The organism is Hymenobacter sp. NBH84 (assembly GCF_014217645.1).
GTDB classification, from domain to species: Bacteria; Bacteroidota; Bacteroidia; order Cytophagales; family Hymenobacteraceae; genus Hymenobacter; species Hymenobacter profundi.
Map to the genome: position 1 here is coordinate 56102 of NZ_CP043646.1, position 54995 is coordinate 111096.

The following is a 54995-nucleotide window of genomic DNA, read 5'->3' on the forward strand; positions in this document are numbered from 1 at the left end:
AAGCGGGCCACCCCCTCGTGCAGGGCGTGCAGGTCATCGGGGAGGGCCAGGCAACGAGTCCGGCACATCCGGCAAATCTGGCCACGGCGCTCGGGGCCGAAGCTCCGATGCAGGTGCTGCCCGGCTCCGATGTGGCGCTGGTACTCACCAAGCGGGCCCGGCAGCAGTTGGGCAGTTGGCTGGTGCTCTGGGCGCGCTCCCGCAGCCGGCTGAGCAACCTGTTTCACCGCAGCCGCACGGCGGCCGTCGTGCTGCACAGCCCGGTGCCGGTGCTGGTGCTCCCCGAAGCGGCAGCGTAACGCTTTCTTCCTCCTTAACTTCTTCTCCGATGAAACCCAACATCCTGGTGCTCTGCACCGGCAACTCCTGCCGCAGCCAGTTGCTGCACGGCTATCTAGAACAAGAGCTAGGCGACCGGGCCACGGTGTACAGCGCCGGCGTGGAAGTGCACGGCCTCAACCCGCGCGCGGTGCAAACGATGGCCGAAGACGGCGTGGACATCAGCCACCACACCAGCAACCACGTCGATGAGTACGCCCACGTGCCGTTCGACTACGTGCTGACCGTGTGCGACCACGCCAACGAGGTGTGCCCCGTGTTTACGTCCACCGCCAAGAAGCTGCACCACAACTTTCCCGACCCGGCTAAAGCCACCGGCACCGAGGAAGAAATCATGGCGCAGTTCCGGACGGTGCGCGACCAGGTAAAAGTTTACGCCCACGACTTCGTGCAGCAGGAGTTGGCCACCGCCGGATGAAAATGCACCCGGATTCTGCGCGGGCGGCCCGGCCCCGCCGCCAGGCCGGGCGGCGCTGGGCGGCACTTCTGGGGCTGGTACTCACCGGGCTGCTGGGCCGGCCGTGCCAGGCCCAAACGGATTCGGTCACCACCCGGGCCCCGGCAGTCGCCCGGCCCCTGACGCTCACGCTCACCGGGGGCATCGGGGCACCCTACGGCAACGGGCTGGACGTGGGCTACCGCCTGAGCCGGCGCGTGGAAGCCACGGCGGGCGGGGGCTATGACTGGAGCGGCTTCAAAGCCGGGGTAGGGGCGCGGGTGGATATCCTCAACGAGCACAAAGCCACTACGTTTGCAGGCATCAACCTGGCCTACTCCGGCGGGCGGGACGAACTAACCGTTCACACGGAAGCCGACCGGGCGGGCCTGCGCGAAACGGCCCGAATTCGCCTGCGTCCCGGCACCGTGGCCCGCCTGCGAGTGGGGCTACGGTGGCAGCCCACGCCGCGCCTGGCGTTGCTGACGGCCATGGGGCAGGGCCTGGCATTGGGGCCCAACCCGGTACAGTACCTGGACGGGGCCGCCCCCAGCGAGGACCTGCGCGCTCTGGTGAACACGCGGCGGCCGGACAGCATCGAACTTTCCCTGGGCGTCGCGGTGCGGCTGGGGCCTTAACCAAACATATGGAAACCGATGTACTCGTGATTGGAGCCGGCCAAAGTGGGCTGGCCGTGGGCTATTACTTGCGCCGCGCCGGCCTGACCTTTGAGCTGCTGGACGACCAGCCGGCACCCGGCGGGGCCTGGCCCCACGGGTGGGATTCGCTGCGCCTGTTTTCGCCGGCCGATGCCAGCTCCCTGCCCGGCTGGCTGATGCCGCGCCCAGCCAACAACGGCTTTCCCATCCGCGACGCGGTGGTTGACTACCTCACTCAGTACGAGCAGCGCTATGAACTGCCAGTGCACCGGCCCGTGCGCGTAGCCGCCGTGCGCCGGTCGGGCGAGGGCTTCGCCGTGCAGACTGACGCCGGGACGTGGCAGGCCCGGGCGGTGGTGTGCGCCACCGGCAGCTGGAGCCATCCGTTTATTCCCGCGTATCCCGGTCAGGCCGACTTTGCGGGCGTACAACTGCATTCAGCCCAGTATCAGGATGCCGTGCCCTTCACCGGCCAACGGGTGCTGGTGGTGGGCGGCGGCAATTCCGGTGCGCAGCTGCTGGCCGAAGTGTCGCAGGTAGCCAACACGACCTGGGTCACGGAAAAGGAACCCCGCTTTTTACCGGATGACGTAGACGGCCGCGTGCTGTTCACCCAAGCCACGCAGCGCTACCACGCCGGCCAGGAAACCGCTCCGCCGCCTACGCTCGGCGACGTGGTAATGGTGGACTCGGTGAAGGAAGCCCGCAGCCGGGGCGTGCTGCACAGCGTGCGGCCGTTTGCGCGCTTCACCCGCACGGGCGTGGTCTGGGCCGATGGGCGGGAAGAAGCCGTGGACGCGGTACTCTGGTGCACGGGCTTCCGGCCGGCACTTGACTTTCTGGCGGCTCTGGGTGTGCTGCAGCCCGATGGACGGGTGGTCACGACCGGCACGCAGGCCACCGCGCTGCCCGGCCTGTGGCTGGTGGGCTACGGCAGCTGGACCGGCTTTGCCTCCGCGACGCTGATTGGCGTGGGCCGCTCGGCCCGGGCCACGGTGGATGAAATCAAGGCGTTGCTGGCCCCTACCCAAAGCGCTTAGCGGGAATTTCTGTTCCTACTCTAGTGCTACCCCGATAACAAAAGCGTTTGGTCGACGACCGTGCGGTACCCCTGCACGCCGGTGCCACCGCCCGTCTTCACCATAATTTCTTCGGGTGCGCGCTGGTCGAGGTTCACGACGTAGACGTGCATGTAGGCCAAGTATTGGTCGTTTTCTTTCAGCCAGGGATTTAAGCGCCTCAGCCAGGGGTTTAAATCAAACTCGACCCACCGGGCGGGGGTAGCCAGGGGGTGACCTCCTCCCAATTGCTGGACCGGCCCGCAGTAGAGAATCAGGCGTTCTTGACCTCCTCCCAATTGCTGGACCGGCCCGCAGTAGAGAATCAGGCGTTCTGAAGCTCGACCGTACTGGCTGCTGCCATGACCTGATCGGGCGTTAAATTCTGCAACGAGCTGTGTGGTCGGAAGCTGTTATACTCCTGCCGCCACTGCTCGATTTTCTCCTGCGCGTCAGGCAGCGACAGGAACCAATGCACGTTCAGGCACTCGTCCCGAAAACTACCGTTGAACGACTCAATATACGGGTTATCAGTTGGTTTGCCGGGGCGTGAGAAGTCCAGCGTGACCTGCTGTTCGTAGGCCCATTTGTCCAGCGCCTTGCTGATGAACTCGCTGCCGTTGTCAACCTGAATGCGCTCGGGCACGACACCCAGCGTTTGCTGCAGGCGGCTCATGACAGCCACCACGTCTTCGCCTTTCAGCGACTGCCCCACGTGAATGGCCAGGCACTGGCGGCTAAAATTATCGACTATCGCTAAGGCGCGAATCTTGCGCCCATCGAAGAGCTGATCGGCCACGAAATCCATGCTCCAGCTCTGGTGCGGCCGCTGCAGTTCGATCCGCTCCAGCCGGTGCGCCGCGGCCCGGCTGCGCTTGGGGCGTTTGCTGCGTAAATGAAGCCCTTCCAGGTAATAGAGGCGATGCACGCGCTTGTGATTGTCGGGCCAGCCCTCCCGGCGTAGCAGCGTAAACAGACGCTGGCAGCCGTAGCGCACCCGGATCTGGGCCAGTTCCCGCAACCGGTGGCGCAGCACCGTGTCGTCCCGCCCGTGTGGCCGGTAGTACCAGCTTGAGCGCTGCAGCGACACGACCTGGCAGGCCCGGCGGGTCGAGATGCGGTACGCGTCGCGTAAGTGTTGAGCCGCGTGGCGACGCTGCACGGGCTTCAGAACTTTTTTTTGAGCACGTCCTGCAGCATCTGCTTGTCTAAGCTCAAGTCGGCCACCAGCTGTTTGAGGTGCAAGTTCTCTTCTTCCAACTGCTTCAAGCGGCGTAGCTCGGGCACGCCCAAGCCACCATATTTCTTCTTCCAGTTATAGTACGTGGCCTCGCTGATGCCCATCTTCCGGCAGACTTCCGCGACGGCTACGCCCGTGTCCGCCTGGCGCAGGGCAAACACGATCTGGGCCTCGGTAAATTTCGTCTTCTTCATGGCACGTGTCTCTTGGTTTAAGATACGACAAGGGCCTGATTTCTCTACTTTATACCGGTCCGGTTTTGTGGGAGGACGTCAGGACCCGACCGACCCCGACGGCCTGCGCCTGATGCAGATTGACAACGTGTGGAGCAAAGGCGTGGAAGCGTCGGTGCAGGGCAGCATCACGCCCCAGCTAAACCTGATTGCCAACTACGCCTACAACGACACGCGCACCCCCGGCGACTCAGGTTTCGACTTCTACGCCGCTGGCCGTTTCCCCAACGCGCCCCGCCACAATGCCAACGCCTGGGCGAAGTACCAGCTTACAGGCGGCGCTTTGCGCGGCCTGCACCTGGGGGCGGGCTTTAATTACCTGAGTGAGCGGACCACCTTCCAGCCAGCCCTCATCGTGCCCGGCTACACCACCCTGGATGCCAGCTTGGGCTACCAGCGCGGCGGTTTTCGCACCAACTTGACCCTGAACAATCTCACCGACAAGGTATATTACCACGGTGTGTACGGTCCGGCCAACCTATGGCCCGGCAACCCGCGTAGCTTCCGCCTCACCGTGGGTTACGTGTTGTAAATCACTGGTTCAATGGCTGAATTGTTGAATGGCTGGCTGTTCTGCTGATGTTAGAAAGTTTAGCCATTTAATCATTAAGCAATGCAACCATTTAACCACTAATTCATGGCCAAACCACGCGGGCTGAAATATTGGGCGGGCCGGTTGCATCTGTGGCTGGGGCTGGCCATTGGGGCGGTGGCGCTGCTGAGCTACCTGCCGGCGGCCCTCTATACCTGGGAGCCGGAATTGACGGACTGGTACTACCGCGACCTGGTATTTGTGCCGAAGGCCGGCGGACCGGTGCGGCCGGTGGCCGAGCTGCTGGCCGCGGCCCAGGCCGCCGTACCGGCTACGCACCGCGTGAACGGGCTGGAGCTGACACCGGGCCCGGACCGGGCCTATATCTTCCAAACGTATCAGGACAACCCAAAGCCCGGCTGGACGGCGTTTTCGCAGTACGCGCACTGGGAGCAAATCTACGTGGACCCCTATACCGGCCGGGTGCTGGGCGTGGTGGACGTGCCCCGCAACTGGATCGAAAACCTGCGTGTCATGCACCAGCAGCTGCTCTTGCGCTACGACGTGGGGCACATTATCGTGGGCACGGCCACGCTGGCGCTGCTGGCGGCCGTGCTCACGGGTCTGGTGCTGTGGTGGCCCCGCAACCGGGCGGCCCTCCGGCAGCGCCTCACGCTGAAGCGCGGTGTGCGCTGGCGCCGCCGCAACTACGACCTGCACAACGTGGGCGGCTTCTATGCCTACGCCGTCATTCTGCTGCTGGCTGCCTCGGGGCTGGTGTGGTCGTTTGCGTGGTGGGAAACGGGCGTCTTCCGCTTGCTGGGCCAGGCCACGAAACCCGGCTACGGTGCCCACGCCGCCGCTCCGCCCCGCCCGCGCACTACGGCCGCTCCGCTTGACCGGGCCCTGCACCACCTGCAAACCCGCCACCCAGCCTGGACCAGCATGTACCTGAGCTGGCCCGAGCCCGGCGGCAACAACCCGCACGAGTTGGAAGGCTACGTGGACTACGACGGGGGCACGGCCTGGAACGAGTCGGATACCTATTTCTACCATACCGCCACGGGGGCGGTGACCTACGCCGAGCAGTTCACGGGCAAGAGCACGGGCGAGAAGTGGCGCAACTCCAACTACCCCATCCACATCGGTACCCTCTTCGGCTGGCCCACGCGGGTGCTGGTGTGCCTGGCCACGCTGGTGTGCGCCTCGCTACCCGTCACGGGCTTTCTAATTTGGTGGGGCCGACAGCTCAAGAAGACTCAACCCCGGCAGTTGGCTGTGCCGGCTATACCGGTTGTCTCGTAAGGAAGGGGGTTGTCGCATACCTTGCGTCCTTCGTTTACTGTAGTGCTCATGACCAACACTTCGCCTACGCAGCTGTTTCAGGAACTGCTCGCGCTGCTGCGGGCGACCCGCACCACCGAGGCCACCGTGCGCCAGCGCCTGCGGCCCTTCACCACCCGCACCCGGCCCATCCCCTCCCGGCTGGGGCGCACCTACCTGCTGGTGGAAGCGCCTTTCTTCCGGGTGACGGCAACGTTTGAGGGGCCGGCCCAGGAACTCTACCAGGTCATTCTGCGCCTGACGCCGGCCGCCTACGCCGAGATTAAGGCTTACGCCCGCACGCTGCCTGCCACGGAAGACGGGGCCCGGTGGCGGGGCCGCTGGCTGGGTATGCTGCCCCGCCTAGATGTGGCTCCTGCAGTCGGGAGCGAAGCGGGCCTCAGGGCGTATTTTCTGGGCCTGTTCCCACAGCGTAAGATTGTAGTGCTGACCCGCCAGGCTCGCTAATTGCGCACCCAAGGAATCTATTTGGCGGCGGGTACGTATGTTTGCAGCGTTTGCCTCTTTCTGCTATGCGTTTTTTCGCGGTCTTTTTTGCGGTCTACCTGCTGGTGCTGGCCTGTCTGCCCTGTGCTGATGGGACGGTGAGCCAGCCGGTGCGCGCCCGCGCCCGCGTTACGGCGCAGACCGATGCCGCCGCGCATCATCAGCAGGATTGGTGTACTCCCCTGTGCCATTGCCACTGCTGCGCTGGTACCTCCTTACCCGCCGCTACAGCTGTGGTTCTTCCGGCCACCCACCCGGTAGGCGATGCTGCCCGGCTGTTTGCTCGGTTGACGAGCCCGGCCCCGCAGCAGCGGGCTTTTGCCGTCTGGCAACCCCCCCAAGCCTAGTTTCCTGTTTTTTCGGTTCCGTCCGCGGGACCGGGCACGGCAACGTGCCCGGTCCCGTCGACGCATACGCACCTTGCTGTGCGCTGTCGAACCCTGCCGTCGTCGAGCCCCGCGGGCTCCGACCGCCCTTTTCTCAGGATTTCTAGTCTTACCCCTCAGCCAGTATGTTCGACCGGCTCATTCACTTTTCCATTCACAACAAGCTCATTATTGGGCTGCTGACCTTGGCTTTGATTGCCTGGGGCAGCTACTCGCTGAGTCGGCTGCCCATTGACGCGGTGCCCGACATTACCAACAACCAGGTTGTGGTCTACACGGTGGCACCCTCGCTATCGGCCGGCGACATCGAGCGGCTGGTGTCCTTTCCCATCGAGCAGAGCGTGGCCACGATTCCGGGGCGCGAGGAAGTACGCTCCTTTTCCCGCTTCGGCCTCTCAGTCGTGACCATTGTCCTGGAAGACGGCATCGACATTTATTGGGCCCGCCAGCAGGTGGCCGAGCGCCTGCGCGAGGCCGAAAGCCAGATTCCGGCCGGCGTGGGCCGGCCGGAACTAGCCCCGGTCAGTACCGGCCTGGGTGAAATCTACCAGTACCTGGTGCGCGCCAAGCCCGGCTACGAGAAGAAATACACGGCGCGGGAGCTGCGCACGATTCAGGACTGGATTGTGCGCCGTCAGCTGCTGGGCACGCCCGGCGTGGCCGACGTCAGCTCTTTCGGAGGCCAGCTCAAGCAGTACGAGGTGGCCCTGGACCCGGAGCGGCTCCGTTCCCTGAACGTGACCGTGGACCAGGTGTACCAGGCCGTCAGCCGCAACAACCAGAACACGGGCGGAGCCTACCTGGATCAAAACCCGACGGCCTACTTCATCCGCACCGAGGGCCTGGCCCAAAACGCCCAAGACATCGGCAACATCGTGGTGCGCTCTACCAGCACCGGCTTGCCGGTGCTGGTGCGCGACGTGGCCGAGGTGCGCCTGGGCTCGGCCGTGCGCTACGGGGCCATGACCCGTAACGCGGAGGGCGAGGTCACCGGCGGCATCGTGCTCATGCTCAAAGGCGCCAACGCCAACGAGGTTATCAAGGCCGTCAAGGAGCGCATGGAAACCGTGCGCAAGTCCCTGCCGGAAGGCGTGACCGTGGACGTGTACCTGGACCGCTCGGAACTGGTGGGCCGGGCCATTCATACGGTAACCAAAAACCTGATTGAGGGAGCGCTCATCGTGATTTTTGTGCTGGTGCTGTTCCTAGGCAACCTGCGCGCGGGGCTGGTGGTGGCCTCGGTGATTCCGCTGGCCATGCTCTTTGCCATCAGCCTGATGCGCGTGTTCGGCGTGTCGGGTAACCTGCTCTCGCTCGGGGCTATTGATTTCGGACTGGTAGTGGATGGGGCGGTGATTATCGTGGAGGCCATCGTGCACCGCCTGCACACCCACTCGGGAATTGCCGCCCACCCCGACGGGGCCCACGGCAAGCTAACCCAGGACCAGATGAACGAGGCCACCTACGAGGCAGCCTCCAAAATCCGCGCCTCAGCCGCGTTCGGGGAAATCATCATCCTCATCGTGTACCTGCCCCTGCTGGCCCTGGCCGGCATTGAGGGCAAGATGTTTAAGCCCATGGCCGAGACGGTGGCCTTTGCCATTATCGGCGCTTTCATTCTCTCGCTCACCTACGTGCCCATGATGGCGGCACTGGGGTTGAGCCGCAACACGGAGCACAAGCGCAACTTCTCGGACCGCATGATGAGCTGGCTGGAGGCCCGCTACCGGCCCCTGCTGGAATGGGGTCTGCGCCGCAAAGCCCTGGTGCTGGCTTCGGCCGTGGGGCTGTTCGTCGGGGCCTTGCTCGTGTTCCGCACTCTGGGCGGGGAGTTTATCCCCCAGCTTTCGGAAGGCGACTTCGCCATTGAGATGCGCGTGCTCACGGGCTCGTCGCTAAGCTACACCATCGAAAAAAGCCAGCAGGCCGGGGCCATCCTGAAACAGCAGTTTCCGGAGGTCAAGGAAGTGGTGGCCAAAATTGGCGCGGCCGAAATTCCCACCGACCCCATGCCGGTGGAAGCTGGGGACGTGATGGTAATTCTGGAAAAGGACCAGAGCAAGTGGACTTCGGCCAAGTCCCGCGAGGAGCTGGCCGAGAAAATGGCCCACGCCCTGAGCGTAATTCCGGGCGTCACCTTCGGGTTCCAGCAGCCCATTCAGATGCGCTTCAACGAGCTCATCAGCGGGGCCAAGCAGGACGTGGTGATGAAAATCTACGGCGAAGACCTGCAGCAGCTGGCCGACTACGCCCAGCGGGCCGCGGCCCAGGTGCGGCAGGTGCAGGGAGCCGAAGATGTGTACGTGGAGCAGGTGACGGGCCTGCCCCAGATTGTGGTCCAGCTGGACCGCAACAAGCTGGCCCAGTTCGGTCTGAACGTCGAGGACGTGAACCGCACGGTGCAGACTGCCTTTGCCGGCCAGGCCGCCGGGCAGATATTTGAGCAGGAGCGCCGCTTTGATTTGGTGCTGCGCCTGCGCCCGGACCTGCGCCAGGACATCAACGCCGTGCGCCAGCTCTTCATTGCCACCCCGCGGGGCGAGCAGGTGCCGCTGGAGCAGGTGGCCACCGTGGCCCTGCAGGAGGGTCCGAACCAGGTGCAGCGCGACGACGCCAAGCGCCGCATTACGGTGGCCTTCAACGTGCGCGGGCGCGACGTGGAAAGTGTGGTGGAAGAGCTGCAGGGCAAAGTGGACCAGCGCCTGAAGTTCGCCCCCGGCTACTACGCCACCTACGGCGGGCAGTTCGAGAACCTGCGCGAGGCCTCGCAGCGCCTGAGCGTGGCCGTGCCGGTGGCCCTGACCCTGATTTTTGTGCTGCTCTTCTTCACCTTCGGCTCCCTGAAGCAGTCCGTGCTGATTTTCACGGCCATCCCCTTATCGGCCATTGGCGGGGTGGCGGCTCTGTGGCTGCGGGGCATGCCGTTCAGCATCTCAGCGGGCGTGGGCTTTATTGCCCTGTTCGGCGTGGCCGTGCTCAACGGCATCGTGCTCATCGGCTATTTCAACCAGCTCAAGGACGAGGGCTGGGCCAACCTGCACGAGCGAATTCTGGAAGGCACGCAGGTACGCCTGCGGCCGGTGCTGATGACGGCTACGGTGGCCTCGCTGGGCTTTTTGCCGATGGCCCTGAGCACCTCGGCCGGGGCCGAGGTGCAGCGCCCCCTGGCCACGGTCGTCATCGGCGGGCTGGTCACGGCCACGCTGCTGACGCTGCTGGTGCTGCCGGTGCTCTACGCCCTGTCGGAACGCACCCCGGCAGCCGGGCCGGACCAGCAGCCCGAGGATCCAACCCACCACGGCACCCGGTCGGCACCCCTGCTGGCCGGCGGCGCGGCCGTGCTGTTGCTGACACTGCTGGTGCCCGGCACCGGCCGGGCCCAGCAAGTGCAGCTGACGGCCGGTGGCACGCCCTTTACGGCCCAGCAGGCCGTGACCCAGGCCTTGCAGGCCAACACCACGGTAACGGCTGCCCAGCGCAGTTTGGAGGCCCAGCAGGCCCTGCGGCGCACCGCTACCGACGTGGGCCGCACCACCGTGGGCGTTACCTACGGGCAGTACAATTCCTACCGCAAGGACAACCAATTCAACGTCAGCCAGAGCTTTTCGCTGCCGCGGGTGTACCGCAGCCAGCGCCAATTGCTGGAGGCGCAGGTCGGCGGGCAGCAGCTCACGCTGGCCCAGGTGCAGGCCGAGCTGCGGCGGCAGGTGCGCCTGAATTATGAGCAGGCCGTGTACGCCCGCCACCGGGTGCAGGTGCTGCGCGGGCAGGACAGCCTCTACAGCGAGTTTTTGCGGGCCGCCCAGCTGCGCTTTAAAACCGGGGAAGTAGCCCGCCTGGAGCCGGCCACCGCCCTGGTGCAGCAAGGCGAAACCCGCGCCCTGATTGCCCAGGCCCGCACCGGCTACCAGGTGGCCCAGCGCCAGCTGCAAGCCCTGCTGCAACAAAGCCAGGCGGTGGGCGTGGCCGACAGCCTGCTTCGCCCGCTGGAGCCAGTGGTGCTGCCCGCCACCGGTGACACGGCGCGCCTGACCCAGAACCCGGAGCTGCAAGTGCAGCGCCAACTCATCGCCCAGCGCCAGGCGGCCACCCGCACCGAGCAGGCCCTGGGACTACCCAACGTGACGCTGGGCTACTTCAACCAGTCGCTGATTGGCCCCCAGACCATGGGCGGCGTGGGCGGCGCGGAGCGGTACTACGCCGGGTCGGACCGCTTCCAGGGCGTGCAGGCTTCGGTGGGCATTCCCCTCCTGCGCGGGCCGCAGAAGGGTCGGGTGCAGGCCGCCCGCCTGCAGGAGCAGGTGGCCGACGCCGGCTACCAGCGCCTGCGGGCCGAGCTCTCGGGCCGGCTGGACGAGCTAGTGGCCCGGCACGCCGAGCAGCAGCAGCGCCTGGCTTTCTACCAGCAGACGGCCCTGCCCCAGGCCGACGTCATCGTGCGCCTGAGCACGCGGGCCTTCAAGGCCGGTGAAACCGGCTACGCCGAATACCTGCTCAACCTGGAGCGGGCCCTGACCCTGCGCACCACCTACCTGGACGTGCTGCTGGAACACAACCAGACCGTCATCGAACTGGACTACCTGCTGGGCAGCACCCCCCAGTAATCATCCCTGACTTTTCTTGCCTCCCCCTTTCATGACAAAATACGCATTGCTGGCCCTGCTGGGCCTGACGCTGGCCGGTTGCGGTCAGGAGAAAACGGATACGGCGGCACCGGAAGCGGCCGGGGCCACCACGGAAACATCGGCCGCGGGCGGCGAAGCCGCCGCCGAAGAAAACGCTACCGAAACCACCCTGTCGGCTGCCGAGCAGCGGGCGGCCGGCATCCGGCTGGGCCGGGTGGAAGACCGGGTGCTCAGCGGCACGCTCAAAGTCAACGGCACGCTCGACGCGCCCCCGGAAAACGCGGTGGCCGTCAGCGCCCTGCTCGGGGGCATCGTGGAGCGGACGACCCTGCTACAGGGCAGCCGCGTGCAGGCCGGGCAGGTGCTGGCGACGGTGCGCAACCCCGAGTTTGTGCAGCTCCAGCAGGATTACCTGGAAACCAGCAGCCAGCTGGAGTTTGCCCGCGCCGAGTACGAGCGCCAGCAGGAGCTCTACCGCCAGGAAGTAGCCCCGCAGAAAAATTTCCAGAGGGCCCGTGCCGAATACCGAGCCATGCAGACCCAGGTGGCGGCGCAAGCCGCCCGCCTGCGCCTGGCGGGCCTGCCGGTGGGCGGCAAGATTACCACGACGGCCCCGGTGCGGGCCCCGCGCGGCGGCTTCCTGAAAACCGTGAATGCCAGCGCCGGGCAAAGCGTGACCTCGACCGACGTGCTGTTTGAAATCGTGGACCCGGCCCACCTGGACGTGGTGCTCACTGTGTTCGAGAAGGACGTGCCGCAGGTGCGCGTGGGCCAGACCGTGCGCTACACCCTGGCCAATGATTCGGCCGGGGCCGAGCACCGGGCGAAGGTGTATGTGATTGGCCGCGCCGTGAGCGAGGACCGCACGGTGCGCGTGTACGCCCACCTGAGCCGGGAAGACGCCAGCCGCCTGCCCGGCACCTACGTGCGGGCCACTATCGAAACCAACTCGGCCACGTTGCCCTCCCTGCCCGACAAGGCCCTGGTGCAGTTTGGGGGAAAGAGCTACGTGTTCGTGGCCGAAGGTCCGGCAGGAAAAAACCAGGAAACGCACTACCGCATGGTGCCCGTGACGGCGGGGGTAAGCGAAAACGGCTACACCGAAGTCCGTCTGCCGCAAGGCACTGCGGCGGCGCAGGTCGTGGTGGAGGGCGCGTACTCGCTGCTGGCCAAGCTCAAAAACGCGGAAGAAGAAGAATAGCCGCGCATTTTCTCCCCTAATCCGGCCGCGTTCCTGTCGCGGCTCTTCGCCCTGCCCATGTTCCATCTGCTCACCGGTTGCCTGCTGTTAAGCCTGCTGCACGCCGCGATTCCCAACCACTGGGCGCCGGTGCTGGCCGTGGCGCGCGCCGAGCGCTGGCCCCTGCGCCGGGCCGTGGGCGTGACGCTGGTAGCCGGCCTGGCCCACGTGCTGAGCACGGTGCTGCTGGGCCTGGGGCTGGGGCTGCTGGGCTGGCGCTTGTCGGCGCAGTTCTCCCACCTGGCCCGCGGGGCGGCCCCGGCCCTGCTCGTGCTCATTGGCGTGCTGTACGCCTTGTCGGGGCCGGGACACGCCCACCCGGACCCGGCCCCGACCCGGCCCCGCGGCCGGGTGGTACTGGGGCTGGCGGCGACCATGTTTCTGGCGCCCTGCCTGGAAATTCAAACGTTTTTTCTGGCCGCCGGCACCCACGGCCCGGCGGCGCTGGCCCTGCTCATGGGGGTGTACCTGCTGGCTTCGGTCTCGGCCATGTGCGCGCTGGTCGCGCTGGCTCACCGGGGGCTGGGTCGCCTGAACCTGGACGGGCTGGCGCACCACGAGCGTCGCCTGACCGGGGCCGTGCTCGTGCTGGTAGGCCTGGCCGGCTTTTTCGTGGACTGGTAGCGGCCGGCTGGCTGCTGTCTTCATTTTTCACCTGATGCATCTTTCCTATGCCTGATCCAACCCCTTCCAATACCGACGAAGAGCTCAACACCGCCAAGCAGGTGCAGCTCGACAACGTGGGCGCCCTGAGCCGGGACCAGCTCACGCCTGAGGCCGCCGCCGCGCCCGAGGGCCACGACGTGCCCGGCCACGACCACGCCACCCACGACCACACGGGCCACCACCATCCCCCCGGCAAACAGGTCGTGGACCTGGCCGGCCAACCGGCCGACGAGCACGCCGGCCACTCCCACGGGGACGGCGACGACCACGACCACGGTCCGGCCGGGGACAACCCCTACCTCTGGCCCGGGGTGAGCCTGGCCCTGCTGCTGGCCGGCATTGCGCTCGACTACTATACGGTGGGCTTTTTTACCGGCTACGTGCGCCTGCTCTGGTACGGGGTGGCCTTCCTGCTGGTGGGCTGGAAAGTCATCCGCTCCGCCGTGCAAAGCATTCCGTCGGGCAACGTGTTCAACGAGTTTCTGCTCATGAGCATCGCCACGCTGGGGGCGTTTGCCATCGGCGAGTACCCGGAAGGGGTGGCCGTGATGCTGTTCTACACAGTCGGCGAATTATTCCAGGACGCGGCCGTGAACCGGGCCAAGCGCAGCATCAAGGCCCTGCTGGAAATCCAGGCCACGGAAGTCACGGTGCTGCGAGGCGGGCAGTCCCTGGTGCTGGATCCCAAACAGGTACAGGTAGGCGATACCATTGAAGTGAAGCCCGGCGAGAAGGTAGCCCTGGATGGGACGCTGACCAAGGGACCGGCTTCCTTCAATACGGCGGCCCTGACGGGGGAATCCGTGCCCCAGACCAAACAAACGGGGGAGCCGGTGCTGGCCGGCATGGTCAACCTGGAAAGCCTGATTCAGGTAGCCGTCACGGCAGGCTACCAGGACACGAAGCTGGCCAAGATCCTGGCCATGGTGCAGGACGCGGTGGGCCGCAAGGCTAAAACCCAGCAGTTCATCACCAAGTTCGCCAAAATCTACACCCCCATCGTAGTGGCGCTGGCCGTGCTGCTGGTGCTGGTGCCCTCCTTCGTGGTAGAGGACTATGTCTTCCGGGACTGGTTGTACCGGGCCCTGGTGTTCCTGGTCATTTCCTGCCCCTGCGCGCTGGTCATCAGCATTCCGCTGGGTTACTTCGGCGGCATCGGCGCGGCCTCCAAAGCGGGCATCCTGTTCAAGGGCTCCAACTTCCTGGATGCCATGCGCGAATTGGATACGGTGGTGATGGACAAAACCGGCACCCTCACGGAGGGGGTGTTTGCCGTGCAGCAGGTGCAGGCGGTGGGACTGGAGAAAGCCCAGCTGCTGCGGCTGCTCGGGGCGCTGGAAACCAAATCGACGCACCCGATTGCCAAAGCCGTCGTGGCCCACGTCGGCGCGGCTACCGCCGGCGTGGCAGTAGAGAACGTGGAGGAAATAGCCGGCCACGGCCTACGGGGCCGGGTGGACGGGCGCGACGTGCTGGCCGGCAACACCAAGTTGCTGCGCAAGTTTAACGTGGCCTACCCGGCCGAAGTAGACCAGGTGGTGGACAGCATCGTGGTGGGGGCCGTGGACGGGCAGTACGCAGGCTACCTGACTGTGGCCGACGCCCCGAAAGAGGACGCGGCCCGCGCCGTGCAGGAGCTGCGCGCCGACGGCATCAGCAAGCTGGTCATGCTCTCGGGCGACAAGGACAGCATCGTGCAGCGCGTCGCCCGGGAGCTGGGCATCGACGAGGCCCACGGCGGCCTGCTGCCCGAGGACAAGGCCCGCTACGTGCAGCAGTACAAAACCGAAGGGCGGAAGCTGGCCTTCGTGGGCGACGGGGTAAACGATGCTCCGGTGGTGGCCCTGGCCGACGTGGGCATTGCCATGGGCGGGCTGGGCTCGGATGCGACCATTGAAACCGCCGACGTCGTCATTCAGACCGACCACCCCAGCAAGATTGCCACCGCCCGGCGCATTGCCCGCGCCACCCACCGCGTGGTATGGCAAAATATCTGGCTGGCCTTCGTCGTGAAGGGTATCGTGCTGGTGCTGGGCGCGGGCGGCCTGGCTACCATGTGGGAGGCCGTATTTGCCGACGTGGGCGTGGCCCTACTGGCTATTTTGAATGCCGTGCGCATTCAGCGCATGGACTATTCCTCACCGGGTACCGGTAGCCCGTCGCCCGCTGCCCCGCCAGTTACAGAAAACCTGTCGGTGGTTGAGCCCATGCCCCGCGAACTGCGTGAAGGCCCGCACCACTCTAACGACCAAACGAAATGAGCGGGTCCCACGGCATGAGCGGCAGCGCCGCTTCGCGCAATAAGCGCGCGTTAACCATCGTCTTCTTCACGACGCTGACTTACCTGGTGGCCGAAGTCATCGGCGGCTGGTGGACCGGCAGCCTGGCCTTGCTGGCCGATGCGGGCCACATGCTCACCGACGTGGCCGGCGTCGGGCTGGCGCTGCTGGCCATCCGCTTCGGCGAGAAACCGGCTACGCCGGCCCGCACCTACGGCTACTACCGCTTTGAGATTCTGGCCGCCCTTACCAACGCGGTGGTGCTGATTCTGATTTCGATTTATATTCTCTACGAGGCCTATCTGCGGTTTTTGAACCCGCCCAAGGTGGAAAGCACGACCATGATGTGGGTAGCCGGCGTGGGCCTGCTGGTCAACCTCTACGGGGTGTACCTGCTGCGCAAAAGTTCGGGCGAGAGCCTGAACATGAAGGGCGCCTATTTCGAGGTGCTGTCGGATATGCTCACCTCCGTGGGCGTCATGGTCGCGGGGGCTATCATGATTACCACCAAGTGGTACTACGCCGACCCGCTGCTCTCGACCGGTATTGGCTTGTTCATCCTGCCCCGCACCTGGGCCCTGCTCAAGGAGTCGGTGAACGTGCTGCTGGAAGGTACCCCGGCCGATGTGAACCTGGAGGAGCTGCGCCAGGGCCTGCTGCAAGTGCCGGGCGTCGCGGCCGTGCACGACCTGCACGCCTGGGTGCTGACCTCTGGCGTGAATGCCCTGAGTGTGCACGTGGTGCTGACCGACGAGGCCCGGCACGAGGACGTGCTGACCCGCGCCCAGGACTACGTGACCACCAAGCATCCCATTCAGCACGCCACCATTCAGGTGGAGCGCGGCGACTTTGCCCAGCACGAAACCCATCTGTAGTGACTCTCGGGTCACTATTGCGTGGCGATAACACCTTCACTCGCTATGTCCTTCACTTTCGTTGAGTTGCAGCCGAACCAGCGTACTCCACTGCCAGCGTGGGTAACGGCTGCGGCTCTGGCGTTGCTGGTTTTTAGCAAGTGGGCCGTTGGGGTGCAAGCAGCCTCGCACGCACTGCTGGCCGATGCCCTGGCATCCGCGGCCCAGCTAGGGCTTCTTCTGATGAGCCGCACCGGCCGGTGGTCAGTCGCTGACTCTCCACAGGGGCTGGCCGCCCGGCAACGCGTGTGGACAACCGTCGGCGCCGGGGCATTGGTTACCGCAGCATTCGGTGCCGCCTGGTACTGCATTCGGGTGATGAACGTTCCGCACCCGCCGCCGACCATTGTATCAGCGTGCGTGGCCGGGGTAGCCATCGTGCTGGAAAAAGGCGCGTACCGGCAGCTGTTTGGCCCCCCTAACTTGGGTGAGTTCCGGGCGTGGTATCACCCCAGCAATGCGTTGCCGTCCAACCTCGCGCTCGTCGGCATCAGCCTGTCCATTCTGGGCGGCCCTGGCTACGAATGGGCCGATGACTGGGCGGCCCTGGGCATTTGCGCGCTGCTCGTGGGCAATGCCTACCGCCTATTGCAGCCAGCCTCGGTTGCCGGGCCAACGGTACGCCGGCAAGAATGGAAAGCCCGGCTGCAGTGCTGTACTCAGACGATTCCGGGCATCACCCTCGCCGAGGCCCATCTTGAGCCGTCCGAAACCGGTTCCGTTCTGCATGTATGGGTACGCGTATCCAGCCCCCTGACGGTTGCGCAAGAGCACGCCATAGCCCAACAGGTGCAGACTGTTCTGGCACCCGTCCAACCGCCTTCATCAACGCTGCTCGTGCGCATAGTCCCTTCGTAAGCCTGCACAACCACTCTCCCCCTTTTCTCCACAACCATGACCTCCTACGACGTAATTATTATCGGCTCCGGCCCCGGCGGCTACATCGCCGCCGTGCGCTGCGGGCAGTTGGGCCTGAAAACGGCCATCATCGAAAAGTATCCCACCCTGGGCGGCACCTGCCTCAACGTGGGCTGCATCCCCAGCAAGGCCGTGCTCGAATCCACCGAACTCTACCAGAAAGCCACCCACCAGTTCGCCGAGCACGGCATCGACGCGGACAACCTGCGCGCCGACCTGCCCCGCATGATGGCGCGCAAGGACCAGGTGGTGAAGAAGGTGTGCGACGGGGTGGTGTTTCTGATGAAGAAAAACAAGGTGGACGTACTCCACGGCGTAGCCTCGTTCGTGGATGCCACCACCGTGCAGGTCGAGCCCAGCGACGGGGGCAGTGGGGATAAGCAGCTGCTCACGGCCAAAAACATCATCATTGCCACCGGCTCCAAGCCTAGTACCCTGCCCTTTATCACCCTGGATAAGGAGCGTGTCATCACCAGCACCGAAGCGCTGGCCCTGCGCGAGCTGCCCCAGCACCTGATTATTGTGGGCGGCGGGGTTATCGGCCTGGAGCTGGGCTCAGTGTATGCGCGGCTGGGTAGCAAGGTGTCCGTCGTGGAATACACTGACGCCATCATCCCGACCATGGACCGCACCCTGGGCAAGGAGCTGCTACGCTCCCTCAAGAAGCAGGGTCTGGAGTTTTACCTCTCGCATAAGGTGACGGCCGTGGTGCGGACCGGCGACACGGTGAAGCTCACGGCCCAGGGCGGGCCATCGGCCGAGCTGCAGCTGGAAGGCGACTACTGCCTGGTATCGGTGGGCCGCCGGCCCTACACCGACGGGCTGAACCTGCCCGCGGCCGGCGTGGAGCTGGATGAGAAGGGCCGCGTGAAAGTCAACGAGGACCTGCAGACGACGGTGCCGGGCATCTGGGCCATCGGCGACGTGGTGCGCGGGGCCATGCTGGCCCACAAAGCCTCCGACGAGGGCGTGTACGTGGCCGAGCTCATTGCCGGCCAGGCCCCGGAGGTGAACTACCTGCTTATCCCGGGCGTGGTCTATACCTGGCCCGAAGTAGCCAGCGTGGGCTACACCGAGGAGCAGCTCAAGGAGCAGGGCAAAGCCTATAAGGTGGGTTCCTTTCCGTATTCCGCCTCCGGCCGGGCGCTGGCCGGGGCCGACACCGAAGGGCTAATGAAGGTGCTTACCGACGCGCAGACCGACGAGATTCTGGGCGTGCACATGATTGGAGCCCGCATTGCCGACATCATTGCCGAGGCCGTGGGCATCATGCACTTCCGGGGCGCGGCCGAAGACGTGGGCCTGATGTCGCATGCCCACCCCACCTACGCCGAAGCCTTCAAGGAAGCCTGCCTGAACGCGGCCGGCATCGGTGCCCTCAATATGTAACCCCGTATGCTACTCGCCTTTCTGCTGGCTGTTACGCCGGACGCGCCCCCTTCCTGGACCCAGGTGCTACTGTATTCCCTGGTGCCCGCCGCCATCATGGTCGTGGGGGCCGTTGTGGCCGTGCTGCGCCCACCCGGGGCGGCCATTCGCAGCGCCATTTTGCACTTCGCCGCCGGGGTGGTGTTTTCCGTGGTGGCCGTCGAGCTGCTGCCCGACATTGTGGCCCGACACCGTCCGCTGGAGGTTGGCCTGGGCTTCGCCATCGGCGTCGGGGTTATGCTGGTTCTGCGCTCGCTCACCCGCAAGGCGGCCGAAAAGGAAAAAGCCGGGCCCACGCCGGCCCTGCCGCCCGGGGTGCTGTGGGCTTCCCAGACCTCGCCGGACGAGGCCGTCCGTCCCGGCGCGCTGCCGATGGGCCTGCTCACCGGGGTCGGCATTGACATCCTCATCGACGGGCTGCTGCTGGGTATCGGCTTTGCCGCCGGGGCCGAGGAAGGTATGCTGCTGGCCATTGCCCTCACCATTGAAGTATTGTCGCTGGGCTTGGCCACGGCCGTGGAGCTGCGCCAGGATGGACAGGGCAAAGCCCGCACCGTGGGCATCGTGGCCGCACTTTCGGCCCTGCTGGTCGTGGGGGCCGGCGTGGGCATTACCGTGCTCAAGGGGGCCTCCGACAACGTCATGGAGTTGGTGCTCTCCTTTGGCCTGGCCGCGCTGCTGTTTCTGGTGACGGAAGAGCTGCTGACCGAGGCCCACGAGGAGCCGGAGTCGCCCTGGCTGACCTCGGCCTTCTTCCTGGGTTTTCTCCTGTTTCTACTTCTGGGCATGCTCGTGTAGCCGGCCACATTTTCTTACCTCCTATGGATTCGCACAAGCTTCTTATCGAACTCACCCTGGTGCCGGCGGGCCGGCATATTGCCTTTTCCAAAGACATGCTGGAAAAGGTGCACGTGTACCGCCGGGTAGGGACAGCCGGGGACGCCTGGCAGCAAGTGGCCACCAACGCCCGCTCGCCCTTCATAGATACGGAATCCTTTCCGGCCGGCACCACGCTGGAGTACCACGTGCAGCACTTCAATCAGCAGGATGCCTTTGAGGGACACAGCAACATCGTGCGCACGACCCTGTAGCCACTGAGCTACTCTTTTTTCACATTCCCGTCACCGCTGGGCTTGTGCCCAGGCGGTGATAAGCTACTTTGCTCGCTGCATGATACCTCGTTTCGTTGTGGGTGTGCTCACGTTGCTGCTGCTGGGCGCGTGCCGGGAGTCGACGCCGGAAACGCCGGTGCACACGGCCGACACGCACCAGCGCCATCCGGCCCCGGCCCAACCCGAACTCAACTCCGCACCAGCCGTGGCCGCCCGGGCGCGGCAGCGCCTGCGCACGGTGGCCCGCTCAGGCAACATCGACCACGACGTGGCCTCGCTGCTGCTGGAGCATCACCGCGGGGCCCAGCAGCTGGTTGCCGTGGAACAGGCCACGGGACGGGATGCGGACTTGCGGGCGCTGGCCGATTCGCTGCGCCGGGAGTGGCAGCAGGAAAGTCTGGCGCTGGGCCGGCTCGCGAGCCGCACCCACGACAAGGCCTCCGAAGAAAACACCCGCTTCTACCAGGAATTTTCCCGCGACGTACAGGCGGCCTGCGATTCGGCGGCCCGGTACTCCCGCCCGCCGACGGGCAACCCGGACGCCGACTTTGCCGCGGCCCTCTCCGCCCACCTGCGCACCGGCCTGCTGCTGGTGCAGGAGGGCATCGCCCACGGCAGCGACCCGCCCCTGATTGCCCTGGCCCACCGCTTTCACCACGACCATCTCCGGCACCTGCGGCAGGTACAGGCCTGGACTTCCGCTCACGCTTCTCCCACCAAGCACTGACCCCATGCGCTTTACCGACAAAATATGCCTCGTCACCGGGGGCGGCTCGGGCATCGGCCGGGCGGCCTGCCTGCAGCTGGCAACTGAAGGCGGCACCGTCGTGGTCCTGGACCGCGACGAAACCACGGCCCAGCAGACCGTGGACCTGATTGAAAAAGGCGGCGGTCAGGCCCGGGCCATCCGGGTTGATTTGGGCCTGGTGGCCGAGATAGAAGCGGCCATGGGCACCGTAGTAGCCGCCTACGGCCGGGTGGATGTGCTGGTCAACAACGCGGCCATGATGACATTTAAGCCGATTACCGAGTTGGCGGTCGAAGAGTGGGACCTGGTCATGGCTGTCAATCTGCGGGCAGTTTTTCTGCTCAGCAAACTGTGCCTGCCCCACATGCGGGGCGGAGCCATCGTCAACATCAGCTCCGTGCATGCGCAGGAAACCACGGCCAACGTGATTCCCTACGCGGCCAGCAAAGGCGCGCTGGAGGCCTTCACCCGGGGCATGAGCCAGGAGTATCCGGCTGCCCGCGTGCGCACCAACTGCGTGGCCCCCGGAGCCGTGGACACGCCCATGCTGTGGAACAACCCGAACGTGAAAAGCGGCAAGGAGAAGGTAGAGGGCGAGGTTGGCCACCCCGCAGACATTGCCGGCGCCATCTGCTACCTGGCCTCGGCCGATGCCCACTACATCAACGGCACCACCCTGGTCGTGGACGGCGGCCGGCTCAGCATCTTGTAACCGCCTCCCCGCACACACTTTTCCATTTCCGCTTAAACTTATCCCCAAGCCCATGAGCGCCTTCATGTTTGCCACCGGCATCGAAAACAGCTACCCCACTATCAAACTGCCGGACGGCACGATGCAGCGGGTGGACGAGCTGGAGAAAACCGGCCATTACGAGCGCTGGCGCGAAGACTTCGCCCTGGTCAAGGAAATGGGCATTGAGTTCCTGCGCTACGGCCCGCCCTACTACCGGGTGCATACCGGCCCCAGCCAGTATGACTGGGCCTTTACCGACGAGACCTTCGGCGCCCTGCGCGAGTTGGGCATCACGCCCCTGGTGGACCTGCTGCATTTCGGGCTGCCCGACTGGCTGGGCAACTTCCAGAACCCGGCCTTTCCCGAGCACTTCGCCGCCTACGCCGGGGCCTTTGCCGCCCGGTTCCCGGACCTGCAGTTCTACACCCCCATCAACGAAATCTTTGTCACCACCATGTTTTCGGCCCAGTACGGCTGGTGGAACGAGTGCCTGGCCAGCGACCAGGCCTTTGTGACGGCCCTCAAGCACGTGTGCCGGGCGGGTGTGCTGGCCATGCAGGCCATCCTGGCCGTGCAGCCGGGAGCCACCTTCATTCAAAGCGAGTCGGCCGAGTACTTCCACCCCGAAACGCCCGCCGCGCGGCCCCTGGCCAACTTTCTCAATCAGAAGCGCTTCCTGAGCCTCGATTTAACCTACGGCTACCCCGTGAGCGTGGCCATGTACGAGTTCCTGCTCAAAAACGGCATGACGGATGCCGAGTACCACTGGTTTGACGACCAGCACATCAAGGCCAAGTGCATCATGGGTACGGACTACTACCGCACCAACGAGCGTATGGTGCGCGAGGACGGCAGCACCTACCCGGCCGGGGACGTGTTCGGCTACTACGTCATTGCCAAGCAGTACTTTGACCGCTACCGCATGCCCCTGATGCACACGGAAACCAATCTCTGGGAACCCGACGCCGTGAACTGGCTGTGGCGGCAGTGGGCCAACGCCTACCGCCTCAAGCAGGACGGCATTCCCCTGGTGGGCTTCACCTGGTACTCCCTGCTCGACCAGGTGGATTGGGATACGGCCCTGCGCGAGAATAACGGCCGCGTCAACCCCCTGGGCCTCTACGACCTGGACCGCAAGATACGGCCCGTGGGCCGGGCCTACCAGCGCCTGATTGCCCAGTGGAAAGACGTTCTCCGGGACGAGAGCTACGGTGTGCACATCAACTATTAGCCCCCTCTTGCCATGCCTGCTTTCTTAGCACCTTTGCGCCGGGTACGCATCCTGTTGCTGGGGGCCGGGGCCCTGCTGCTGGGCTTTTGCGGTCACCCCCGCAACGAGCAGCACGCGGAACCCGCGCGCCCGGCCGTGGCCCCGGCCGACTCGGGCCACGTAGACGCGCCCGTGGAGCACGCCACCGCCACCGGCATTCTGCAGCGGTTGCAGGAGAGCCTGGACGGCCTCTCGCTGAACGGCCGGGCCGACCATGACTTTGCCCACCTGGCGCTGGAATACACCCACGCCGGCCTGGATCTGGCCAACCTGACGGTGGAGCGGAGCGCTTCCGATTCCCTACGGGCCCTGGCCCGGCGGGTGCGCCCCGGCCAGGAGCATCTACTCCCCGAATTGGAAGCCATTGTTTCCCGCCAGCATCATCTTCACACCAATCACCGCCTGGATCCGGCTACACCGTTTGCCCGCGCCACCGCATTGCTACGCCGCGATTTGGCGCACGCTTGCGCGGCACTTCCTGCTTCCAAGGCAGATTCTGCCGCTCAACTGGCGGCCGCATGGCGCGTGTACCAAACGAGCCTCACCCGTTTGGCACAGCTGCAATTGCGTTACGGGCAGGATTTCCGTCTACGAGAAATAGCCCGCTTGCTAAGCCCGCTGGCTGCCAGCCCTGGGCGGAGGCATCCCTAACATACCAAGTGGCCATTGTTTACTCGGACCTATGCCTGTTTTACGCCTGCTTTCCCCCCGGCACCTGCTGGCCCATCTGCGTCACCTCTCGGCCCGGCAGCGCCTGCTCGTAGCCGCCGGCCTGGGCGGCCTGAGCTGGCTGCTGCTGCTGCCGTTTTCCTTGCAGGCGGCCACGCGCCTGGTGGCCGCCTGGGACGTGTTTTGCTCCGGCATTCTGAGTTTGCTGTGGGCCGCCATGTACCGGGCCGACGCGGCCCATATCCGGCGCGTCGCCACCCGGCAGGATCCCGGCCGGACCTGGACCTTCGTGGCCGTGCTGGCCGGCAGCAGTGCCGCGCTGCTGGCCGTGGTGGTGCTGCTTTCGGGGCTGGCTTCCATGCGCGGGCCCGAAGTGAGCTACCATGTGGGGTTGTCCGCCGGGGCAGTGGTCGGGGCCTGGCTGCTGGTGCACACCGTGTTTGCTCTGCGCTACGCCCACGCCTACTTCAGCGAAAACCCCGCGACCGACCCGCCGGATACGCTGGGGGGACTGGAGTTTCCCGGGGAGCCGCCCACCTCGTACTGGGACTTTGCCTACTTCGCCTGCATCGTGGGCATGACCGCCCAGACCGCCGACGTGGCCGTGTCCTCGGCCCGTCTGCGGCGGCTGGTGATGCTGCACGGCCTGTTGGCCTTTGCTTTCAATACCAGCATCGTGGCGCTGGCCATCAACCTGCTGGCCGGACTGCTCTGAGGCGGCGGGCCGTCCAGTTCTCCGGCCAGTGGCTTGCTCACGGCCTGATGATCCTTCGTTGTTTTACCCCGCTGTTACCGCATGTATATCCGTAAGCACATTCACTGGCGTGTTATCTGGGCCTATTCCTGGAAAGACGTGCTGATTTTTCTTGGCTACGATACCCTGCTGGCCGTATTGCACGGGCCGCTGCAGGTACGCTGGCTGGACATTCCCTGGCAGCTCATCAGCATCCTCGGCGTGGCCGTCTCCTTTTACGTGGGCTTCAAGAACAGCAGCTCCTATAATCGGTTTTCCGAGGCCCGCCAGCTGTGGGGCGGTATCGTGAACCGCAGCCGCAGCTGGGCGATGCTGGTACTGGGCAATACCGACCCATTGGGGCCGGCCCTGACGCCGGCGCAAGTGGCCGCACAGCAGCGGCTGATCTACCGGCACCTGGCCTGGGTGAATGCCCTGCGCCTGCACCTGCGCCGCCAGCCTGAGCGGTGGGAGGCGGAGGTGGCCCCTTTCCTGGGCCCGGACGAGTCCGTGTACTTGCGGGCAGTAGCCAATCGGCCGGCCCAGTTGTTACTGCGGCAGACCCATGACTTGCGCCAGGCAGCCGGTCTCTACACCGAGTTGCAGCAGCGCACCCTTACCGAAGACCTGCGGGAGCTCACCAATCTGCAGGGTGGCTGCGAGCGTATTAAGAACACCCCGTTTCCCCGGCAGTATGCCTTTTCCAGCGCTGCGTTCGTCTGGCTCTTTATTGCCCTGCTGCCCCTGGGCTTGCTGGCCGAGTTCGAGAAGCTGGGCCACGGGCAGTACTGGATGACGATTCCGTTCTCGGTGCTGGTGTCCTGGGTGTTTGTGACCATGGAATTGGTGGGCCACATCAGTGAGGATCCGTTTGAGAACCGCATGAACGACGTGCCCATGACGGCGCTCTGTCGCACCATCGAGATTGACCTGCGCCAGATGCTGGGCGAACAGCAGGTGCCCGTGCCCGTGCAGCCCGTGGAGGATGTACTGCTGTAACCTGACTGCCCGCCTACCCCGCAGGGCGGAGTGGCGGCGGGCCGCAGGTGGGCCCCTGTTGAGCGTGGCCTGGCTAAGCGCGGCCCTGCTATGGCCCGCCCCCGCCGCTGCCCAAGTGCCCCGACCAAAGAACGAGTACGTCCCCAGTCTGGCCGACTCCAGTCGTCACGCCGCTCGGTTGCCGGTGCTGGCCGGCGGCGTGGCAGTGGTCTATCCCACGGGGCTGTACCTGCTGAGCCGAAGCTGGTATACCGGGGAGCGGGTTCCGCTGCATTGGTTTAACGACTGGCCCGAATGGAAGCAGCTGGACAAAGCCGGCCACTTCTGGACCGCGTTTCACGAAAGCCGCGCCGCGGTTGACCTGCTGGGCTGGGCTGGGCTGGCCAAGCGCCGCTCCCGCTGGTACGGGGGCTTCGTGGGATTTCTGCTGCAAAGCCCGATTGAGCTGCTGGACGGCCGCTCTCCCGCCTACGGCGCCTCGCCCGGCGACCTGGCGGCCAACCTGGCCGGGTCGGTGGGCCTGCTGACCCAGCAGCTGGCCTGGGGCGAGGTGCGGCTGATGCCCAAGGTATCGTTTCACCGCAGCCCCTACGCCGCTCTGCGCCCCGACGTACTAGGCCGTAACCTGCCCGAGCGCTTGCTCAAGGACTACAACGGCCAGACCTATTGGGTGTGTGCCGACGTGGGCGCGTGGCTGCCGGCCGACAGCCGCTGGCCGCGCTGGCTCCAGCCGGCAGTCGGCTACGGGGCCGAACAGCTACTCTACAACGACCCGGCCCGCAACCAGGCGGCCGGACTGCGCGCCTACCGCCAGTATTACCTGTCGGTGGACGTGGACCTGCGTCGGGTGCCCACACGCTCCCAGGTGCTACGACGCGTGTTCAACGTGGCCAGCCTCGTGCACCTGCCCGCCCCGGCGTTGGAATGGAACGCCCGGCGGGGCTGGCATGGCCATGGCCTCTATTATTAACGTTACCCGGGCGGCTTCGCGCCCCTTCCCGGGTGTTCTCCTAGCTCCGGTTCCCCTTCGTCTACTAGCCGGGGCACTGCTCATTTTCAGTTCATACGGCATGAAAAGGTATCTGTCCTTTGATCGGTTCATCGGCCTGGCCGGTCTGGCAGCTTGTATGGCAGCCGCGCTGCTGCTGCCCGGCTGTGGCAACCTGGGCTCGCATAGCCTGACCCTCCGCTTGCAGGTTGCCTTCGACAGCACAGCCATCCGGATCCATAACCCCACCCGCGCGACGTACTACCACGCGCAAGTGGAAGTAAATGATGCCTTTGCGGCCGCGTTGGGCACCCTTGCCCCGGGCGCCCACCGGCGGCTTTCCTTGGACAGTCTGCGTAACGACCAGGGCCAGGGGTTGTCAAGGCGGGCACAACTGGAGCGGCTTACGCTCTACGCTCAGGATAGCGTTGGCAACTATGATGCGCTTATTCTGGACCCCGTTCCTGCCGGCCGATAAATCCGATGTACGCGCCAGTGGTGTTTCACTAAGAGGAGTCGCTCGCTAGGAGCCTTAACCATTTCGCTTGTAGCCGCGTAAGCACAGCACATCTATCCACCCCTGAGTTCTACTACCCATGGCTGACCATCCCGAAGAACACCAGAAAATCATCGAGGCCCACGAAAGGGCCGCTCACTACTTCGAGCACGCTGCCCAGCAGCACCGCGCTGCTCAGCAGCACCTGCAGCAAGGCAACCACGAGCAGGCGGCTCACCACGGCTATACAGCCTACGGCTTTGCGGGGCATGCGCTTAAACATGCGGAAGAAGCGGCCTTGCACCATTCCCACGAGCATGGCCACCGAGAACCCCTCCATACACATGAACAGGGGGAAGCCGCAGCTTCGTAGTTACTGCCGCACCCCGTATCGCGCCCCGGTGGCGGTGTTGCCCGTGCAACCCGCCCCGGGGCGCGTGGCCTTTTAGCAGCCCTGTCCAGCGGCTTCAGCACCTTCCCGGCGATACCTTGCGTGCGGTTATGCACACGGAGGAAACTACGCCCGCTGTCTTTGTGGTTGAGCGGGTATGTGTGTGCATCATACCCCAACCCGAAAACTGCTCCGACTAGGCTTCTACGCGGCGGTCGGTGCCTGGATCCTCTACACCCAGGCCGGAGGTTTCTAACCGGAATGCGCGGGGCCCTTTTTGAGGATGCGCTACGCAGGGACCGGATGCACAACGCAACTTGCGTAGGCTAACGGTGCCACTACCTTATGTATCTTCCGGGGTTGCCCCCCCCACTTTATGCTCCCTGTTCGTCTTTGCTGGCCCGCTGTCGGCGGGGCCATCTGCCTGCTGACGCCGGTGCCCGGCGCGGGGCAGGTGCTGTATTCACCTGCTCCACCTGATTCCGTGGGTCTGCGCCTGGAGGCAGAGCCCCGGCCGTCGCTGCTCCGGCGCGTGGCGCAATGGGCCGGGCGGTCGGCCACCCGGCGCGTGTTGGTGCCGGGGCTGTTGGTGGGGCCACGGGGCTGCTCGCCGTGGTGCGGCTGTAGGCTGGAAGGCAGGGCAGCTTAGCGGGAATTTCTGTTCCTACTCTAGTGCGACCCCACTTACTGCAAGCGCTGCGCCTTCAAAGAAGATCTGCCCGTTATCAACCGTAAACGCTGGGACTGGGAGTAGCGCACAGCCCTGTACTCTGCAAACTGTTCCGCCACGAACGGAGCATGCTTGTCAAATAGGTAGCTGGCCCCTCTACAGCTTCGGCGCCCGGCGTTTAGGTGCTACCTGAATGGTCGGTTTGTGGGAATTTGCTTGCGTGAGCTGTTCGAGCTGCACCAACTGCTGCACGCTTTGGGCCAGAGCTATGGCCTGTTGCATTAGCGGTGCTTCATGCCGCAGCACCGGGTGCTTAGACACTTCCAATGCAGCTTGCTGAATACCGTGACTGTGTTGGCCAGCCGTAGTCGGCTCATGCAGCACCAGCGTCATTTGCTGCAATAGTTGGTTTCCCCTGGTAGTATCGCCCCGGTCAATATCCCGTAAGGCCTCGCCGATGACATAGGCGCTGTTCTGCATCACCCGCTGTGCTTCCATGCGCTGCATGTCGGGCGTGGGGCCAGCTAAGGTTCGGGCCTGGCTAACATCGCGCAGCTGGACGGCCTGTGCGCCGGCTAGGGGCGTGGTGGCCGTGCGCAGCAGTAGCGCCAGCGGCTCCAGATTCTTATCCAGCTGGGCCGGCCCATAAGGTCGGATGATGGCCAGGTCGCGGGCGTTGTTGAGTTGCGCGGCCGCCGCCGGGCTCAGTTCGACCTGGTAACCTGCCTGCCGTCCCAGCAAAGTCATCACGCTCTGGATGGTGCGCCCATTGCCTTCCCGAAAAGCGTGCGCGTGGTTGTACTGGTCGAAATAGTAAGCCGCCCGCCGGGCAAACTGCTCCGGTGCCAAGCCGCGCAGATAGTTTTCCAACTGCAGCTGGGCGCCGATGGCATCCAGGCGCTGGTCGAGTTGCTGGTAAGGGGCGTAACGCATTGTATCACCCCGGGGGTTGAGCACATAGGCCGGCTTCTGCCCTTGGAACGGCCCGTCTGGTCCCTGGGCACGCGTCTGGCCCGCCCACTGATACACGTCCTGAAACAGCTCCCGATGGATACGTTTGAGGTGCGCGGCGTCGAACTGGCCCGGTAGGTCAACGGCACCTACCACGATGCGCAGCAGGGCGGGAATGGACAAGGCTCCTTCCGCTTCGCGCAACTGGTCCTGATTGGTTATTCCCAACCGATTGTAGATGACCTGGTGGGTAGAGTCGTAAAATCCATCCTGAATAGCCACGGCAAGAGGGTTGCGTGATAAAAAACCCGTCTGACCGATGGCCAGACGGGCTGTAAAGCGCGGGGGCGTTAGTCCAGCAGCGGCTGCTCCGGGCGCATGTCCGCAGGCGGCTGGGCGGCGGGTGCATCTTGCGGGCCTTCCGCCTGACTAGCGTAAAAGCTTTTCAACTCATCGGTGACGCCCTGCAGCGTCAGCTCGCCGGCCACGTACCGGGCGTACATTGCCTCGGCGGCCGGGCCGGGTACGGCCCCCTGCGCAACACTCCAGGCGCGGGCTTTATCGATGAGTTCCTGCCGCTGAGCGGGGGTAGCCTCCCGCTCGGAAAAGGTGATGGGATGAGTCATCGGTTCAGTCTAATGGTTCAGTATGACAACATATTTACCTGCTAAAAGGCTCCTGTGATTGTCAGGAAGCGCTTTTTGACTTGAGTGATTGGCCACAAAAGGGAAAGAAACCAGCCGCTAGATCTACTGCTGAGCGGTCAGAAACTGTAGCTGGTCGCGGAACGTGGCCAGGGCCTCGGCATCCGGCAGCAGAAAGCACGGTGTCTTGCTGGCCAGCGGATAGTGCAACAGCTCGGTGGGTACCGCCAGGCAACCCAGCAGCCGTTGGAGCAGGCGCGGTTCCTCGCGTTTGAGCTTGCCGTTTTTCAGGTTGATGATGTTGGGGTACGTAAGCTGATGCGCCGCGCAAAAGGGCTTCAAGCCCCCGTTGCCCAGCATTTTCAACCGCCCCTGCGCGTAGCAAAGCGCTTCAGCATAGGACACGGTCAGCTGTAAGTCGGGGAAGGGCAGCGGGGCTACTACCGGGCATTCAACTTCCATGCGGGTTCAGGATTAGGTGGGTCAGGGTAGGCACCGCAGCAGCTCGTGCAGCACCCAAACCCGACCGACGGTCTACAATTTCTGGTGCCTTCGCGACCAGGTGGACACTGCGAAGCTATCAGCTGCGGGCAGGCCCAGGGCGAAAAAAGGACGAATGGTAAAAAGTTAGCCGCGAAATGCACCACGACTACGCGAACGGTTCCGCGGACACCCGCCGCAAGTGCCTCTATGGGCCAGGCCGCAACCTAATGCTGCTGCTTGGGGCGCCCCAGCTGCGGCGCCGGCACGGCCACGGGGTGCTGCATTTGGTAGTAGGCCAGCTCAAACACCGTGGGCAGGTCGAGGCGGGCGAGCACGGCCAGGCGTTGCAGCTCCTCCAGGGTAGCGGTTTCGGGCTTCTGCATCCGCAAGGCCAAGGTACGCGGCACTACTTTCCAGGCTTCGGCTACTTCTTTGCGGGTACCCAGCGAGTGAATCAGCTCGGCCAGTGAGCTACAGGCAACGGGGGCAACGGGCAGCTGCTCGCGCTCCAACGGATGCACGTGCACGCTGGGCGGGGTTGACTTCGGAGTTTTCATGCCGTAAAAAAAGGTTGCTAAATTGGCATTATTACGGCCCGGCGTAATTCACGACCAATTCGGTAGCAGCATACCAGTTCTACGGCTGGTCCCGCTACAACAACAGCAAGGCGAATTGTCCGCCCTGCTCCTCCCGGGTGCAGCGCAGAGCATCCTGGGCAATGGGGCGAACGGCCCGCACCAGCTTTTCGAGCACGGCAAAATCGTCCGGCGTGTCAATCGCCAGCCCGAGCCGCAGGGCTACCTCGCAGGTCAGACCCTCGTAGTTCAGACTCTTGCCCAGCTGCTGCATCTGGGCTTCCACGTCGGTCACGGCGGCAATTACCCGGCTGCGGAACCTGTTCCAGTCCGGATGGCACATGGTGGGGGCTTCGGTGGCTTTCATTGACTTGGCCATTACAGGTGGGTATCATAGCCGGTCACCGACGTGAACAGGCCCGGCAGGTCCTCCCCATACACTAAGTCGAAGGTTTGCTTGCGAGTAATAACTGCCTCACAGTCGACCAACTGCTGGTGGTAGAACTCGACCGTGTAGGTATCGGTGGGCATCAGCGTAATCTTCAGCCGATTCACGCCGGCCTCATTGCGGCGCAGATTCATGCGCAGCCAGGGGTTGGGGTTGGCGGCCGTGCGACCGGCAGCCAGTAGTTGGTTGGCCCCGGTCATAGCGAGAAACCGACGTCCTCCTAACTGCAACAGGATGATGTAAGCTTCCTCAACGATTTTAGGGCCATCATTAGGAGTAGGTTTATCCATGACTGACAGGTGTTTATGAACGGATTGGGGTGTTATTAATAAACAGCAGCATAGTCAATAAAGTTGCTTTTTTAGCTTATTTATAAGCGCTTTTACTGCATCTTTAAAGTGGCAGTCTCCCGGTTTTCCCCCTCGTTATTCACTTATTAAAAGTGGCTCAGCTCTTAGCTGTGGTTTGGCTAGTCTTGCTGGAGTGGCCATCGAAGGCAGTCACTCAGTACCGGGTGGATGGGCCTCGTGGGCACAGCTGACGCCAGTGGAAGTAGCGGCCGGTTAGTTCCGGGTTAGTGAAAAGGATAGAAATGGTAAGTCATCCAATAGCGCTTTCTGCTGGCTGCTGAGTAAGGCCAAAATCTTTTTAGCAGCTATCCGCTGGGCGAGTTGTAAAGGGTAACTTCCTAGCCTTGGACCGCTTATGACTAACGGTTTAGGAAATCGGGCCGGGGTGATATGGTCAGTCAAGGAAAGGATAGGTTTTGTAAGTTAACTCTGCAGGGATGGGCTGCGTAGATCACCCTCCGAAAAAGTAAAAACAGCCTCCAGGCGCTGTAAATGCTTACCATTTCTATCCTTTAGCCATCAGTCAATACCCGCTGGCTTACCATTTCTATCCTTTCGGCCGCGTCGGTCACGTCCGCTCATCATTTCTATCCTTTCGGGTGTAGGGTACTTCTGATGATTTAGCAGTGGTGCGGGTAGCTGCTTACAAACTTGGCAAATCTCCGCTCGACATGGCAGGTTTTTAGAGGTAAATGGAGCCTAAGAAAAAAGGGAGTCGTAATCTTGTAAGTCGCCTCAGCCTGCCTGGAAGGCTAATAAAGTAAATAAAAGTATAAAATTTCTTGAAATAGTACAACGCTTTTATGCTAGCTTATACTCCCCCCCTTTGTTGTTTTCTTGTCCCGTTCCAGCGTTTTGTACCCTTTAAAAGTCTTTCGTTCGAACGTCATCAACAAATTTGTGAGTTTTTTTTATTTGTCAAGTATTTACTCTATTTGCAGAGCTCGTAAGTCACTGACTTTTCGGGTTTTTATGCCATTTAAAGGATAGGAATGGTAAGCGAAAGGATAGGGATGGTAAGTCAAACGGATAGGTTTTGTAAGCGAAGGGATAGGAATGGTAAGCGAAAGGATAGGGATGGTAAGTCCAACGGATAGGTTTTGTAAGCGAAAGGATAGAGCTTTAGGGAAGGCTTACTTTAATATCTGTAACTCCCTTATCTTTGATCATACGCTCTACCTATTCCCACTAGCATGAGTACCCCCGTTACAGGCAGCACCCCCTCCACGGGGGTAGAAATCCGGCAGCATAACGCCATTACCACCGCGCGCTACGAAATGAGCGCTGTCGAGATGGATATTGTCTTCTCGCTGCTCTCAGTGCTGCGCAAGGAGGACAAGCCAGGCACTATCTACCGCATCCGGGTAAAGGAATTGGAGCAGATGACGGGGCGCTCCTGGAACTACCAGCGCCTGTTGGAGGCCACCTCCAATCTGCGCAGCCGCGAGTACGTAATTGAGGACAACAAGCACGTGCTGCAGGTAGGTTTGCTGGCCTCGGCGCTGTACGTGAAGGGCGAGGGCATCATCGAGCTGGAAATTTCGGAGCGCATGCGGCGCTACCTGATTGACCTGAAAAACAACTTCACCTCCTACCGCCTGCAGTCGGTTTTCAGTTTATCGAGCAAGTACGCCAAGCGCATCTACCAGATTGCCTCGCAGTGGAAGGACATCGGGGAAACGAAAACCTTCACGCTTGACGAGTTTAAGATCATGCTCTCGCTCAAGGACCCAAAGGGCCACGAGCCGGAGCAGTACGAGAAGATTTCGGCCCTGCAGAAGTACGTGCTCGACGTGGCCACCACCCAAATCAACGAGCACACCGACTTGCGCATCAACTACGAGTTGATCAAGAAGGGCCGCTCCTTCCACAGCATCCGCTTCTTCGTCAACGGCCAGGTGCCCCAGCAGCTGCCGATTCCCTTCGAGGACGGCGCTGAAGAAGAAAAGCAGCGCCGGGCCCTGCTGAACCTGGAGGAGCTGGAAATCCGGGACCCCAAGCTGGTCAGCCAGATTCTCGGGGACGCCAAGAAGCTAAATGCTCTCTTTTCTTTTTGCTACAAGCACAAAACCGGTAAAGTGAAGGCCGACAAGAACCCAGGTGGGCTGTTTCTCAAGATGGTGGGCCTACGTTAAGTGGCTTGGGCCACGCGCTGGCTCGTCGCAATGGCAACAAAAGGGAAAAAGCCATACTCCTGGCCCGGAGCGTCTGGTCGGTGCCGCCCGAGGGCGGCACTTAGCCCCAGCCTACTCTTCATCCTGCGGCGGATAGTCGGGTATCCAGTCTTCGGGGCTGCCAACGACCGGCGCCGGCGCGGGCTGGTAGGGCTCCAACTCCCGGCCGAAGCAGTGGCCCAGCGTGACGCCGGGGCACTGCCGCTGAAACCAGGCAGGTAGTACCTCGGGGGCGCACACCACGCCCAGAAAGCCCTCGGCATGAAAGTAGGCTTTGACCTCGGCCGGCCCGAAGCTGTTCAGGTAGATGTGCATACGGTCACCGATGGCTGGCACCTGGCCGCGGCCGGACCACTGCAGCACGGCCGGGAAGCCCGCCAGGCGGGGAAACCCTACCCACGCCGGGCAGGCTTGCGGCTCCCCTATCCAGGCGGTAGGGCTAAGGGTAGGCTGACGGACGACGGAAGCGGAAGAACTGGACATGATGAGGCAGTAAGTGGTGACTGATGAAACAGCGGAGCTTGGGGCCGCTGGCTTCGGGGCTGGGTGTTTTCCTTTTGTTGGCGCGCCGGGGCACCGGCTGACGGTTGCCAGCCGGTACCCTCTCCCCCACTAGGCCGCTTCGGGCAGGGCTTCGGCGCTGTCGGCCTCGTAGCTGGGCACAATGCCCAGAATGTGGTTAGCAGCCTTCTGAGCCTGGCTGGCGGCGGAAATAATCAGGCGCTTATCATTGCGCAGGGCCTGCAGCCAGTTGGCCAGGTAGGCGGCGGTGCTGGGCTCGGTCACGGCCAGATTCAGGCCGGCGGCGTTGCTGAGGAAGGCGGCGCCCAACTCGGCCACTAGTTCTTCCTTGGCGTAGGTTTCGCTACCGAAAGCGGCCTTTTCCGTGAGCGTGGCCCGGTCGAGACGCTTGGCGTGGCCGGTGGAATGGGCCAACTCGTGAAACAGGGTAGTATAAAAATCCTCGGACGTGTGGAAGTTCGCTGGCTCGGGTACAGTCACGGTGTCGGTGCTGGTGCGGTAGTGGGGCTCACTGCCGGCGTAACAGATGCGGGGGCCACCGGCGTAGCCGGCCACAATCTGCTCGGCGGCCTGCTGGGGGGTATGTTCGCGCTGCACCGGCTCGGGCAGCTTCCACTCCACGCCGTCAATCTGGGCAATGTTGAACACGGTGGAATACTGCAGAATGGCCACCTTCTTTTCTTTGCCCTGCGCATCCTCTTTCTTCGATACCTTGAAGAACACCACGGGCATTCCTTTTTCGCCCTTGCGCACCTGGCCGCCCAGCTCGCGGGCCTGGTTGTAGGTCAGGTAATAGGGCTGCTCGTGCTGGAGCATGGCCAGCAGCAGGGCGTTGATGCCCTGATACACGTGCTTGCTGCGGTAGTTGCGGGGCGCGCCGTGGGCAGCGTTCCACGACTGTTTCCACGGGGCTACGCCGCATTCTAAAGCCAGGATAATCCGGTTGGTGATGATATCATACACATCGGCGCGGGGGGCGGCAGCGGGGGCATTTTTCATAAACCAAAGGCGGGGTAAATGGTGAGAAAAGCGTTAGTAGAGGTAATCAGGATGAGCAGCCGGGCCTAGCTCCTGGGCCTCGCGGGCCAATTGGGCATCTTCCCAGGCTTCGCTTTCCTGCAGGGCCAGCAGCTTCCAGCGCAGCAGTTGGGCCGCATCGGTGCAGGCACTGATCAGCGGCTCGGCCTTCTGGCGGCGCTCCGGGCTAAAGGCGGGATGGTTGAGCACTTCGCGCAGGTTCCGACGGGCTGAGGAAACCAGGAGCGCACAAGCAGGGGAAATGGGCGTTGACACCATGATTATCAAGCTGTTTTAGGTGCGTTGCTTATACTTATTAAACGCAAATACACCTCTTATTGTTGCTTTTTTAGCTTATTTATTAATGCTTTTTTAGCTTATTTATGGCACAATGATTGGCTTTTTCCCTTTTGTTACTATTGCATTCGTAACCCACGCCGATGACTTACCTTACCCGCGCCGTTTGGCTGCTCTCGCTCATTAGCCTCTTCACCGATCTGGCCAGCGAGATGCTCTACCCGGTGATGCCGCTGTATCTGCAGTCCATTGGCTTCTCCGTATTTTTCATCGGTCTGCTTGAAGGACTGGCCGAAGCCGTGGCCGGCCTGAGCAAGGGCTACTTCGGCCAGTGGAGCGACCGGCTGGGCCGCCGCGTGCCCTTCGTGCAGTGGGGTTACGGGTTGAGTGCCTTCTCCAAGCCGATGTTGTCGGTGCTGGCCACTCCCCTTTGGGTATTGCTGGCCCGCACCCTCGACCGCCTGGGCAAGGGCTTGCGCACGGGCGCCCGCGACGCGCTGCTCTCCGACGAAACCACACCTGCCGACCGGGGTAAGGTCTTCGGGTTCCACCGCTCAATGGATACGCTCGGGGCCGTATTCGGTCCCCTGGCCGCGCTGGCCTGGCTGGCCGCGCACCCCGGTCAGTACCGCCCGCTGTTTTTGTGGGCTTTTCTGCCAGGCGCGCTGGCCGTTGGTATCACCTTCGCGCTTCGGGAACGGCGGGCCGTGCCTTCCGGCCGGCCGGTGATGCCCTTTTGGGCCTCGTTTCGCTACTGGCGACAGGCCCCGCCCGCCTACCGTCGGGTGGTAGGGTCCCTACTTGTGTTTGCCCTCTTCAACAGCGCCGATGCCTTCCTGCTGCTGTTGGCCCGCCAGCGTGGGGTATCGGCTACCGGCGTCATCGGCCTCTACGTACTCTATAACTTTACCTACGTGCTCAGCGCCTGGCCCCTGGGGCACCTGGCCGACCGCCTCGGCCCGCGCCGCCTGCTGGTGGGGGGCCTACTAATCTTCGCGGTGGTATATGGCGGGGTAGCCCTGGCGCAAGGACCTTGGGTCTTTGCCGGGTTCTTTGCCCTCTACGGCCTCTATGCGGCCGCCACTGAGGGCGTGAGCAAGGCCTGGGTCAGCACACTCTGCGCGCCGGCTGATACCGGCGCTGCACTGGGTACACTGGGGGGTCTGAGCAGCCTGGCCGCACTGGGCGCCAGCACCAGCGCCGGCCTGCTCTGGCAGTGGGGTGGCCCGGCGTTGCCGTTTGGGCTGGCGGCGGCCGTAGCATTGGGCGTGGCCGCGTTTCTGGCTCGTCGCTGATTTAGTAGCTGCGAAGGCCGGCGTGCGCGAGTCAGTAGCACTACTGCACAACCTGGGTTATAGCTGCCACCGCACCTCGGCCGTATAACCAGTTGAGCAGTATTCCAACGTATTAACCTATTCCCTAAACACCCTTACCGCATGCGCCACGACGAAAATCACCGCACCCACCGCATTGGCTGGCTTCGCGCCGCCGTGCTCGGGGCCAACGACGGCATCATCTCCACCGCTAGCTTGGTGGTGGGCGTCGCGGCCGCCAACGCTTCGCGCGAGGCCGTGTTAGTAGCGGGCGTGGCCGGGCTGGTGGCGGGGGCCATGTCGATGGCCACGGGCGAGTACGTATCCGTCAGCTCCCAGGCCGATACCGAACAGGCCGACATGGCGCGGGAAAAGGCCGAACTGGCCGCTGACCCAGCGGCGGAACACCGCGAGTTGGCCGCCATCTACGTGGAGCGGGGCCTGACCCAATCCTTGGCGGACGAAGTGGCCAGGCAGCTCATGGCCCGCGACGCGCTCGGCACCCATGCCCGCGATGAGCTGGGCATCACCGAAACGGCCGCCGCGAACCCCGTGCAAGCCGCACTGGCCTCGGCCGGCACGTTCACGGTAGGGGCGGCCCTGCCGCTACTGGTCATCCTGGTGTCGCCGGTGCAGCAGCTGACCTGGACAGTGTCCATTACTTCACTGGTATTTCTAGCGGCCCTAGGCGGGCTGGCGGCCTACGTGGGCGGCTCCAGCGTGCTGAAAGCCGCCGCCCGTGTCACGTTCTGGGGCGTACTGGCCATGGGGCTTACTGCCGTGGTCGGCCATTTCTTCAACGTCACGCCCGCGTAAACATCCAACCTGTATCTGCTCCCCTCCTTTTCTCCCAAACCTCTGTTATGAATGGTGCCCACCTTCACCTCCTGCTGAATCACACCCCCATCCTAGGCAGTTTGTTCGGCCTGTTGCTGCTGCTGGTGGCTGTCGTACGGCGGCAGGAAACGCTGATCAACGCCGGCCTGGTCGCGCTGGTCGTCGCGGCCCTGCTCACCATTCCCACCCAGCTCACAGGAGAAGGCGCGGAGGAAGTGGTGGAAGACCGCCCCGGCGTAACGCACGCTCTGATTCATGAGCACGAAGAAGCCGCCGAGTTGAGCCTCTGGGTAATGGAAGCCACCGGCGCGCTGGCCCTAGTCAGCCTACTGGCTCGGCGCCGCACCGCCGCCCGCGCCCCGCTGTTTACCTACCTCACGCTGGCCGGGGCAATAGTCAGCTTCGGCTTGCTGGCTCGCACCGGTAACTTGGGCGGCCAGATCATGCACCCCGAAGCCCGCCCCGGCTTCGTGCAGCCCGCCGAAGCCGAACACGACGAAGATTAGGTGCCGGCCCAGGGCCCCCTGGGCCGGCACCTAGGATTGCTTACTTGTGGCTGCCGGCGGCTAGGTTATCCAGCGCAGCCTTGAACTCCGGCGTGTCGTACTCGGCCATGCCGTCGTGGCGAGCGGCTACTTGGCCGTCCGGGTCCAGGATGACTGTGGAAGGAATCGAGTTAGAATCAAATGGCGGTACGAGGGGGCCGGCGGGAAAGTACACCGGGAAGGTGTAGCCCTGGCGCTTGAGCATGGCCTGGGCCTTGGCGGGGTTCTCGTCGAGCGAAATCATCACGAAAGCCACCTTCTTGGGGTCCATCTTCTTGTAGAGGGCGTGAATGCCGGGCATTTCGGCCACGCAGGGTGGACACCAACTGGCCCACAGGTTCACAAACACCACTTTGCCTTTCAAGTCACTTAGGTTGACGTGCTTGCCGTCGAGGGTCAGTAGCGGCAAATTATGGGGATAAACGCTACCGCTAGTGGATGAAACGGGCGTGGCAACGGGGGCCGCCGCTGGGGCTGGCACGTCCGCTTTCCACAGGCCCGTGGCCAGCAGGCCGCGCTGAATGCCACCCAGCACCGGCGTGCGCAATGGGGTGAACAATACGAGGGCAAACAGGGCCAGGGGCAGCCACTGGAGCAGATTTTTACGATTCATGGTCAGGGGATTTACGTCAACAACAGCAAACAAATGAAAAAACGTTCATATATCAGACTCCGGCGGGCTTGCCCTTGGCAACCGTGACGGGCTGCCCATCGGCCACCTGCTCCGCGGCTTCCCGCACCAGTTCATCGCCGGGCGCCAGTGGGCCGAACACCACCACCGTGTCGCGGCTCAACAGCTGGCCCTTGCGCACGGGCACCCACTGGGCCCGGTCCTGCCGTACGCGCACCACCTGGGCCTGCTTGGGCGCGTCCGGTGTGGCAAACACGGCCGAGGTCGGCACCGCTACGGCTTTCGCATCGGTGGGCAGCGCCACCAATACTTGGGCGTACATGCCCGCTTTCAGGCGGCCGTCGGGGTTGGGCACGTCCATCTCCACCAGCTCCGAGCGCACCGTCTGGCTCAGGCGGCTGGCGTTGCGGCGGAACACGCCGGTGAAAGTCTGGCCGGGAAAGGCCGGCACCGTGAAGGGCACCGCAGCGCCGGGCTGCAGCCACTGGCCGGCCGCGGCCTCGGGCACGGCCACTTCCAGGCGCAGGGTGCGGCTGTTTTCCAGCGAGAACATGGGTGCCGACGGCTGGCCCCCGCCCGGTCCCACCAGGGCCCCGGCCGACACGTTGCGGGCCGTAATAGTGCCGCTAAAGGGGGCGCGCACTACCAGGTAGTTGCTGAGCTCCCGGCTAGCCTGCAACTCAGACTGCGCAGCCTGCACATTGGCTTGGTCGGCCTGCATCTCGGCGCGGGCGCGCTCTAGGTCATTGGGCGAGATGGTGCCCGGCTCCTGGCTGGTGCGCAGCAGGCGCTCGTAGCTGGCCCGGGTGCCGGAAAGCTTGGCCTGCGCGGCCTGCCAGCGCGAGCGGGCCCGGGAGAGTTGGGCGGCCAGTTCCGGGGCTTCGAGCACAGCCAGGGTCTGACCTTTGGTCACCCGTGAGCCGCGGTCCACCAGCACCCGCTGCACGAAAGCGCCCACGCGGGGAAAGAGGTCAACCTGCTCGTAAGGCTTGAGCTCAGCGGGCAACCGCAGCCGGCGCACGGCCGGGGCATTAGTCAGCCGAAAGGTAGTTACGGTGGCCGGCGCAGCCGGCGTGGGTTTTTCGGCCGCGGGTTCCGAAGCGCCGGACGAGCAGCTGCCCAGCACGCCGCTCAGCAGCAGAGCCGCCGCCAGCAGGGAAGTATATCGGGGTGAACGGGCAATCAATTTCAGGAAGGCATTCATAGAGAGAGACTCAGTAGGAAAAGAAGGAGAAGATTAGGCAGCCTGCCGGGTGCGGGTGGGGAGCAGGGAGCCGGACTCGTAGCCCACCCGGCGCATGGCCCAACCGAACACGTGGGGCAGTACCAGCAGCGAGGCCAGCGTGGAGGCAATCAGCCCGCCGATGACGGCCTGGCCCAGCGGGGCAATCTGGTCGCCGCCCTCGCCCAGGCCCGAGGCCATGGGCAACATGCCGGCAATCATGGCAATGCTGGTCATCAGGATGGGCCGGATGCGGGTATCGGCGGCCAAACGGGCGGCCAGGGGCACGTCGCGGTGCTCGTGGCGCAGGTGGTCGGCGCTGGTGATGAGCAGGATGGCATTGGCCACCGACACGCCCACGCTCATGATCATGCCCATGTAGGACTGCAGGTTGAGCGTGGCCCCGGTGGCCAGCAGCATGAGCAGGGAACCCGCCACCACGGCCGGCACCACCGACAGCACCACCAGCGAGAGGCGGAACGACTGGAAGTTAGCGGCCAGCAGCAGGAAAATGACCACGATAGCCATGCCCAGCCCGGTCTGCAGGCTGCTCATGGTGTCTTCCAGCAGCTGGGGCTGGCCTACCAGGTTGGCTACTACCCCGCGCGGGGGTTCGCCGACTTGCTTGAGCGCCTTACGCACAGCTTGCGCGGCGGTGCCCAGGTCCCGGCCCTGCACGTTGGCCGTGATGCTGACCAGCCGGTAAGGACCTTGGCGGTCAATCTGGCCGGGCATCATGCGCGCCGACACCGTGGCCACCTCCCCGATGGTGGGGCGGGCCTGCCCGGCCTTGACGGGCAGCGCCTCCAGATCCTGCAACTGGGTGAGCTGGTCTTCGGGCAGCTGCACCTGCACCTGGTAGCCCAGGCCGGACTTGGGGTCGAGCCAGAGGTTTTTGCTCGTAAAGCGCGAGGACGAGGTGGCCGCCACCACCGACTGGGTGATTTCCTGGCTGGTGAGGCCAAACTGGGCGGCCCGTTCCCGGTCCACGTCGATGCGCAAAGCCGGGTACTGCAGGGGCTGGGCAATCTGCACGTCGCGCAGGTAGGGAATCTGCCGGAGCTGCGCCAGCACCTTGCGGGCATGGCCGGCGGCTTCCTTCAGGTTTTTGCCCCCCACGTTCACCTGGATGGGCGTGGGCGCGCCGTCGCTCATCACCTTTTCCACCAGCTCAATCGGTTCGAAGCTCAGTTGTAAGCCCGGCTTCGCTTCATGGATACGCCGGCGCAGGCGCTCTTTAAGCTGGCTTAGGTTCACGTGCACGCCCTCTTTCAGGGCTACCTGCATCAGGGCCTCGTGGGGGCCGGTGGTGAAGACGAAAACCGAGTTGACGGCGAAGCTGGCCGGCTGGGTGCCCACGAAGGTGGAGCTGATTTCCACGTTGTCGGGGCCGACTTCTTTGTTGATAATGGCCTGCACCGCCGCTACCGTCTGCTCGGATTTTTCCAGGCGGGTGCCCACCTTCTCGCGCAGCCGCAGCTGGAACTGCCCGCTGTTGGCTTGGGGAAAGATGTCGGTGCCGATGACGGCAAACCCCGCTCCTACTACCACGAGTGACAAGGCCAAGTAGCCCAGCACCACGCCGCTCTGCCGGCCCTGGGTCCGCGTGAGCAGGCGCTGGTAGCCGGCCTGGAAGCGGGCGAAGAAGCCGGGTTTTTCAGGCGCTTCGTCGTGGTCGTGGCCAGCAGCTGGCGCATGGTCTTTCATCAGCCAGTTGGCCATCACCGGCACCAGCGTCTGCGAGAGCAGGAACGAGGCCACCATGGCAAAGCCCACGGCCAGCGACAGGGGCAGGAACATGGCACGCGGCACGCCTTCCATGATGAGGGCGGGCGCAAAGACGGCCAGGATGCAGAGCAGAATCAGCAGCTTGGGTAGAGCAATTTCGCGGGCCGCGTCCCAGATGGCTTGGGCCTTGGGTTTGCCGCGCTCCAGGTGCTGGTGAATGTTTTCAATCGTCACCGTGGCCTCGTCCACCAGCACGCCAATGGCCAGCGCCAGCCCCGACAGCGTCATGATATTAAGCGTCTGGCCAAAGAGCTTGAGCAGAATCACGGCCGACAGGACCGAGAGCGGAATGGTGGTTATCACAATCACCACGCTGCGCCAGTCGCGCAGAAATAAGAGCACCATCAGGCCGGTGAGCACCGCGCCCAGGACGCCCTCCGTGACGAGGCTTTTGAGCGAGTTGGCCACGTAGGTGCTTTGGTCGAAGGCGTAGCTGAGCTTCACGTCCTCGGGCAGCAGGGCCCGCAGGGTGGGCAGCTTGTCCTTGACCTGCTGCACCACTTTGAGGGTGGAGGCGTCGGCCTTTTTGATGACGGGCATATAAATGGCGCGCTTGCCGTTGATGACGGCGTAGCCGGTGGTCACGTCGGCGGCGTCTTCCACCGAGGCTACGTCGCGCAGGTACACGCCGGGGCCCGCGCCAGTGCGCAGGGGCACATCCAGAAAGTCGGCGGGGTGTTCAATCAGCGAATTGACCGGGGCCATGTAGGCCACGTCGCCCATCTTCACGTTGCCGGCCGCCGAGGGCTGGTTGCTGCTGACGATGGCCTTCACCACGTCGTCGGGCGTGAGCTGGTAACCGCGCAGCTTGGCCGGGTCGGCCTTTACCACGATGGTGCGGATGTTGCCGCCGAACGGGGCCGTGGAGGTGACGCCCGGAATGGTGGTAAACATGGGCCGGATGCGGCTGGCGGCCAGATCCTGGAGCTGGGTCAGGGAGCTTTTCTCGCTTTCGAGCACCAACTGACCCACCGGCAGCGAGCTGGCATCGAAGCGCACCACCTGCGGGGGCAGCGTGCCCAGCGGCATAAACGCCGTGGCCCGCGAGACCTGAGTAGCCACCTCGGCCGCGGCCTGGGCCATGTCGGTGCCGGGGTAAAAGGAGAGCTTGATCAGAGTTAGGCCCTGAATGCTTTTGGTTTCGATCTTCTTGACCCCGGACACGAACAGGAAGTTATTCTGGAACTGGTTGGCCATGAAGCCGTCCAGCTGCTCGGGCGAGAGCCCGCCGTAGGGCTCGGCCACGTAGATGGCCGGCACGTCCATGCTGGGGAAGATATCCACGGCAATGTCGCGCACGGCGGCGAAGGCGAAAAAGAGGATGGCCAGCATGGCCACCACCACGGTGAGGGGCCGCTGCAGGGCCGACCGGATGAGTTCGTACATGCGGCTAGGGCGTTACGGGGGTGAAAAAGAAGGAGAAGTCGCCGGCGGCGGCGGTTTGCAGCAGCACGGCCTGCCAGGCGGCGTTGGCCGTGAGCACCTGGTCCTGCTCGGCCTGCTGCAGCCCATAGAGGGCCTGCGTCACGTCGACCACGGTGGCCAATCCGGAGTTGTACAGGGCCAGCTTCTGGCGGTACGCCTGGCGGGCGGCCGCAAGCTGCAAGGGTGCCTGCCGGGCGCGCTCGGCGGCCAGCTGCAGGCGCTGGTTAGCTAAAGTGGCCTGGTTGCTGAGTTCCAGCTGCTGCTGCCGGTATTCCGCTTGCAGACCCTGGGTGCGCAGGTTTTCGGCCTTGGCCTGGGCCTGCACGCGGGGCCAGTCGAGCAGGTCGAACACCACGCCCACGCCCACGGCGTAGTTGAAGCGGGTGGGCGCGGCCCCGGCCAGTCCATAGTCGGTCTGGCCGTTGGAGCCCAGGCCGGAGCCCCGACCCCAGGTGGCGCCCAGCAGGGAAAGTCGGGGGCGGTACTGACGGCGAATGACCGTTTCGCGGGCTTGGCCCAGGTCCACGGCCCGCTGCTGCAGGCCCAGCGTGGGGTGCGTGGCCGTGGGCGGCACCAGCGCGGGCGGCAGGGTTCGGTTGTAGAGCGTATCGGGCTGCCAGGTAGCACCGGGCTGGCCCAGCAGCGTGGAAAGGCGGGCCTGGCGGTCGGCTTCCTGTTCCTGGGCACTTACCAGGGCCAGCTTCGACTGGGCCTCGGCCGCGCGGGCCAGGGTGCTGTCCACGCCGGGGCGCAGACCATGCAGCGCCAGCCGGGTAATGGTCTTTTTGAGTATGGATACCCGGCGCACATCCTGCTCGCGCACCTGGCGCAGGCTTTGCGTAGCCAGCAAGTCGAGGTAGGTCTGGGCCACGCGCAGCTGCTGGGTGAACAGCTCGTTGTCGGCGTCGGCCTGGGCGTAGTCGCGGGCCGCTTCGGCGCGGGCCCGCTGGGCCGGGTACTGCCCAAAGGTGACCGGGCTCCACTCCATGAGGGCCGTGCCCATGCTACCGAACACGGCGTTGTAGGAATTGACCCCGCTTAGTGAGCCGCTGCTGGGAATGATAGTGCCCACGGGCAGCATGGTGCCGGCCACGGCGTTGGTAGAGCCGTAGCTCACCTGCCCGCTCAAGCGCACGGAGGGCAGGCGCTGGGTTTTGGTCTGGGCAATATCGGCCTCGGCGGCCTGCACCTGGTAGGCTTTAGCTTGCAGGTGCGGGGCCTGGGTGCGGGCCAGATCCAGGGCTTCGTTCAGGGAAAGTGGCCGGCCGGCGGCCGGATGAACCGGGCGCTGTTGTGCCTGGCTTGCTGGGCCCGCCAGCAGCAGGGCGACGAGTAGCCAGGCACTACCTGCCGGCAGCCGCCGGACAGGAGGTACAAAAGGGAAAAACATGGGCTGAGAGAAGTCAGGACAGAAATCCGGGCCGGGCGCACAGGGACGTAGCCAGCCAGTTACTAGGCAGATTTGCTGGGGCTCTCAGGAAAAGGCGGGACTACCCGATAACCAAGGTTAAGGCGGCCGCATGAGGCGGCGGGCTGGTCGGGGCATAAAAAACCCGGTTATCGCCCCCACGAACGGGGCAATTAACCGGGTACACACCCGGCTCCACGACGCGTTTTCCTAAGAAAAGCGAATGGGCGGAGCCTTGTTGGGGTGGTTGGCAAACGAGTGCTCGGGGCAGGCATTCGGGCCACGGGCGGGATTCAGGGTCGGCTCGTCGGCCGGGAACAGCAGCCCGAAATACAGGGCCGGGAAATCACCACTCAGCGCCAGATCCAGCGGTAGCAGCTTGGCTTTTACTACTGGTGCGTGGTCGGCCTGCGGATCGGCCTGTACCGTCTGCAGCTTCTTTTTGCACAGGCCAGTTTGGGACTGCTCCTGCGGGCTACCCAGCCCAGTGGTCGTTGCGGGGACCCGGGCAGGCAGCGGCTGGCAATGCAGGTAAACACCCGCATAGAGCAGCAACAGCAAATGGGTCAGCAAACGGTGCATAGGTAATGGTAGCAAGTGCAAAGGTGCACACTTTTGCCGGAACGCTACCCGGTCAAAAGGCACACCGGCTAACGCGATGGTTGCAGACGGGGCTGCACAAACTATGCCGCTAGCCTAACACATCAAGTAACAAATAAGCCACGGAACGACGCATAGCCGGTTACCGATCCTATTTTATATGGTTATGTAGCGCCTGTCTGCTCACTTGCAAGTTTAGTCTAACTTTTAGGCTAAACTTGCAGCTTTAGCCTACCCCAGTATCATCTAAGCGCAATACCTTTTTTAGCCAGTTACACCTACGCACAAGTCATCAGCTAGCCCAACCCACTTAACGATGTACATCCACTCCATTGACATAGCACACATTCGGGCCATTGATAGTCTGAAGATGCGGTTTGCTAAACCGGCCGGATGGCACGTTATCATTGGCGACAACGGGACCGGCAAATCTTCGGTGGTACGCGCCATTGCACTGGCGCTGATCGGCCCGGAAAAAGCCATGGCACTGCGGCTTTCATGGGACGAATGGCTAGCGGCACAGCACACCACCGGACACGTGCGGTTACACATTGTTGCCGATCCGGAATGGGACAAGGCTGTCGATACCCGTAAGGCTTCAGTGGCTGCTTCCGATAAGCCCTTCCCCATCGAAATTGATTTCAGCCGTGAACGGGTGGGTGGCTTCAGCCCCGACTTTGCCTCGCCTCATTCGGTAGTGGTCTTGAGCAGCAACATTGATAGTGCTCGTTCACGCAAGCCGCGCAAAGAAATTTGGGGAGATTATGCCGGCTGGTTTTCGGTTGCTTATGGACCTTTCCGACGGTTCACAGGCGGCAACCCTGAATGGGCCAAACTCTTTTATTCCTCCCCTAAAGTCGGTGCCCACTTAAGTGCTTTCGGCGAGGATGTTGCTTTAACGGAGGCGTTGGAATGGCTGCGCGAATTAGATTATCAGCGTTTGAAGCAACAGGAGGCTGATAACCAATCATCGGAGGCCAGCCATACGCTGGATTACCTGAAGCGCTTTGTAAACGATAGTGGCCTATTGCCCCACGGCACTCGGCTAGACCGCATCGAAACTGGGGGGCCGATTTTTCTGGATGGCAATGGCAATCCAGTGCCCGTCACGCAACTCAGTGATGGATACCGTTCCGTGCTCAGCCTGACTTTTGAATTGATACGCCAATTGGTGCGTGTATACGGCTACAAGCAGGTGTTTCACCAACTTGCCAAAAACCGGCCGGATAAGTTGGAGATTGGCCTGCCCGGTGTCGTAGTCATTGATGAGATAGATGCACACCTGCATCCGACCTGGCAAACCCGCATCGGACAATGGTTTCTCCAGTATTTTCCGCGCATGCAGTTTATCGTCACCACGCACAGCCCACTGATCTGCAGGGCAGCGGCGCAAGGCAGCATCTACCGGCTGGTGGCACCGGGCGAGGAAGAGTCATCAGGTGAAGTAACTGGCTTGGAGCGAGACCGGCTGATATACGGCAATATCTTGGATGCTTACGCTACCGATGCTTTTGGTGAAAATATTACGCAATCACCTGAAGCTCAAGAGAAATTAACACGCCTCATTCATTTGAACCGCTTATACGCCTACGGCAAGCTAAACAAGGCCGACGAGGCAGAAATGTATCAGCTACGCCAGATTTTTACGACGGATGATACATTTGCCTTCTAAGAAAGCACGGCGCAAAGTGCTTTCCACTGCCACCCAAACGGAGCTGGCACGGCAACAAAAGGTAGTAGACAACGAGCCTACGTTTGCGGCTCAGGTGGCGAAAGCGCAAACCCGGTGGAAGAGCAAGGAAAGTGGCCAAAGTGGGAAGCACGCCTTTGCCGAAATCAAGCAGCAGCTCCGGGCGCTTACGATAAGTACACAAGCCTGCAGCTACTGCGAATACAGCGAAGGGGAGGATATTGAGCATATTTACCCGAAATCGTGGTTTCCGCAACGCACGTTCGTGTGGGACAATTATTTACTGGCCTGCAAAACATGTAACACCAGCTTTAAGCGCAATGGCTTTGCCGTGTTTAATCCAGCTGGCTCCAGCCATGTGCTGCATCTCACTCCCCAGGTAGCGGGCCCAGTAGGATCTACAGACGCCGTACTGCTAAATCCGTTGGTTGAAAATCCGCTGGATTGGCTAATAATTGATTTTCAGGCTGGTTGCGCCTTCGCGCAGGCCTCGCAACTGAGCACCCGCGACCAGAAACGAGCCGACTACACGATAGAGTTGCTTCAACTCAACTTTCGGGCTGAGCTCTCAAAAGCGCGGCGGATTGCCCATCGGCATTTCATTGGCCTGTTGCGCGAATACGTGGAGGTCAAACTGACTACGACGCTGGCCCAACTTGCCGCCGCCGTAAACGAGCCGCACGTAGTCGACCTCAACCAACCCTTTCGCGGGCAGCGGGCTCGGATTATGGCAAGTCTTCGCAGGGCTATTCGCACCCATCCGCACCCTGCTGTTTGGCAGGAGCTACAACGACAACAGCTAACCATGCCTCAGGCTGCTAAGCTGTTTCAAGATGCCCCGGAAGCTTTAATCTGGTAAAGGAAAGCACTAAATCGTAGCTTCAAAAACGGTTATAACACACAGCAATGCGCTCCTTCAAAGAGGCATGTATGAATAGGGGATATTTTTTGAACTAAAAGATAGAACAAACTTGTATACATGAACAAATGATCATACATTTGCAGCACCTTATGACACCGACTACCACCTCCGCCGATCTGAACCTGACCACTGAAAAGATGGAGAAGGTGGCCTTCATTCTCAAAACCACGGCCCACCCGACCCGCATTGCCATCGTGCAACTGCTGGCTAATCAGGAAAGTCTTTCCGTCACGGACATCAGCGAAAAGCTGAATGTGGAGCAAAGCCTGCTTTCCCACCACCTGACGGGCATGAAGCTGAAAGGTATTCTGAGCAGCCACCGCGACGGCAAAAACATCTTCTACGCACTGAAGATGCGCGAAGTGGTCGACGTGATTCAGTGCCTGGCCGGCTGCACGTTCCTGTAAGGGGACCGGCCTTTTTTTTGCTAAAACGCATGAACAAATTTTCATAACTACATACGTTCACCCGTTCATCCATGTTGCACATCGTCGGCTACTTCGCGGCTATATTCATCGGTCTTTCCCTGGGCATCATGGGCGGGGGCGGCTCCATCCTCACCGTGCCGGTACTGGTGTACCTGATGGGCGTAAGCCCGGTGCTGAGTACGGCGTACTCCTTGTTTGTGGTCGGCTCTACCTCCGTGGTGGGCGCCTCGGGCTATTTCCGCAAGGGGCTGGTGTCATTGAAGACGGCCATTGTCTTTTTGATTCCCTCCCTGCTGGCCGTGTTTGCGGTGCGCAAGCTGCTGATGCCCGCCATCCCGCACGAGCTCTTTACCCTGGGCAGCATTGTCTTCACCAAGGACCTGTTGGTGCTGGTGGCCTTTGCCGTGCTCATGGTCGTGGCCGCTACGTCGATGATCCGCAGCAAGCAGGCCGAGGAGGTTCTCGACGAGGAGCTGCACCACAAGCATACCTTTAATTACCCACTAATCTTAGGTATCGGCCTGGTGGTGGGCACGCTCACGGGCTTCGTGGGGGCCGGCGGCGGCTTCCTGATTATTCCAGCCCTGGTGTTGGGCGCCCGCCTGCCCATGAAGCTGGCTGTGGGTACCTCCCTTGCCATCATTGCCCTGAATTCCCTGATTGGCTTTACCGGCGACCTGAGCGCCGGCACCCCCATTGCCTGGACGTTCCTGCTCGGCTTCCTGGCCTTTGCCCTGGCGGGCATCGTGCTGGGCACGTACCTAGCCCGCTTTATCCCGGGCGCCAAGCTCAAGCCGGCATTTGGCTGGTTTACCTTGGCTATGGGCACGTTCATTCTGCTGCGCGAACTGGTGTTTTCGCACTAATCATCTGACCCTTAACCAGCTACTTCCCGTTTGCTGCTTCAGCGCATTTCCCCCATCCACTCACCTGCTAACCGCTTCCAACCATGAAAATCGAACAGTTTGAAGACAAGGGCCTAGCCCATTTCTCCTACGCCATTCTCAGCGAGTGCGCCCGCGAAATCGTGCTCATCGACCCCGCCCGCGACCCGCAGCCCTATTACGACTATGCTCAGGCCAACGACGCGAAAATCGTCAGCGTTATCGAAACCCACCCCCACGCTGACTTTGTGAGCAGCCACCTGGAAATAGCCCAGACCACCGGAGCCACCATCCGCGTGAGCAAGCTGCTGGGAGCTGATTATACCCACGAAGCTTTCGATGAAGGCCAGTCCTTCATGGTGGGCAAACTGACCTTTCGCGCCCTGAATACGCCGGGCCACTCGCCCGACTCCATCAGCATCGTCGTGAGCCGCGAGGGCAAAGACGAAGCCGTGTTTACCGGCGACACGCTGTTCATCGGGGATGTGGGCCGGCCCGACCTGCGCGAAAAAGCCGGCAACATGACGGCCAAGCGCGAGGAGCTGGCCCGGCAGATGTACCACTCGCTGCGCGACAAGCTGATGCCCCTGGCCGGCACGGTGCTGGTCTATCCCGCCCACGGCGCGGGCAGCCTCTGCGGCAAGGCCCTGAGCGGGGCCAACAGCAGCACCATCGCCGACGAGAAATTCGGCAACCCCATGCTGCGGGAGATGAGCGAGGAGGAGTTCGTGCAAGAGCTGCTCGCTGACCAACCCTTCATCCCGAAATACTTCGGCTACGACGTGGCCCTGAACAAAGCCGGTGCGCCCGATTACAAGCCGAGCGTGCAGCGGGTGTCGCGCCTGGCTGCCGGCACGGCCCTGGAAGCCGGCGTGCTGGTAGTAGATACCCGACCCGAAGCCGAGTTCAAGCAGGGCCACATGGACGGCGCCATTAATATCCAGCAGGGCGGCAAGTTCGAAACCTGGCTGGGCTCCATCGTGGGGCCGGAAGAGCCGTTCTACCTGATTGCCGACGACGAGGCGACCCTGGAAGACCTGATCCGGAAAACGGCCAAAATCGGCTACGAGGCCCTGATCAAGGGGGCATTGGTCGGCTCGCCATCTTCTGAGGCGACGCTACCGAAGCTGGATGTGGAGCAGTTCCGCCAGCATCCCGAGCAGTACACCATTGTGGACATCCGCAACGCCACCGAGCACCGCGACGAGCCGCTATTTGCCGGTTCGCTCAACATTCCGCTGCCCGAGCTGCGGGAGCGGGCTCAGGAAATTCCGACCGGCAAGCCCGTGGTGGTGCACTGCGCCGGCGGGTACCGTTCGGCGGCCGGCTCCAGCATCGTGGCCGATGCCCTGCCCGGTACGGAAGTGCTCGACCTGAGCGAGGCCGTCAAGTCTTTCCAGTCCGCCTCCGTCCAGCACTAATTCCCAACGGCCGACCGGGGAGCCGCCCCGCAGGCGGGCTCTCCGGTTGCCTGACGGCCTTATCCTATGCCTTCGCTCACTCTGCTTCTTTCCCTCTTGGCCATGCTGAATTTCTTTCAAGGCGCTGCGTCCGCCTATAAAAACCTCACCCCTGCTCAATTCTCCGCGGCCCTGCGCCAGCCCGGCGCGGTGCTGCTGGACGTGCGCCGCCCCGACGAGTTTGCCGGTGGCCACCTGCCCGGGGCCGTGAACATCGACGTCACCGCGCCCGACTTCGCCCAGCGCGTGGCGGCTCTGGATAAAACCAAGCCCACCTACGTGTACTGCCGCAGCGGCGCCCGCTCGGCTAACGCCGCCGGGCAGCTGACCAAAAGCGGCTTTGCGCACGTGTCGAACCTGCTGGGTGGCGTGCTGGACTGGCCCGAAAAGCTGGTTCGCTAACCCGCATCCATTTCCCCTTCCTGTTTAGCAAGAATTCCGGCCGGCCGCTACGGCGGGCGGGCCGGATGTCTATACTCCTGACTTTCTGACTTCATGCTTGAATTACTTCGCCAGCCCTGGCCCTGGTACGTGGCCGGCCCCCTGATCGGGCTGACCGTGCCCGCGCTGCTGCTCATCGGCAACAAAGCTCTGGGCATCAGCTCTTCGCTGCGCCACGTGTGCGCCGCCTGCGTGCCCGCCGGTATTCCTTTCCTGACCTACAACTGGCGGGCCGAACTCTGGAACCTGTTTTTTGTGCTGGGCATCGGCATCGGCGGCTTTATCGGCTACCAGCTCATGGGCCACGCCGATACGATTGCCATTTCCCCGGAAACCGTGCGTGACCTGAAAGCGCAGATGCACCTGACCGACTTCTCGGGACTATTACCCAAAGAACTGTTTGCCCTGGAGAACCTCTCGAACTGGAAAGGCTGGGTATTCCTCGTGCTGGGCGGTTTCCTGGTCGGCTTCGGCACCCGCTACGCCGGGGGCTGCACCTCGGGCCATGCCATTTCGGGTCTGTCCAACCTGCAGTGGGTGTCGCTGGTGGCCGTCATTGGCTTCTTCGTGGGCGGTCTGCTCATGACGTGGGTGTTTTACCCAATGATGTTTTAGCCCAGTACTGCTACCCCACCCGCCATGAACACTGCTTCCCAATCCGCGGCCGCCGAGTTCTGGGACGCCCGCTACGAAAGCGAGGCGTATGCCTACGGCACCGAGCCCAACACGTACCTCCGCCAGCAACTGGATAAGCTGCCGCCTGGCCGCCTTCTGCTGCTGGCCGAAGGCGAAGGACGCAACGCCGTGTACGCCGCCCGGCGCGGGTGGCAGGTAACGGCGGTGGACTTCAGCGACGAGGCCCGCGCCAAGGCCCAACGCCTGGCCGTAGCCCAGGGCGTGCACCTGGACTACCAGGTGGACGATGTGACCAGCCTGCGCTGGCAGCAGCCCGGCGGCTACGATGCCATCGGCCTGATCTATGCCCATCTACCGCCCGTGGCCCGCTGGGCCGTGCACGCGGCCGCGGCCCAAAGCCTGGCATCCGGGGGACACTTGATTCTGGAAGCCTTCAGTCCCCGCCAGTTGGGCTTGCCCTCCGGCGGCCCCCAATCGGCCGAACTGCTCTACGACCCCGACACCCTGGCCGCCGATTTCGCTGGGCTCACGGTACGGGAGAACCATGAGCTGGGCGTCGTTCTGCACGAGGGCAGCTTCCACTCCGGGCCGGCCAATATTGTGCGCCTGCTAGCCACGCGCTCCTAATTCCCTCTTCTATTACCTGACATGAAAAACCTGAAATACCTGGTGCTGGGCGTACTGTTCGGCATTATCCTCACGAAAAGCGAAGTGGTGAGCTGGTGGCGCATCCAGGAGATGTTCCGCTTCCAGAGCTTCCACATGTACGGCATCATCGGCTCGGCCATTGTAGTCGGCCTGATTTCCATTCAGCTCATCAAGCGCAACCGCCTGAAGACCATCAACGGCGAGGAAATCAGCATTGCCGACAAGAAGTACAACCACGGCACCTGGATTGGGGGCACCATTTTCGGGTTGGGCTGGGCCCTAACCGGCGCCTGCCCCGGCCCGATGTTCGCCCAGTTGGGCAGCGGCGTGGCCGGCGCGGCCGTGCTGATACTCGCGGCCCTGGCCGGCACCTGGACCTACAGCGCCCTGCGCGAAAAGCTGCCCCACTAACTACCGGGCATCGGTGCCCGCCTTCGCTACGCTGCCATGGAAACTCCGTCTGATTCTGTTGCCCGGCTGCCCCAGCTGGTGCGCATCCTGCTGCTGCTGACGTCTGCGCTGGTGTTGGTCGTGGTGGTGGTGCTGACCCAGCTGTACGGCCCGGCCAGCCCGCCCCCGCCGGCCCCGGTGGCCGAAGCCAACGAGGGGCCGCCCCCTTCCGGCAGCTACCACCGGCCGGCCACGGCCGCCCCCGACACGGCCACCATTCCCCGCACCGCCGCCGGCCGCCAGATCCGCTACGGCCGGGACCTGATTGCTCACACCGCCCGCTACCTGGGGCCGCAGGGCTCGGTAGCCCGGCAGACCAACGGCATGAACTGCCAGAACTGCCACCTCGACGCGGGCACCAAAGGCTTCGCCAACAACTACCTGGCCGTGGCCGCGACCTACCCGAAGATGCGGGCCCGCTCGGGCACCATGGTCACCACGGAAATGCGGGTAAATGACTGCCTGGAACGCAGCCTCAACGGCCGGGCCCTGGCCGACAGCAGCCGGGAGATGCGCGCCATCGTGGCCTACATCAACTGGCTGGGCCATGACATTCCCAAAGGGAAAAAGGTGTACGGCACCGGGTTCACAAAGCTGGCTTACCTGCCACGCGCCGCCGACCCGGTAATAGGAAAGGCCGTGTTTGCCGCCAAGTGCCAGAGCTGCCACGGCCCCAACGGGGAAGGCAAGCATCTGGCCGACGGGCGCGAGTACCAGTACCCGCCGCTTTGGGGACCTCATAGCTACAACGACGGCGCGGGCCTGTACCGCGTCACCAACCTGGCCCGGTACGTGAAGGCCGCCATGCCCTTTGGCGCGGCCTTCGACCACCCCCAACTCACCGACGAGCAAGCCTGGGATGTGGCCGCCTTCGTCAACTCCCAGCCCCGGCCGCACCTGAAAACTCCGCACGACTGGCCCGACATCAGCAAAAAGCCTGTCGACCATCCGTTCGGGCCCTATACGGACTCCTTCTCGGAGCGCCAGCACAAATACGGGCCCTATCAGCCCATCGAAGATGCTCACCCGCAACTGGCCAAGGCCAAGTAAGTCTGCCATGCCACGTATCCTTCGTCTGCTGGTGGCCAGCCTGCTGCTGCCAGCGGCGGCCTGGGCGCAGCATGCCGAGCCGGCCCTGACCCGGCCGGTAACGGGGCGCACGCAGCTGCCGCCCTACCCGGCCCCGCCGGCGCCGGATACGGTGCGGGCCCACTCCCTACCGGATGCTTTCCGCCGAGGACGCTGGCACGGGCGGGTGCGCAGCTACACGATGGCTACCCTGAACCAGGGCCGCTACCCCGACTACTACGCCCAGGGCCTGGGAGCCGGGGCCCGCTTTGAGACGGCCTCCTTCCACGGGCTGCAGGTGGGCGTGGGCGGCTTTTTCTGGGCCAACCTGGCCTCCAGTGACCTGGTGACGCCGGACTCGCTGACCGGGGCCGTGAGCCGCTACGAGGTGGGGTTGTTTGATGTGACAAACCCCGGCCGGCGCCGGCTTACCGGGCGGGCGGAGGAGCTGTTTCTGTGCTACCGCTGGCGGCAGTCCACCCTCACGCTGGGCCGGCAGTTGCTCACTACCCCGCTGCTCAACCCCCAGGATGGCCGCCTGAGCCCCAACTACGCCCAGGGGCTGTGGCTGGAAGTGAAAGAGCTACCCCGCACCACCGTCTCGCTTGGTTGGCTAACCGGCCTGGCCGTGCGCTCCACCACCGACTGGACCTCAGTAGGCGGCTCCGTGGGCCTGTACCCGGCGGGTGTGACGGAGTCCGGCCAGCGGGCCCAGTACGCGGGTAACCTGCGCAGCCGGGGGCTGGGGATTGTGGGCGTCAACCGGCAGGTAGGTGCGCGTACCACAGCCCAAGTTTGGAACTACTATGCCGATAACCTGTTCAGCGCCTCCTTCGCGGAGCTGACCACCGGCCGGGCCCTGGGTGCGGGCCTGCTCACGTTAGGCACCCAGTACCATTACCAGCGCACGGTGGGTACCGGCGGCAACCCGAATCCGCAGCTGGCCTACAGCGCCCCGGGCCGCCAGGCCCACGCCCTGAGCACGCGCCTGGGCTACCAGCGCGGGGCCTGGAGCGTGAGCGGTAACTACACCTGCATCACCCGCACTGGGCGCTTTCTGTTTCCACGGGAGTGGGGCCGCGAGCCGTTCTACACGTTTCTGCCCCGGGAGCGAGAAGAAGGCTTCGGGGGCGTGGACGCGGCAGCCCTGCTGGGAGGCTACTCCTTTGCCCGAGTGCCGGGCTTGAAAGCGGAAGCTGGCTACGGCCACTATTACCTACCGGACGTAAAAAACACCCACCTCAACAAGTATGGTATGCCCTCGTATCGCCAGCTGAACGCTTCCCTGACCTATGCTTTCCCGGGCTGGGCCAAGGGACTGCGCGGGCAGCTGCTCTACGTGTACAAGGGCCGCCTGGGCAACACCTACGACGAGGCCCGCTACGAAGTCAACAAAGTAGACCTGCACCTGGTGAATCTGATTCTCAACTACGATTTTTAACCCTTTCCCCTTCGCCATGAACGCTCCGCTCCGCTTTCTTGCGGCCTCTGCCCTGCTGCTGGCCAGCCTTACCACCGCCCAGGCCCAGACCCCGGCCGCCGGGAA

60 protein-coding genes (2 of these 60 running past the window's edge) are annotated in these 54995 nt (G+C 63.4%); 42 read left to right on the forward strand and 18 right to left on the reverse strand.

The annotated features are described in order from the left end of the window. The 4 genes in view from F1C16_RS21035 to F1C16_RS21050 are tightly spaced (at most 29 nt apart) and all read left to right on the forward strand, a layout consistent with a single transcriptional unit that may run on beyond the window. Positions 1-299, forward strand: partial view of a universal stress protein gene (locus F1C16_RS21035; RefSeq protein ID WP_073285441.1) — the 3' portion only. 514 nt of this gene lie to the left of the window's left edge; only the last 299 of its 813 coding nucleotides appear in the window; its start codon lies beyond the left edge, outside the window; the stop codon is at positions 297-299. Positions 300-328: 29 nt separating this feature from the next. After that, complete coding sequence (locus tag F1C16_RS21040) at positions 329-757, forward strand: arsenate reductase ArsC (RefSeq protein WP_073285443.1); 429 nt, start codon at positions 329-331, stop codon at positions 755-757. Positions 758-759: 2 nt separating this feature from the next. Further along, on the forward strand, positions 760-1413 hold the full coding sequence (locus tag F1C16_RS21045) for a hypothetical protein (protein ID WP_185284587.1): 654 nt from the start codon (positions 760-762) through the stop codon (positions 1411-1413). Between the two features lie 8 nt (positions 1414-1421). After that, complete coding sequence (locus tag F1C16_RS21050) at positions 1422-2474, forward strand: ArsO family NAD(P)H-dependent flavin-containing monooxygenase (protein ID WP_185284588.1); 1053 nt, start codon at positions 1422-1424, stop codon at positions 2472-2474. Between the two features lie 26 nt (positions 2475-2500). On the opposite strand, the gene F1C16_RS23170 is transcribed toward F1C16_RS21050, so the two are convergent. Together F1C16_RS23170 and F1C16_RS21055 are read right to left on the reverse strand one after the other, a co-directional pair. Beyond that, complete coding sequence (locus F1C16_RS23170; RefSeq protein ID WP_258049179.1) at positions 2501-2626, reverse strand: hypothetical protein; 126 nt, start codon at positions 2624-2626, stop codon at positions 2501-2503. Positions 2627-2817: 191 nt separating this feature from the next. After that, positions 2818-3926 (reverse strand): IS3 family transposase gene (locus F1C16_RS21055; protein WP_374940613.1). Its coding sequence is split into 2 segments (ribosomal slippage): positions 2818-3665 and positions 3665-3926, totalling 1110 coding nucleotides; the frame shifts between segments, so codons are not numbered across the junction. On the opposite strand from F1C16_RS21055, the gene F1C16_RS21060 reads away from it, so the two are divergent. The 11 genes from F1C16_RS21060 to lpdA all read left to right on the forward strand — a co-directional run bounded on the left by F1C16_RS21060 (position 3925) and on the right by lpdA (position 18744). Beyond that, positions 3925-4497 carry a TonB-dependent receptor domain-containing protein gene (locus F1C16_RS21060; RefSeq protein ID WP_073285461.1) on the forward strand — a complete coding sequence of 191 codons (573 nt, stop codon included), beginning with the start codon at positions 3925-3927 and terminating at the stop codon, positions 4495-4497. The genes F1C16_RS21055 and F1C16_RS21060 overlap by 2 nt on opposite strands. Before the next feature lie 105 nt (positions 4498-4602). Next, positions 4603-5802: a PepSY domain-containing protein gene (locus F1C16_RS21065; protein ID WP_073285463.1), complete on the forward strand. Its 1200-nt coding sequence runs from the start codon at positions 4603-4605 to the stop codon at positions 5800-5802. A gap of 48 nt (positions 5803-5850) precedes the next feature. Then, positions 5851-6288 (forward strand): hypothetical protein, encoded by a 438-nt coding sequence (locus tag F1C16_RS21070; protein WP_073285466.1) that lies wholly within the window; start codon positions 5851-5853, stop codon positions 6286-6288. A 65-nt stretch (positions 6289-6353) separates the two neighbouring features. Then, positions 6354-6674, forward strand: a complete 321-nt coding sequence (locus tag F1C16_RS21075) for a DUF6660 family protein (protein ID WP_139252267.1) — start codon at positions 6354-6356, stop codon at positions 6672-6674. Positions 6675-6838: 164 nt separating this feature from the next. Further along, positions 6839-11317, forward strand: a complete 4479-nt coding sequence (locus F1C16_RS21080; RefSeq protein ID WP_044019272.1) for a CusA/CzcA family heavy metal efflux RND transporter — start codon at positions 6839-6841, stop codon at positions 11315-11317. 31 nt (positions 11318-11348) lie between these two features. Then, positions 11349-12539, forward strand: a complete 1191-nt coding sequence (locus tag F1C16_RS21085) for an efflux RND transporter periplasmic adaptor subunit (RefSeq protein ID WP_044019271.1) — start codon at positions 11349-11351, stop codon at positions 12537-12539. A gap of 129 nt (positions 12540-12668) precedes the next feature. Continuing rightward, positions 12669-13202: a hypothetical protein gene (locus tag F1C16_RS21090; protein WP_185284561.1), complete on the forward strand. Its 534-nt coding sequence runs from the start codon at positions 12669-12671 to the stop codon at positions 13200-13202. 47 nt (positions 13203-13249) lie between these two features. Next, a complete protein-coding gene (locus tag F1C16_RS21095; RefSeq protein WP_185284562.1) occupies positions 13250-15505 on the forward strand; it encodes a heavy metal translocating P-type ATPase in 2256 nt (751 codons plus the stop codon). Continuing rightward, positions 15502-16398, forward strand: coding sequence for a cation diffusion facilitator family transporter (locus F1C16_RS21100; RefSeq protein ID WP_073285480.1), 897 nt, complete (start codon positions 15502-15504; stop codon positions 16396-16398). The genes F1C16_RS21095 and F1C16_RS21100 overlap by 4 nt, the downstream gene beginning before the upstream one ends. Positions 16399-16419: 21 nt before the next feature. Beyond that, positions 16420-17295 (forward strand): cation transporter, encoded by an 876-nt coding sequence (locus F1C16_RS21105; protein ID WP_185284563.1) that lies wholly within the window; start codon positions 16420-16422, stop codon positions 17293-17295. Between the two features lie 36 nt (positions 17296-17331). Further along, a complete protein-coding gene (gene lpdA, locus F1C16_RS21110) occupies positions 17332-18744 on the forward strand; it encodes a dihydrolipoyl dehydrogenase (RefSeq protein ID WP_073285486.1) in 1413 nt (470 codons plus the stop codon). A gap of 66 nt (positions 18745-18810) precedes the next feature. Here lpdA and F1C16_RS23175 read toward each other — a convergent pair whose 3' ends face one another. Further along, positions 18811-18975 carry a hypothetical protein gene (locus F1C16_RS23175; protein WP_258049182.1) on the reverse strand — a complete coding sequence of 55 codons (165 nt, stop codon included), beginning with the start codon at positions 18973-18975 and terminating at the stop codon, positions 18811-18813. Between the two features lie 123 nt (positions 18976-19098). Here F1C16_RS23175 and F1C16_RS21115 point away from each other — a divergent pair, with 123 nt between their 5' ends. The 10 genes from F1C16_RS21115 to F1C16_RS21160 all read left to right on the forward strand — a co-directional run bounded on the left by F1C16_RS21115 (position 19099) and on the right by F1C16_RS21160 (position 26513). Beyond that, the gene (locus F1C16_RS21115) at positions 19099-19581 is read left to right on the forward strand and encodes a hypothetical protein (protein WP_308461664.1); all 483 of its coding nucleotides are present in this window, start codon (positions 19099-19101) and stop codon (positions 19579-19581) included. A 23-nt stretch (positions 19582-19604) separates the two neighbouring features. Then, the gene (locus F1C16_RS21120; RefSeq protein ID WP_073285489.1) at positions 19605-19874 is read left to right on the forward strand and encodes a hypothetical protein; all 270 of its coding nucleotides are present in this window, start codon (positions 19605-19607) and stop codon (positions 19872-19874) included. Positions 19875-19953: 79 nt separating this feature from the next. After that, entirely contained in the window at positions 19954-20622 is a 669-nt protein-coding gene (locus F1C16_RS21125; protein WP_139252268.1) for a DUF305 domain-containing protein, read from the forward strand. 4 nt (positions 20623-20626) lie between these two features. Next, positions 20627-21355, forward strand: coding sequence for an SDR family NAD(P)-dependent oxidoreductase (locus F1C16_RS21130; protein ID WP_185284564.1), 729 nt, complete (start codon positions 20627-20629; stop codon positions 21353-21355). Positions 21356-21407: 52 nt separating this feature from the next. Continuing rightward, positions 21408-22607 carry a family 1 glycosylhydrolase gene (locus F1C16_RS21135; RefSeq protein WP_185284565.1) on the forward strand — a complete coding sequence of 400 codons (1200 nt, stop codon included), beginning with the start codon at positions 21408-21410 and terminating at the stop codon, positions 22605-22607. A gap of 12 nt (positions 22608-22619) precedes the next feature. Then, positions 22620-23297, forward strand: a complete 678-nt coding sequence (locus F1C16_RS21140) for a hypothetical protein (RefSeq protein WP_135436990.1) — start codon at positions 22620-22622, stop codon at positions 23295-23297. 31 nt (positions 23298-23328) lie between these two features. Then, positions 23329-24030 carry a DUF1345 domain-containing protein gene (locus F1C16_RS21145; protein WP_135436991.1) on the forward strand — a complete coding sequence of 234 codons (702 nt, stop codon included), beginning with the start codon at positions 23329-23331 and terminating at the stop codon, positions 24028-24030. Positions 24031-24111: 81 nt separating this feature from the next. After that, positions 24112-25047 carry a bestrophin family protein gene (locus tag F1C16_RS21150; protein WP_185284566.1) on the forward strand — a complete coding sequence of 312 codons (936 nt, stop codon included), beginning with the start codon at positions 24112-24114 and terminating at the stop codon, positions 25045-25047. Beyond that, entirely contained in the window at positions 25034-26017 is a 984-nt protein-coding gene (locus F1C16_RS21155; protein ID WP_185284567.1) for a DUF2279 domain-containing protein, read from the forward strand. Before F1C16_RS21150 ends, F1C16_RS21155 begins: the two co-directional genes overlap by 14 nt. A 100-nt stretch (positions 26018-26117) precedes the next feature. Next, on the forward strand, positions 26118-26513 hold the full coding sequence (locus F1C16_RS21160) for a hypothetical protein (protein ID WP_185284568.1): 396 nt from the start codon (positions 26118-26120) through the stop codon (positions 26511-26513). Positions 26514-26625: 112 nt separating this feature from the next. On the opposite strand, the gene F1C16_RS21165 is transcribed toward F1C16_RS21160, so the two are convergent. Continuing rightward, positions 26626-26871 carry a hypothetical protein gene (locus F1C16_RS21165; RefSeq protein WP_170865256.1) on the reverse strand — a complete coding sequence of 82 codons (246 nt, stop codon included), beginning with the start codon at positions 26869-26871 and terminating at the stop codon, positions 26626-26628. Between the two features lie 427 nt (positions 26872-27298). Between F1C16_RS21165 and F1C16_RS21170 the strand changes: the two genes are divergently transcribed. Further along, positions 27299-27571, forward strand: coding sequence for a hypothetical protein (locus tag F1C16_RS21170; protein WP_185284569.1), 273 nt, complete (start codon positions 27299-27301; stop codon positions 27569-27571). A gap of 177 nt (positions 27572-27748) precedes the next feature. Here F1C16_RS21170 and F1C16_RS21175 read toward each other — a convergent pair whose 3' ends face one another. The 6 genes from F1C16_RS21175 to F1C16_RS21200 form a co-directional block, all read right to left on the reverse strand. After that, on the reverse strand, positions 27749-28825 hold the full coding sequence (locus tag F1C16_RS21175; RefSeq protein ID WP_073285522.1) for a Fic family protein: 1077 nt from the start codon (positions 28823-28825) through the stop codon (positions 27749-27751). 68 nt (positions 28826-28893) lie between these two features. After that, complete coding sequence (locus tag F1C16_RS21180) at positions 28894-29169, reverse strand: antitoxin VbhA family protein (protein ID WP_073285524.1); 276 nt, start codon at positions 29167-29169, stop codon at positions 28894-28896. 123 nt (positions 29170-29292) lie between these two features. Then, the gene (locus tag F1C16_RS21185) at positions 29293-29649 is read right to left on the reverse strand and encodes a hypothetical protein (RefSeq protein ID WP_185284570.1); all 357 of its coding nucleotides are present in this window, start codon (positions 29647-29649) and stop codon (positions 29293-29295) included. 245 nt (positions 29650-29894) lie between these two features. Next, positions 29895-30227: a hypothetical protein gene (locus F1C16_RS21190; protein ID WP_185284571.1), complete on the reverse strand. Its 333-nt coding sequence runs from the start codon at positions 30225-30227 to the stop codon at positions 29895-29897. Between the two features lie 94 nt (positions 30228-30321). After that, positions 30322-30624 carry a hypothetical protein gene (locus F1C16_RS21195; RefSeq protein WP_185284572.1) on the reverse strand — a complete coding sequence of 101 codons (303 nt, stop codon included), beginning with the start codon at positions 30622-30624 and terminating at the stop codon, positions 30322-30324. Further along, positions 30624-30983 carry a hypothetical protein gene (locus F1C16_RS21200; protein WP_185284573.1) on the reverse strand — a complete coding sequence of 120 codons (360 nt, stop codon included), beginning with the start codon at positions 30981-30983 and terminating at the stop codon, positions 30624-30626. The genes F1C16_RS21195 and F1C16_RS21200 overlap by 1 nt, the downstream gene beginning before the upstream one ends. Positions 30984-32236: 1253 nt before the next feature. On the opposite strand from F1C16_RS21200, the gene F1C16_RS21205 reads away from it, so the two are divergent. Then, positions 32237-33178, forward strand: coding sequence for a replication initiation protein (locus F1C16_RS21205; RefSeq protein ID WP_073285537.1), 942 nt, complete (start codon positions 32237-32239; stop codon positions 33176-33178). Positions 33179-33289: 111 nt separating this feature from the next. Here the strand turns inward: F1C16_RS21205 and F1C16_RS21210 are convergent, their stop codons facing one another. From F1C16_RS21210 to F1C16_RS21220, 3 genes are all read right to left on the reverse strand, one after another. Then, on the reverse strand, positions 33290-33700 hold the full coding sequence (locus F1C16_RS21210; RefSeq protein WP_139252270.1) for a hypothetical protein: 411 nt from the start codon (positions 33698-33700) through the stop codon (positions 33290-33292). 129 nt (positions 33701-33829) lie between these two features. After that, positions 33830-34738, reverse strand: coding sequence for an ArdC family protein (locus F1C16_RS21215; protein ID WP_073285542.1), 909 nt, complete (start codon positions 34736-34738; stop codon positions 33830-33832). A gap of 33 nt (positions 34739-34771) precedes the next feature. Beyond that, positions 34772-35035: a hypothetical protein gene (locus tag F1C16_RS21220; RefSeq protein WP_139252271.1), complete on the reverse strand. Its 264-nt coding sequence runs from the start codon at positions 35033-35035 to the stop codon at positions 34772-34774. Positions 35036-35196: 161 nt separating this feature from the next. Here F1C16_RS21220 and F1C16_RS21225 point away from each other — a divergent pair, with 161 nt between their 5' ends. From F1C16_RS21225 to F1C16_RS21235, 3 genes are all read left to right on the forward strand, one after another. Beyond that, positions 35197-36348, forward strand: a complete 1152-nt coding sequence (locus F1C16_RS21225; RefSeq protein ID WP_073285548.1) for an MFS transporter — start codon at positions 35197-35199, stop codon at positions 36346-36348. A gap of 141 nt (positions 36349-36489) precedes the next feature. Next, positions 36490-37182, forward strand: coding sequence for a VIT family protein (locus F1C16_RS21230; RefSeq protein ID WP_073285551.1), 693 nt, complete (start codon positions 36490-36492; stop codon positions 37180-37182). Positions 37183-37229: 47 nt separating this feature from the next. Further along, positions 37230-37709: a hypothetical protein gene (locus F1C16_RS21235; RefSeq protein WP_073285561.1), complete on the forward strand. Its 480-nt coding sequence runs from the start codon at positions 37230-37232 to the stop codon at positions 37707-37709. A gap of 40 nt (positions 37710-37749) precedes the next feature. Here the strand turns inward: F1C16_RS21235 and F1C16_RS21240 are convergent, their stop codons facing one another. From F1C16_RS21240 to F1C16_RS21260, 5 genes are all read right to left on the reverse strand, one after another. Then, positions 37750-38361, reverse strand: coding sequence for a TlpA disulfide reductase family protein (locus F1C16_RS21240; RefSeq protein ID WP_073285563.1), 612 nt, complete (start codon positions 38359-38361; stop codon positions 37750-37752). A gap of 52 nt (positions 38362-38413) precedes the next feature. Then, entirely contained in the window at positions 38414-39583 is a 1170-nt protein-coding gene (locus F1C16_RS21245) for an efflux RND transporter periplasmic adaptor subunit (protein WP_084549018.1), read from the reverse strand. Between the two features lie 33 nt (positions 39584-39616). Then, positions 39617-42775, reverse strand: a complete 3159-nt coding sequence (locus tag F1C16_RS21250; RefSeq protein ID WP_084549019.1) for an efflux RND transporter permease subunit — start codon at positions 42773-42775, stop codon at positions 39617-39619. 4 nt (positions 42776-42779) lie between these two features. Then, positions 42780-44204 carry a TolC family protein gene (locus tag F1C16_RS21255; protein ID WP_185284574.1) on the reverse strand — a complete coding sequence of 475 codons (1425 nt, stop codon included), beginning with the start codon at positions 44202-44204 and terminating at the stop codon, positions 42780-42782. A gap of 228 nt (positions 44205-44432) precedes the next feature. After that, the gene (locus F1C16_RS21260) at positions 44433-44804 is read right to left on the reverse strand and encodes a hypothetical protein (protein ID WP_139252273.1); all 372 of its coding nucleotides are present in this window, start codon (positions 44802-44804) and stop codon (positions 44433-44435) included. A gap of 334 nt (positions 44805-45138) precedes the next feature. On the opposite strand from F1C16_RS21260, the gene F1C16_RS21265 reads away from it, so the two are divergent. From F1C16_RS21265 to F1C16_RS21320, 12 genes are all read left to right on the forward strand, one after another. Beyond that, positions 45139-46494, forward strand: coding sequence for an AAA family ATPase (locus F1C16_RS21265; RefSeq protein WP_073285575.1), 1356 nt, complete (start codon positions 45139-45141; stop codon positions 46492-46494). Further along, positions 46484-47371 carry a hypothetical protein gene (locus F1C16_RS21270; protein ID WP_185284575.1) on the forward strand — a complete coding sequence of 296 codons (888 nt, stop codon included), beginning with the start codon at positions 46484-46486 and terminating at the stop codon, positions 47369-47371. Before F1C16_RS21265 ends, F1C16_RS21270 begins: the two co-directional genes overlap by 11 nt. Positions 47372-47523: 152 nt before the next feature. After that, positions 47524-47841, forward strand: a complete 318-nt coding sequence (locus tag F1C16_RS21275) for a helix-turn-helix transcriptional regulator (protein WP_073285581.1) — start codon at positions 47524-47526, stop codon at positions 47839-47841. Positions 47842-47912: 71 nt separating this feature from the next. Then, a complete protein-coding gene (locus F1C16_RS21280; protein ID WP_185284576.1) occupies positions 47913-48728 on the forward strand; it encodes a sulfite exporter TauE/SafE family protein in 816 nt (271 codons plus the stop codon). 83 nt (positions 48729-48811) lie between these two features. Then, complete coding sequence (locus F1C16_RS21285; RefSeq protein WP_185284577.1) at positions 48812-50167, forward strand: rhodanese-like domain-containing protein; 1356 nt, start codon at positions 48812-48814, stop codon at positions 50165-50167. Positions 50168-50269: 102 nt separating this feature from the next. Further along, positions 50270-50608 carry a rhodanese-like domain-containing protein gene (locus F1C16_RS21290; RefSeq protein WP_073285747.1) on the forward strand — a complete coding sequence of 113 codons (339 nt, stop codon included), beginning with the start codon at positions 50270-50272 and terminating at the stop codon, positions 50606-50608. Positions 50609-50701: 93 nt separating this feature from the next. After that, complete coding sequence (locus F1C16_RS21295; RefSeq protein WP_073285590.1) at positions 50702-51262, forward strand: YeeE/YedE family protein; 561 nt, start codon at positions 50702-50704, stop codon at positions 51260-51262. 24 nt (positions 51263-51286) lie between these two features. Next, positions 51287-51910 carry a bifunctional 2-polyprenyl-6-hydroxyphenol methylase/3-demethylubiquinol 3-O-methyltransferase UbiG gene (locus tag F1C16_RS21300; protein WP_073285593.1) on the forward strand — a complete coding sequence of 208 codons (624 nt, stop codon included), beginning with the start codon at positions 51287-51289 and terminating at the stop codon, positions 51908-51910. 21 nt (positions 51911-51931) lie between these two features. Continuing rightward, a complete protein-coding gene (locus F1C16_RS21305) occupies positions 51932-52342 on the forward strand; it encodes a DUF6691 family protein (protein WP_084549021.1) in 411 nt (136 codons plus the stop codon). Positions 52343-52378: 36 nt separating this feature from the next. Further along, entirely contained in the window at positions 52379-53431 is a 1053-nt protein-coding gene (locus tag F1C16_RS21310) for a c-type cytochrome (RefSeq protein WP_084549022.1), read from the forward strand. Between the two features lie 7 nt (positions 53432-53438). Beyond that, a complete protein-coding gene (locus F1C16_RS21315; RefSeq protein ID WP_170865257.1) occupies positions 53439-54890 on the forward strand; it encodes an OprD family outer membrane porin in 1452 nt (483 codons plus the stop codon). Positions 54891-54906: 16 nt separating this feature from the next. Then, positions 54907-54995, forward strand: the start of a protein-coding gene (locus F1C16_RS21320; RefSeq protein ID WP_073285599.1) for a DsrE family protein. The gene runs 385 nt beyond the window's last position; the window shows 89 of its 474 coding nt (coding positions 1-89); it begins with the start codon at positions 54907-54909; the stop codon falls past the right edge of the window.

Bases quoted from the DNA above. Each gene is read 5' to 3' on its own strand.
- F1C16_RS21040 (WP_073285443.1), top strand. From the start codon at position 329: ATGAAACCCAACATCCTGGTGCTCTGCACCGGCAACTCCTGCCGCAGC.
- F1C16_RS21045 (WP_185284587.1), top strand. From the start codon at position 760: ATGCACCCGGATTCTGCGCGGGCGGCCCGGCCCCGCCGCCAGGCCGGG.
- F1C16_RS21050 (WP_185284588.1), top strand. From the start codon at position 1,422: ATGGAAACCGATGTACTCGTGATTGGAGCCGGCCAAAGTGGGCTGGCC.
- F1C16_RS23170 (WP_258049179.1), bottom strand. From the start codon at position 2,626: ATGCACGTCTACGTCGTGAACCTCGACCAGCGCGCACCCGAAGAAATT.
- F1C16_RS21060 (WP_073285461.1), top strand. From the start codon at position 3,925: ATGGCACGTGTCTCTTGGTTTAAGATACGACAAGGGCCTGATTTCTCT.
- F1C16_RS21065 (WP_073285463.1), top strand. From the start codon at position 4,603: ATGGCCAAACCACGCGGGCTGAAATATTGGGCGGGCCGGTTGCATCTG.
- F1C16_RS21070 (WP_073285466.1), top strand. From the start codon at position 5,851: ATGACCAACACTTCGCCTACGCAGCTGTTTCAGGAACTGCTCGCGCTG.
- F1C16_RS21075 (WP_139252267.1), top strand. From the start codon at position 6,354: ATGCGTTTTTTCGCGGTCTTTTTTGCGGTCTACCTGCTGGTGCTGGCC.
- F1C16_RS21080 (WP_044019272.1), top strand. From the start codon at position 6,839: ATGTTCGACCGGCTCATTCACTTTTCCATTCACAACAAGCTCATTATT.
- F1C16_RS21085 (WP_044019271.1), top strand. From the start codon at position 11,349: ATGACAAAATACGCATTGCTGGCCCTGCTGGGCCTGACGCTGGCCGGT.
- F1C16_RS21095 (WP_185284562.1), top strand. From the start codon at position 13,250: ATGCCTGATCCAACCCCTTCCAATACCGACGAAGAGCTCAACACCGCC.
- F1C16_RS21100 (WP_073285480.1), top strand. From the start codon at position 15,502: ATGAGCGGGTCCCACGGCATGAGCGGCAGCGCCGCTTCGCGCAATAAG.
- lpdA (WP_073285486.1), top strand. From the start codon at position 17,332: ATGACCTCCTACGACGTAATTATTATCGGCTCCGGCCCCGGCGGCTAC.
- F1C16_RS21120 (WP_073285489.1), top strand. From the start codon at position 19,605: ATGGATTCGCACAAGCTTCTTATCGAACTCACCCTGGTGCCGGCGGGC.
- F1C16_RS21125 (WP_139252268.1), top strand. From the start codon at position 19,954: ATGATACCTCGTTTCGTTGTGGGTGTGCTCACGTTGCTGCTGCTGGGC.
- F1C16_RS21130 (WP_185284564.1), top strand. From the start codon at position 20,627: ATGCGCTTTACCGACAAAATATGCCTCGTCACCGGGGGCGGCTCGGGC.
- F1C16_RS21135 (WP_185284565.1), top strand. From the start codon at position 21,408: ATGAGCGCCTTCATGTTTGCCACCGGCATCGAAAACAGCTACCCCACT.
- F1C16_RS21140 (WP_135436990.1), top strand. From the start codon at position 22,620: ATGCCTGCTTTCTTAGCACCTTTGCGCCGGGTACGCATCCTGTTGCTG.
- F1C16_RS21145 (WP_135436991.1), top strand. From the start codon at position 23,329: ATGCCTGTTTTACGCCTGCTTTCCCCCCGGCACCTGCTGGCCCATCTG.
- F1C16_RS21150 (WP_185284566.1), top strand. From the start codon at position 24,112: ATGTATATCCGTAAGCACATTCACTGGCGTGTTATCTGGGCCTATTCC.
- F1C16_RS21155 (WP_185284567.1), top strand. From the start codon at position 25,034: ATGTACTGCTGTAACCTGACTGCCCGCCTACCCCGCAGGGCGGAGTGG.
- F1C16_RS21160 (WP_185284568.1), top strand. From the start codon at position 26,118: ATGAAAAGGTATCTGTCCTTTGATCGGTTCATCGGCCTGGCCGGTCTG.
- F1C16_RS21165 (WP_170865256.1), bottom strand. From the start codon at position 26,871: ATGGAGGGGTTCTCGGTGGCCATGCTCGTGGGAATGGTGCAAGGCCGC.
- F1C16_RS21170 (WP_185284569.1), top strand. From the start codon at position 27,299: ATGCTCCCTGTTCGTCTTTGCTGGCCCGCTGTCGGCGGGGCCATCTGC.
- F1C16_RS21180 (WP_073285524.1), bottom strand. From the start codon at position 29,169: ATGACTCATCCCATCACCTTTTCCGAGCGGGAGGCTACCCCCGCTCAG.
- F1C16_RS21185 (WP_185284570.1), bottom strand. From the start codon at position 29,649: ATGGAAGTTGAATGCCCGGTAGTAGCCCCGCTGCCCTTCCCCGACTTA.
- F1C16_RS21190 (WP_185284571.1), bottom strand. From the start codon at position 30,227: ATGAAAACTCCGAAGTCAACCCCGCCCAGCGTGCACGTGCATCCGTTG.
- F1C16_RS21195 (WP_185284572.1), bottom strand. From the start codon at position 30,624: ATGGCCAAGTCAATGAAAGCCACCGAAGCCCCCACCATGTGCCATCCG.
- F1C16_RS21200 (WP_185284573.1), bottom strand. From the start codon at position 30,983: ATGGATAAACCTACTCCTAATGATGGCCCTAAAATCGTTGAGGAAGCT.
- F1C16_RS21205 (WP_073285537.1), top strand. From the start codon at position 32,237: ATGAGTACCCCCGTTACAGGCAGCACCCCCTCCACGGGGGTAGAAATC.
- F1C16_RS21210 (WP_139252270.1), bottom strand. From the start codon at position 33,700: ATGTCCAGTTCTTCCGCTTCCGTCGTCCGTCAGCCTACCCTTAGCCCT.
- F1C16_RS21215 (WP_073285542.1), bottom strand. From the start codon at position 34,738: ATGAAAAATGCCCCCGCTGCCGCCCCCCGCGCCGATGTGTATGATATC.
- F1C16_RS21220 (WP_139252271.1), bottom strand. From the start codon at position 35,035: ATGGTGTCAACGCCCATTTCCCCTGCTTGTGCGCTCCTGGTTTCCTCA.
- F1C16_RS21225 (WP_073285548.1), top strand. From the start codon at position 35,197: ATGACTTACCTTACCCGCGCCGTTTGGCTGCTCTCGCTCATTAGCCTC.
- F1C16_RS21230 (WP_073285551.1), top strand. From the start codon at position 36,490: ATGCGCCACGACGAAAATCACCGCACCCACCGCATTGGCTGGCTTCGC.
- F1C16_RS21235 (WP_073285561.1), top strand. From the start codon at position 37,230: ATGAATGGTGCCCACCTTCACCTCCTGCTGAATCACACCCCCATCCTA.
- F1C16_RS21240 (WP_073285563.1), bottom strand. From the start codon at position 38,361: ATGAATCGTAAAAATCTGCTCCAGTGGCTGCCCCTGGCCCTGTTTGCC.
- F1C16_RS21245 (WP_084549018.1), bottom strand. From the start codon at position 39,583: ATGAATGCCTTCCTGAAATTGATTGCCCGTTCACCCCGATATACTTCC.
- F1C16_RS21250 (WP_084549019.1), bottom strand. From the start codon at position 42,775: ATGTACGAACTCATCCGGTCGGCCCTGCAGCGGCCCCTCACCGTGGTG.
- F1C16_RS21255 (WP_185284574.1), bottom strand. From the start codon at position 44,204: ATGTTTTTCCCTTTTGTACCTCCTGTCCGGCGGCTGCCGGCAGGTAGT.
- F1C16_RS21260 (WP_139252273.1), bottom strand. From the start codon at position 44,804: ATGCACCGTTTGCTGACCCATTTGCTGTTGCTGCTCTATGCGGGTGTT.
- F1C16_RS21265 (WP_073285575.1), top strand. From the start codon at position 45,139: ATGTACATCCACTCCATTGACATAGCACACATTCGGGCCATTGATAGT.
- F1C16_RS21275 (WP_073285581.1), top strand. From the start codon at position 47,524: ATGACACCGACTACCACCTCCGCCGATCTGAACCTGACCACTGAAAAG.
- F1C16_RS21280 (WP_185284576.1), top strand. From the start codon at position 47,913: ATGTTGCACATCGTCGGCTACTTCGCGGCTATATTCATCGGTCTTTCC.
- F1C16_RS21285 (WP_185284577.1), top strand. From the start codon at position 48,812: ATGAAAATCGAACAGTTTGAAGACAAGGGCCTAGCCCATTTCTCCTAC.
- F1C16_RS21290 (WP_073285747.1), top strand. From the start codon at position 50,270: ATGCTGAATTTCTTTCAAGGCGCTGCGTCCGCCTATAAAAACCTCACC.
- F1C16_RS21295 (WP_073285590.1), top strand. From the start codon at position 50,702: ATGCTTGAATTACTTCGCCAGCCCTGGCCCTGGTACGTGGCCGGCCCC.
- F1C16_RS21300 (WP_073285593.1), top strand. From the start codon at position 51,287: ATGAACACTGCTTCCCAATCCGCGGCCGCCGAGTTCTGGGACGCCCGC.
- F1C16_RS21305 (WP_084549021.1), top strand. From the start codon at position 51,932: ATGAAAAACCTGAAATACCTGGTGCTGGGCGTACTGTTCGGCATTATC.
- F1C16_RS21310 (WP_084549022.1), top strand. From the start codon at position 52,379: ATGGAAACTCCGTCTGATTCTGTTGCCCGGCTGCCCCAGCTGGTGCGC.
- F1C16_RS21315 (WP_170865257.1), top strand. From the start codon at position 53,439: ATGCCACGTATCCTTCGTCTGCTGGTGGCCAGCCTGCTGCTGCCAGCG.